At 74.6% G+C, this 48537-nt stretch carries 21 protein-coding genes; 7 read left to right on the forward strand and 14 right to left on the reverse strand.

Annotated elements, in window-relative coordinates; genetic code table 11:
- Positions 1-36 precede the first annotated feature (36 nt).
- The 8 genes from ACFRQN_RS12750 to ACFRQN_RS12785 form a co-directional block, all read right to left on the reverse strand.
- The gene (locus tag ACFRQN_RS12750; RefSeq protein WP_049649157.1) at positions 37-237 is read right to left on the reverse strand and encodes a hypothetical protein; all 201 of its coding nucleotides are present in this window, start codon (positions 235-237) and stop codon (positions 37-39) included.
- An 8-nt stretch (positions 238-245) separates the two neighbouring features.
- On the reverse strand, positions 246-995 hold the full coding sequence (locus ACFRQN_RS12755) for an SRPBCC domain-containing protein (protein ID WP_380740180.1): 750 nt from the start codon (positions 993-995) through the stop codon (positions 246-248).
- Between the two features lie 49 nt (positions 996-1044).
- A complete protein-coding gene (locus tag ACFRQN_RS12760; protein ID WP_380740182.1) occupies positions 1045-2310 on the reverse strand; it encodes a cytochrome P450 in 1266 nt (421 codons plus the stop codon).
- An 11-nt stretch (positions 2311-2321) separates the two neighbouring features.
- A complete protein-coding gene (locus ACFRQN_RS12765; RefSeq protein WP_074005862.1) occupies positions 2322-2537 on the reverse strand; it encodes an MbtH family protein in 216 nt (71 codons plus the stop codon).
- Positions 2538-2540: 3 nt separating this feature from the next.
- The gene (locus ACFRQN_RS12770; RefSeq protein WP_380740185.1) at positions 2541-26474 is read right to left on the reverse strand and encodes a non-ribosomal peptide synthase/polyketide synthase; all 23934 of its coding nucleotides are present in this window, start codon (positions 26472-26474) and stop codon (positions 2541-2543) included.
- Between the two features lie 209 nt (positions 26475-26683).
- Complete coding sequence (locus ACFRQN_RS12775; RefSeq protein WP_380740187.1) at positions 26684-28981, reverse strand: ATP-binding cassette domain-containing protein; 2298 nt, start codon at positions 28979-28981, stop codon at positions 26684-26686.
- Positions 28982-29171: 190 nt separating this feature from the next.
- Positions 29172-29507, reverse strand: coding sequence for a DUF5132 domain-containing protein (locus ACFRQN_RS12780; RefSeq protein WP_074005859.1), 336 nt, complete (start codon positions 29505-29507; stop codon positions 29172-29174).
- Between the two features lie 303 nt (positions 29508-29810).
- The gene (locus ACFRQN_RS12785) at positions 29811-31511 is read right to left on the reverse strand and encodes a DUF885 domain-containing protein (RefSeq protein ID WP_380740189.1); all 1701 of its coding nucleotides are present in this window, start codon (positions 31509-31511) and stop codon (positions 29811-29813) included.
- Between the two features lie 226 nt (positions 31512-31737).
- Between ACFRQN_RS12785 and ACFRQN_RS12790 the strand changes: the two genes are divergently transcribed.
- From ACFRQN_RS12790 to ACFRQN_RS12810, 5 genes are read left to right on the forward strand one after another with little or no spacing between them, the layout of a single operon-like run.
- Positions 31738-33321: an ABC transporter substrate-binding protein gene (locus tag ACFRQN_RS12790; protein WP_380740192.1), complete on the forward strand. Its 1584-nt coding sequence runs from the start codon at positions 31738-31740 to the stop codon at positions 33319-33321.
- An 11-nt stretch (positions 33322-33332) separates the two neighbouring features.
- A complete protein-coding gene (locus ACFRQN_RS12795) occupies positions 33333-34301 on the forward strand; it encodes an ABC transporter permease (protein ID WP_380740195.1) in 969 nt (322 codons plus the stop codon).
- A 2-nt stretch (positions 34302-34303) separates the two neighbouring features.
- Positions 34304-36169 carry a dipeptide/oligopeptide/nickel ABC transporter permease/ATP-binding protein gene (locus ACFRQN_RS12800; protein WP_380740197.1) on the forward strand — a complete coding sequence of 622 codons (1866 nt, stop codon included), beginning with the start codon at positions 34304-34306 and terminating at the stop codon, positions 36167-36169.
- On the forward strand, positions 36166-36957 hold the full coding sequence (locus ACFRQN_RS12805) for an ABC transporter ATP-binding protein (protein WP_380740199.1): 792 nt from the start codon (positions 36166-36168) through the stop codon (positions 36955-36957). Before ACFRQN_RS12800 ends, ACFRQN_RS12805 begins: the two co-directional genes overlap by 4 nt.
- Positions 36954-38258 (forward strand): NAD(P)/FAD-dependent oxidoreductase, encoded by a 1305-nt coding sequence (locus ACFRQN_RS12810; protein WP_380740201.1) that lies wholly within the window; start codon positions 36954-36956, stop codon positions 38256-38258. The genes ACFRQN_RS12805 and ACFRQN_RS12810 overlap by 4 nt, the downstream gene beginning before the upstream one ends.
- Here the strand turns inward: ACFRQN_RS12810 and ACFRQN_RS12815 are convergent.
- The gene (locus ACFRQN_RS12815; protein ID WP_380740203.1) at positions 38248-39312 is read right to left on the reverse strand and encodes an alpha/beta fold hydrolase; all 1065 of its coding nucleotides are present in this window, start codon (positions 39310-39312) and stop codon (positions 38248-38250) included. The two genes, ACFRQN_RS12810 and ACFRQN_RS12815, sit on opposite strands and share 11 nt — an antisense overlap.
- Positions 39313-39537: 225 nt before the next feature.
- Here ACFRQN_RS12815 and ACFRQN_RS12820 point away from each other — a divergent pair, with 225 nt between their 5' ends.
- Positions 39538-40821 (forward strand): amidohydrolase family protein, encoded by a 1284-nt coding sequence (locus tag ACFRQN_RS12820; protein WP_380740205.1) that lies wholly within the window; start codon positions 39538-39540, stop codon positions 40819-40821.
- 33 nt (positions 40822-40854) lie between these two features.
- Here ACFRQN_RS12820 and ACFRQN_RS12825 read toward each other — a convergent pair whose 3' ends face one another.
- Positions 40855-41889, reverse strand: a complete 1035-nt coding sequence (locus ACFRQN_RS12825) for a 3-oxoacyl-ACP synthase III family protein (protein WP_380740207.1) — start codon at positions 41887-41889, stop codon at positions 40855-40857.
- Positions 41890-42330: 441 nt separating this feature from the next.
- Between ACFRQN_RS12825 and ACFRQN_RS12830 the strand changes: the two genes are divergently transcribed.
- A complete protein-coding gene (locus ACFRQN_RS12830; protein ID WP_107418960.1) occupies positions 42331-43515 on the forward strand; it encodes a macrolide family glycosyltransferase in 1185 nt (394 codons plus the stop codon).
- A 184-nt stretch (positions 43516-43699) separates the two neighbouring features.
- Here the strand turns inward: ACFRQN_RS12830 and ACFRQN_RS12835 are convergent, their stop codons facing one another.
- From ACFRQN_RS12835 to ACFRQN_RS12850, 4 genes are all read right to left on the reverse strand, one after another.
- Positions 43700-44851 (reverse strand): cytochrome P450, encoded by a 1152-nt coding sequence (locus ACFRQN_RS12835; protein ID WP_380740209.1) that lies wholly within the window; start codon positions 44849-44851, stop codon positions 43700-43702.
- A gap of 296 nt (positions 44852-45147) precedes the next feature.
- Positions 45148-47748 (reverse strand): ABC transporter permease, encoded by a 2601-nt coding sequence (locus ACFRQN_RS12840; RefSeq protein WP_380740211.1) that lies wholly within the window; start codon positions 47746-47748, stop codon positions 45148-45150.
- A complete protein-coding gene (locus ACFRQN_RS12845; RefSeq protein WP_380740213.1) occupies positions 47745-47921 on the reverse strand; it encodes a hypothetical protein in 177 nt (58 codons plus the stop codon). Before ACFRQN_RS12845 ends, ACFRQN_RS12840 begins: the two co-directional genes overlap by 4 nt.
- Before the next feature lie 178 nt (positions 47922-48099).
- Positions 48100-48537 (reverse strand): hypothetical protein (locus ACFRQN_RS12850; protein ID WP_380740215.1); only part of this gene is annotated, 438 nt, incomplete at its 5' end.

Genomic DNA, 48537 nt, shown 5'->3' on the forward strand with positions numbered 1-48537 from the left:
CTCCCGGACGGCACCGGCCTCACGGTGCGAGAAGGGCTACCAACGGCGGCGCGGCGCCGGAGGGTTGAGCTTGGCGGCGAGCGCCGAGAGGAAGGTCGGGAGCTTGTCGACCATGGCCTTGGGGACCGGGGTGGTCTCGACGCTGCCGGTTCGCACGTCCTCGACGAGCAGCGTGTACGTGCCGTTCTCCTCGACGAGTTCGGCGGCGAAGAGCAGTGTCCTGGTGGAGGTTTCCATCGGGGTTCCTAGGCTTGGGTGTCGTTGAGCCAGGCGGTCCACGCCGCGGTGGCCCGCTGCTCGTCGGCGTCCTCGGCGAACAGGTGGTGGCCGAGCCAGATCGGCACGTTCCAGGTGCTGCCGTTGAAGAACCGGTAGAGCGCGTCCGGGCCGCGCAGGCCGACGAAGTCGGGGCTGAGCCAGTCCACGACCACCTCCTCCGGGCCGCCGTCCGCACCGGGGACGTCGAACCGCAGGCGGTCGCCGACGGCCGCGTCGGCGGCGAGGCCCAGGCGCAGCCGCAGGGCGGCGAAGTCGGCCGGGTCGGCGGTGGGTTCGGGCCGCGGGGCCCTGACGTAGACGGCGGGGCGGCCGGCGAAGTGCCGCAGGTACTCGGCGAGGCCGTGCTGGTAGAAGTCGACGTGCTTCTCGGCCGCGTCCGACTTGGCGTCCCACATCCAGGCCTCGTCGACGACGCCCGTGTGCACCCAGTGGATGCCCATCCGCAGGTGGCTCGTTCCGCCGTCGGCGGGCTCGATGTGGTAGCTGAGCGTGTTGGAGAACCCGCCGTCCTGGGTCGCCCGGACGGCGAACCGCCGCGGCGGCTCCCACGCCACGACGGTGGAGTCGCCCCGGCTGGCCTTCCCGCCGACGCGCGGCTCGACCTCCATCGGATACAGCCAGCCGAGGTTGCCGGCGCCGGTGGCGACCGCGTCCCAGACCTGTTCGGGCGTGGCGGGCAGGTCCTGTTCCCGGCGGACCTCGAACTCTCGGGCCATGGTCGGTACTCCTTCGTCGTCGTTCATGGTCAGTGGTCGTCGTTCATGGTCAGTAGGTGACCGGGAGGGCGCTCAGCCGCCGTTGCAGCGGGTTGGGCCGCCAGTCCAGCGCCGCCTCGTCGGCCAGCCGAAGCCCGGGCAGCCGGCGCACCAGCGTGCCGATCGCCACCTCGGCCTGGAGCTTGGCCAGCGGGCCGCCGAGGCAGAAGTGCGGGCCGTGGCCGAAGGTCAGGTGCCGGTTGCCGGGGCGGGTGAGGTCGAGCCGGTCGGGGTCCTCGAAGCGGTCCGGGTCGCGGTTGGCCGCGGCGAGGAACAGGTACGCCAGTTCGCCCTCGCGCAGCGTCCGTCCGCCGATCTCCAGGTCCTCCGCGACGACCCGGACGATCGCCTGGGTCACCGTGTCGTAGCGAGCGAGCTCCTCGACGGCGCCGCGGATCAGACCCGGATCCGCGCGCAGCCGGGCCAGTTGGTCCGGGTGGCGCAGCAGGGCCAGCACGCCGTTGTTGATCAGGTTGGCGGTGGTCTCGTCGCCGGCGGTGATCAGGACGAAGCAGGTGGACAGCAGTTCGGAGTCGGTGAGCCGCTCGTCCTGCGCCTGGGTGGCGACCAGGGCGCTGATCAGGTCGTCGCCCGGCTCGCGCCGGCGCTCCCGGATGAGCCCGGACAGGTACTCCTCGTACTGGTCGATCGCCGCCTCGGACTTGTCGATGTCCTCGGTGAGCCGGCCGAATCGGCGGAACCAGCCCTTGACCCGCGGCCGGTCCTCCTCCGGGATGCCGAAGAGCTCGCAGACGACGGACATCGGCAGCGGGGCGGCGACGGCCTCGATCAGGTCCATGCTCCGCCCGACCGCGACCGCCTCGTCGACGAGGCGGTCGACGATGCCCTGGACGCCGTCGCGCAGCGCTTCGACCCGGCGGGCGGTGAAGGCCCGGTTGGCCAGCTTGCGCAGCCGGCTGTGGTCCGGCGGATCGGTGTTGGTCATCACCCGGCCGAGCCGGTCGGTGAGCCGGCTCAGGGCCTTCAGGTCGCCGCCGAGCGCGCTGTAGGCCCGGGTCATCCGGTCGCGGTCGTTGGACAGCCGCAGGTCGCCCAGGGCCGCCTCGATGTCGGCGTACCGGGTGAGGTACCAGATGCCCTGGTCGCTGCGGTGGACGGGGCTCTCGCGCCGCATGCGGGCGTAGAGGGGGTACGGGTCCCGCCGGGCCTCGGGGGTGAGCAGGTCCGCGGCGAAGTCGTGGGACGGGACGGGGTCGTGGGCCGGGGCGAGGCCCGCCGCGGGGCGGGCCTCGTCCGTGGTGTCGGTCGGGTTCACTACGGGCCGCGCTACTTCCGGGTGTCCATGGCGTCGGCGAGGCTCCTGGGCCGCATGTCGGTCCAGGACTTCTCGACGTACTCCAGGCAGGCGGCGTTGGTGTCGGGGCCGTGGACGACGGTCCAGCCGTCGGGGACGTCGGCGAACTGGGGCCAGAGCGAGTGCTGGTTCTCCTCGTTGACGAGCACGAGGAAGGTGCCGTCCTGGTCGTCGAAGGGGTTGGTCATGGGTCAGTCCTCCTGGTGGGAAAGGGTGGTGGTGCCGTCGGTGTCGCCGACGGCCTCGGTGATCCTGGCGGCCAGGACCGGTCCGATCTGGGCCAGCGAGCCGGCCTGGGTCATCCGGTCGTGCCGGGTGGTGATCTCGTGGGACTCGATCCGGCCGGTGACGTAGGGGCGCCAGGTCTCGGGCCCGGCGTTGTCCTCGGCGCGGTCGATCGTGGAGTTGAACAGCAGCAGGTCCCCGTCGAAGCCGCCGGGGACGAAGTCGACCGCCAGCTTCGAGTTGTTGATCATGATCTCGACGATCACCTCGACCTGCCGCTCGGTCAGGCCGGCCAGCGCGCTGCCCCGCCGGTTCAGCACCTCGGCGACCTCGGCGTAGGTGATCTCCCGGTCGCCCAGCTCGTCCGGGTCGACGTCGAGCACGCCGACGAGCACGTCCCGCACGGTGGGCACCGGAGCCACCTCGAACCGCACCTCCTTCACCGGGTAGGCGTCGAGGATCGCCAGCAGTGCGGTCCGTTCGCCGCGCGACTGCAGCTCGCAGGCGAGCGCGTGGGCGATCAGCCCGCCGGCGGACCAGCCGAGCAGCAGGTACGGGCCCTCCGGCTGGATCTTCTGGATCTGGTCGGCGTAGTCCGCCGCCATCTCCTCGTAGGACGTCGGCAGGGGTTCGGGCCGGCCGAGGCCGCGCGCCTGGATGGCGTAGACCGGGTGCTGCGGGCCGAGGTGGTTCAGCAGTCCGCTGTACGACCAGCTGATGCCGCCGCCGGGGTGGACGCAGAACAGCGGCGTCCCGGTCCCGGTCGAGCGCAGCGGCAGCACCACGTCCAACGCGTCCTCGGGATTGTCCATGACCAGCCGCTCGGTGAGACCGGCCACGGTCGGCGCCTCGAACAGCATCCGCAGGCCCAGCTCCAGGCCGAGGGTCTCGCGGACCCGGGAGGCCAGCCGGGCGGCCAGCAGCGAGTGCCCGCCCAGGTCGAAGAAGTTGTCGTCGATGCCCACCTGCTCCCGGCCGAGGACCTCGGCGACGAGGCCGCACAGCAACTGCTCCTGCGGCGTCCGGGGGCCGCGCCCGGCGGTCGAGGACCCGTACTCGGGGGCCGGCAGGGCGGCCCGGTCGAGCTTGCCGTTGGCGGTCAGCGGCAGCGCGTCCACGGTGACGAACGCCGCCGGCACCATGTAGTCGGGCAGGTCGCGGCGCAGCCGGCCGGACAGCTCGCCCGTCTCGGGCGCCCCCTCCGGGGCGGGCACCAGGTAGGCGACCAGCCGCTTGTCCCCCGGCCGGTCCTCGCGGGCGACGACGGCCGCCTGGGCGACGCCCGGGCAGCCCGCCAGGACGGCCTCGATCTCGCCGGGCTCGATCCGCAGGCCGCGCAGCTTGACCTGGTGGTCGGCGCGGCCGGCGAAGTCCAGCGTGCCGTCGGTCCGCCAGGAGGCGAGGTCGCCGGTGCGGTACATCCGGCTGCCGGACGGCCCGTACGGATCGGCGGTGAAGCGCTCCGCCGTCAGGCCGGCCCGTCCGAGGTAGCCCCGGGCCACGCCCGTCCCCGCGAGGTACAGCTCGCCGACCATGCCGGTCGGCGCCGGGCGCAGCCGCTCGTCGAGCACGTAGGCGCGCATGTTCGCCATCGGCCGGCCGATCGGCACGGTCGCGGCGTGTTCGGGGAGGTCGTCCACCGGGTGCCGGGTGGCCAGGGTGGTGGCCTCGGTGGGCCCGTAGCCGTTGACCACCTCGATGCCGGGGCAGGCCTCCCGCACCCGGGCGACGGCGGCCGGGGAGACCACGTCGCCGCCAGTCCACACCTCGCGCACCCCGGCGAGCAGGCCCGGGCGCTCCTCGGCGACCAGGCGGAACAGTCCGGCCGTGAGCCACAGTCCGGTCACCCCGTGCGCGGTGATGGTGTGCTGGAGCAGGTCGAGGTCGAGCTGCTCCGGCGGCGCCACCACGACCCGGCCGCCGTTGAGCAGCGGCACCCACAGCTCGTAGGTGGAGAGGTCGAAGGCCGTCGGGGAGTGCATCAGCACCCGCGCGTGTCCGCCGCCCCGCCACTCGGGGGTGAGCGCGAGGCCCACCACGTCGCGGTGGGTGACGGCCACCCCCTTCGGCCGGCCGGTCGAGCCGGAGGTGTACATGATGTACGCCAACTGCTCCGGCGCACAGGGGACCTCGACGTCGGACGGATCGGCGTCCGCGGACCGCTCCAGTGCGGTGAGCACCTCCCGGGTGAGCACCAGGGCGGCCCCGCTCTCCCGCAGGATCAGGTCGACCCGGGAGGAGGGGAAGCGCGGGTCGAGCGGCACGTAGGCGCCGCCGGCCTTGATGATCGCCAGGATCGCCACGACCAGCTCCGCCGAGCGGTCCAGCATGACCGCGACCGGCGTCTCCGGCCGTACGCCCTGGCGGATCAGCGCCCGCGCCAGGCGGGCGGCCCGCTGGTCGAGCTGCGCGTAGGTCAGCTCGGTGCCGCCCGCGACGACCGCGACCGCCTCCGGGGTGGCCCGCACCTGGCGGGCGAACAGCTCCGGCACCGCGGCCTCCGGCAGCTCGGCCGCGACGCCGGTGGACCCGGCGAGCAGTCGGCGGCGTTCCTCGGCGGGCATGATGTCGATCCGGCTGATCGGCCGGTCCGGGTCGGCGACCGCCGCGCGCAGCAGCCGGGCCAGGCGCTCGAACAGCAGCTCCACGGTGGGCGCGTCGAACAGGTCGGTGGCGTACTCCACCGCGCCGACCAGGCCGTCGGGGGCGCCGTCCGGGCCGAACCGCTCGGCCAGGCTGAAGGTCAGGTCGACCCGGGAGGTGCCGGTCGGCGCCGCCAGGTGGCCGGTCTCCAGCCCCGGCAGCGCGAACTCGCCGACCGGCGCGTTCTGCAGGGCCAGCATGATCTGGAACAGCGGGTGGTGGGCCAGCGACCGCGCCGGGTTGACCACCTCGACCAGGTACTCGAACGGCACGTCCTGGTGGTCGTACGCGCCGAGCGCCTTCTGCCGGACCCGGCCGAGCAGTTCGGCGAAGGACGGGTCGCCGCCGGTGTCGGTGCGCAGCACCAGGGTGTTGACGAAGAACCCGACCAGCTCGTCCAGCGCCTGGTCGGTCCGGCCTGCGATCGGGCTGCCGACCGGGATGTCGGTGCCGGCGCCGAGCCGGGTGAGCAGGGCCGCGAGTCCGGCCTGGAGCACCATGAACATGCTGGCGCCGCGCGCGGCGGCCAGGTCCCGCAGGGCCTGGTGCAGTTCGGCGTCGAGCCGGACCGCGACCCCGTCGCCGCGCTGGGAGGCCACCGGCGGCCGCGGCCGGTCGGCGGGCAGCTGAAGTTGCTGCGGGACGCCGGCCAGCTCCTCCTTCCAGTAGGCCAGTTGCCGGGCGAACAGGCTGTCCGGGTCGGCGGCGTCGCCGAGCAGGTCGCGCTGCCAGGCGCTGTAGTCGGCGTACTGCACCGGCAGCGGGGACCACTGCGGGGCCTCGCCGCGGCAGCGGGCCGCGTAGGCCGCGGCGAGGTCACCGGAGAGCGGGCCCATCGACCAGCCGTCGGCGGCGATGTGGTGCACCACGACCAGCAGGGCGTGCCGGTCGGGGGCGAGGGCGTACAGCTCCGCCCGGACCGGCGGCTCCGCGGCCAGGTCGAAGCCGCACCCGGCCGTCTCCGCCAGGCGCCCGGCCAGGGCGCTCTCGTCGATCTCCACCACCGGCAGTGCGGGGCGCGCCTGCTCGGCGCTCAGCACGACCTGGTACGGCACGCCGTCCGTCTCACGGAACACCGTCCGCAGGCTCTCGTGCCGGGCCACCACGTCCGCGAGCGCGGCGTGCAGGGCCGGGCGGTCCAGCTCGCCGGTCAGGCTGAGCGCGAGCGGCATGTTGTAGGTGGCGCTCGGCCCGTCCATCCGGTGCAGGAACCAGAGACGGCGCTGGGCGAAGGAGAGCGGCACCCGGTCGGGGCGGGCCTGGGCGGTCAGCGCGGGCCGCGCCGCTCCGGAGCCGTCCAGGCGGGCGGCCAGCCCGGCCACGGTGGGGGTCTCGAACAGCGTCCGGACCTCCAGCTCCGCGCCGAGGGTCGCCCGGACCCGGGAGGCCAGGCGGGTCGCCAGCAGGGAGTGCCCGCCCAGGTCGAAGAAGCCGTCGTCGACGCCGACCTGTGCCAGGCCGAGCACCTCGGCGAACAGCTCGGCGAGGAGCTGCTCCTGCGGGGTGCGCGGCGCCCGTCCGACCGCGACCGGGCCGAGGTCGGGGGCGGGCAGAGCACGGCGGTCGAGCTTGCCGTTGGCCGTCAGGGGCAGCGCCTCCAGCGCCACGAACGCCGAGGGGACCAGGTAGTCGGGCAGCCGGTCCCGCAGCCAGTCGCGGAGTTCACCCAGGAGGGCGCTGGTGCCCCGGTTGCCGGTCGGGCGGTTGGTCAGCGAGGACAGCTGCGCACCCGTGGCCCGGGCCGGCCGGTACGCCTCGACCGGGGAGCCGTGGAGCGCGCGGGGGTCGGTGAAGACGACGTCCACGGCGTCCGCCGCGGTGGCCGACCAGGTGACGGCCGTCGAGCGGCCGAACTCCGAGCCGAGGGCGTGGAAGTCCTCCGGGTCGGGCAGATCGGCGTCCTCCGGGGCGTGCAGCCGGTGCAGCAGCTCGGCGAGCGAGCCGTCCCCGTTCTGCACCGCCCGGGCCAGTGCGGCCTCCCGCATCACCCGGCGGTTCGGCACCCCGGTGATCCGCAGCGCTCCGAGGGGCGACTGGGCGAGCAGCTCGCGTAGTTCGGCCGGTCCGGCGACCTGCCGGCCCCAGGCCAGTTCGACGGACCGCTCCGGGGCCGCCGGGGTGACCGGCGACTTGTGCAGCGTCACGTCGTAGCGGTAGCGGGTCAGCTCGTTGTGGTGGCGGCCGCGCTTGACCTCGACGACCGCCGTGCCGATGTCGGTGCCGTGCTCCCGCAGGGCGGTGAAGAAGTCCGGGTCGACCAGCAGCTCCTTCTCCACCCGCAGGGCCTGCTCCACCGTGCGACGCACCGACGTGAGGTCCGCACCTTCGCCGACCCGGTGGAGCTGGACGGCGGTGGCCAGCGGACGGAGCAGCCGCAGATTGCGGACGTCGCCGACGAAGAGCGCGCCGCCGGGGGCGAGCAGCCCCATCAGCTTCGCGATCACGTCGGCGAGGTAGTCGGCGGACGGGAAGTACTGCACCACCGAGTTGATCACGATGGTGTCGAACTCCCCGACGGGCAGGCCCTCGGTGTCGTGCGCCGGGCGGGTGTGCAGGACGACCCGGCCGGCCAGCTCCTCCTGGCCGGCCACCTGGGCGGCCAGCGCGTCGATCGCGGTGGCGGAGAAGTCGGTCGCGAAGTACGTCTCGCAGTGCGGTGCGACCTGCGAGAGCAGCAGACCGGTTCCGACGCCGACCTCCAGCACCCGGCGGGGGCGCAGGGCCAGGATCCGCGAGACGGTCGCGTCCCGCCATTCCCGCATCTGCTCGACCGGGATCGGGCTGGCGTCGTAACTGCTGTTCCAGCCCACGAAGTTCTGGCCGAAGCCGGCCTCCTCGGGAACGATCGGCAGGGCGTCGTAGATGTCCTGCCACTCGCCCACGTGGTCCGCTTCCAGGGCGCTGTCGCGGGCCTCCTCCTGGCGGGTAACGACGTAGCCGATGAGCCGGTCGTCCTGGGCGAGGACGGCGGCCCGGGCGACGGCGGGGTGCTCGGCCAGCACCGCCTCGACCTCGCCGGGCTCGACCCGGAAGCCGCGCACCTTCACCTGCTCGTCGGCCCGGCCGACGTACTCCAACTGCCCGTCACCGAGCCAGCGGACCAGGTCGCCGGTGCGGTACATCCGCTCCCCCGGCTCGAACGGGCAGGCCACGAACCGGCCCGCCGTCATCCCCGGGCGGTCCAGGTACCCGCGCGCCAGGCCCGCGCCCGCGACGTACAGCTCGCCGGGCACGCCGGGCGGCACCGGCCGCAGCCGGTCGTCCAGCACGTACACCCGGGCGTTGGCGATCGGCCGGCCGATCGGCGGCACGCCCGACCCCGGGGACAGCGGGTCGCTCATGGTCGCGCAGACCGTCGTCTCCGTCGGACCGTACGCGTTGATCATTCGCCGGCCCGGCGCCCAGCGCGCCACCAGCTCCGGCGGGCACGCCTCCCCCGCCACCACCAGCGTCGACACCGCCACCGAACCCTCCGGCACGGCCGCCAGGACGGACGGGGGCACGGTCACATGGGTGACCGCGAGGCCCGGGTCGGCCAGCGCCACGACCGGGTCCGCCGCCGGGGGCAGCACCAGGGCCGCACCGCACAACAGCGCGGTGTAGATCTCCGACACCGAGGCGTCGAAGCTCGGCGAGGCGAACTGGAGCACCCGGCTATCGGGGTCGATCGCGAACCGCTCGATCTGGGCCGCGACCAGGCTCGCCACACCGCCGTGGGGGACCACGACGCCCTTGGGGCGGCCGGTCGAACCCGAGGTGTAGATCACGTACGCCGGGTGCCGGACGTCGAGGGCGACCTCCGGGTCGGTCTCCGGCCCGTCGCCCCCGGCCACCATGGCGGGGTCGTCGACCAGCAGCGCCGGGCGGGCGTCCGCCAGCATGAAGTCGATCCGCGCCCGCGGGTACGCCGGATCCACCGGCAGGTACGCCGCCCCGGCCTTCAGGACGCCCAGGACGGCGACCACGGCTTCCACCGAGCGCGGCAGGGCCACCGCCACCAGCTGCTCAGGCCCCACCCCCTGGGCGATCAGCGCGTGAGCGAACCTGTTGGCCCGGGCGTTCAATTGACGGTACGTCAGCTCGATGTCGCCCCGGACGAGGGCGACCGCGTCCGGCGTCGCCGACACCTGCGCCGCGAACGCCTCCGGCACCGGTACGGCGGCCACCTCACGGGCGGTCGCGTTGCCCCGCTCCAGCAGCCGGTGCCGCTCCTCGCCGTCGAGGAGGTCGACCGCGCCGATCGACCGGTCCGGGTCGGCGGTGACGGCCTCCAGCAGGAGCGTCCAGCGCCGTACCAGGGCCTCGACCGTCGAGCGGTCGAACAGGTCGGTGGCGTACTCCGCCGCGCCGACGATCCCGGCCGGGCTCCCGTCCGGACCGAACTGCTCGACGAGGCTCACCCCGAGGTCGAACTTGGCCGTTCCGGTGGCCACCGCGTAGGTGGCCACCTCCAGGCCCGGCAGCGAGAACCGGCCCATCGGGGCGTTCTGCACGGCCAGGATGGTCTGGAACAGCGGGTGGTGCGACAGCGACCGGGACGGGTTCAGCACCTCCACCAGGTGCTCGAACGGCACGTCCTGGTGGGCGTACGCCGACAGCGCCGCCTCCCGCACCCGCCCGAGCAGTTCGGTGAAGCTCGGATCACCACTGGTGTCCGTCCGCAGCACCAGCGTGTTCACGAAGAACCCGACCAGCTCGTCCAGCGCCTCGTCGGTACGACCCGCGATCGGCGAACCGATCGGGATGTCCGTACCCGCGCCGAGCCGCGTGTACAGCGCCGCCAGCGCCGCCTGCAGCACCATGAACAGGCTGGTGCCGGTGGTCCGCGCCAACTCGGTCAGCGCGGCGTGCAGTTCGGGGCTCAGCTCCAGGCCGACGTGGTCCCCGTGCCAGCCGGCGACGGCCGGCCGCGGCCGGTCGGCGGGCAGCTGGAGCAGCTCCGGCAGGTCGGACAGCTGGCGCTTCCAGTAGTCGAGCTGCTCGGCGAACCGGCTCTGCGGGTCGGCGGCGTCGCCGAGCAGGTCGCGCTGCCAGAGCGTGTAGTCGGCGTACTGCACCGGCAGCTCCGACCAGCCCGGCGCGCGGCCCGCGCTCCGGGCGGCGTACGCCTCGGCGAGGTCGCGGGCCAGCGGGCCGGTGGACCAGCCGTCACCGGCGATGTGGTGCATCACCAGCAACAGCACGTGCTCGTCCGGCGCGACCGCGAACAGCTCCGCCCGCAGCGGCGGCTCCGCCGCCAGGTCGAAGGGCCGCCGGGCGAACTCGGCGAGCCGGCCGTGCAGTTCGTCCTGCGGGACCTCGGTCAGCCCGGCCCGGGGCCGGGCCTCGGCCGGGTCCAGGACCCGCTGGCACGGGACGCCGTCCACCTCCGGGAACACCGTCCGCAGGCTCTCGTGCCGGGCCGCCACGTCGGCCAGCGCCTCGTCCAGCGCCGCCCGGTCGAGCGTCCCGGTCAGCTGGAGGGCCAGCGGGATGTGGTACGTCGCGGCCGCGCCGTCCATGCGGTGCAGGAACCAGAGCCGGCGCTGGGCGAAGGACAGCGGTACGGCCTCCGGCCGCTCCCGTACGGCCAGCGTCGGGCGTGCACTGCCTGCCTCGGCCAGCGCCCCGGCCAGGCCCGCCACCGTGGACGTCTGGAACAGCGTGCGCAGCCCCAGCTCCACGCCGAGCACCGAGCGCACCCTGGCGGCCAGCCGGGTGGCGAGCAGGGAGTGCCCGCCGAGGTCGAAGAAGTCCTCGTCGACCCCGACCTGGGGCCGGCCCAGCACCTCGGCGAACAGCTCGCAGAGGATCTGCTCCTGCGGGGTGCGCGGCGCCCGGCCCGCCGCCGTGGGCACGGACTCGGGCGCGGGCAGCGCCGCCCGGTCCAGCTTCCCGTTCGGCGTCAGCGGCAGCGCCTCCAGCAGCACGAACGCGGACGGGACCAGGTAGTCCGGCAGGCGCTCGCGCAGGTGCGCCGCCAGCTCCGCCGGACGGGCGGAAACGCCGGGCCTCGGAACCACGTAGCCGACGAGGCGCTCCTCCCGGGCCAGGACCGCCGACTGCGCGACGGCGGGGTGCCCGGCCAGGGCCGCCTCGATCTCGCCGAGTTCGATCCGGAAGCCGCGCACCTTCACCTGGTCGTCGGCGCGGCCGACGTACTCCAACTCCCCGTCGGCGCGCCGAAGCACCAGGTCTCCGGTGCGGTACATCCGCTCCCCCGGCTCGAACGGGCAGGCCACGAACCGCCCGGCCGTCAGGCCCGACCGGTCCAGGTAGCCCCGGGCCAGACCCGCACCGGCGACGTACAACTCCCCCTGCACACCCGGCGGCACCAGGCGCAGCCGGGAGTCCAGCACGTAGACCCGGAAGCCCGCGACCGCACGGCCGATCGGCGGCGCACCCGCTCCCGGCACCAGCGGGTCGCTCATCGTCGCGCAGACCGTGGTCTCCGTCGGGCCGTACGCGTTGATCATCCGACGGCCAGGCGCCCAGCGCGCCACCAGCTCCGGCGGGCACGCCTCCCCCGCCACCACCAGGGTGCCGGCCGTGACCTCGGCGCCGTCCACGGCCGCCAGGGCCGAGGGCGGCAGGGTCACATGGGTGACGCCGAGCCGGCGGTCCGTCAGCGACTCCAGCGGCGCGTCAGCCGAGGCCAGGACGAGGGCGGCGCCGCTGAGCAGGGCGCTGCAGACGTCCCAGAACGACGCGTCGAAGCTGGGCGAGGCGAACTGCAGCACCCGGCTGCCCGGCCCGACGCCGAGGCGCTCGACCTGCGCCGCCGCCAGGCCCGCCACACCGCCGTGGCTGACCACGACGCCCTTGGGGCGGCCGGTCGAGCCCGAGGTGTAGATCACGTAGGCCGGGTGCCGGACGTCGAGAACGACCTCCGGGTCGGTCTCCGGCCCGTCGCCCTCGGCCACCATCGCGGGGTCGTCGACCACCAGCACCGGACGGGCGTCCGCCAGCATGAAGTCGATCCGCGCCCGCGGGTACGCCGGGTCCACCGGCAGGTACGCCGCTCCGGCCTTCAGCACGCCGAGGACCGCCACCACCGACTCCACCGAGCGCGGCAGCGCCACCGCCACCAGCTGCTCCGGGCCCACCCCCCGCGCGATCAGCGCGTGAGCGAACCGGTTCGCCCGGGCGTCCAGCTCCCGGTACGTCAGCTCGGCCTCGCCGCAGACCAGCGCGACCGCGTCCGGCGCCGCCGCCACCCGCGCCGCGAACAGCTCCGGCAGGCTCGCCCCGGCCGCCCCGCCGTCGACAGCGGGCAGCAGCTCGTGCCGCTCCTCGGCCGACAGCAGGTCGATCCCGCCGATCGGCTGCTCGGGTGCGGCGGCCACCGCGGTCAGCAGCCTGGTCCAGCGGGCGACCAGGGCCTCGACCGTTGAGCGGTCGAACAGGTCGGTGCTGTACTCGACCGCACCGCTGAGCCCGGCCGGCGCGCCGTCGGGCCCGTGCTCCTCCGCGAACCCGAAGGTCAGGTCGAGCCGCGCTGTCCCGGTGAGGACGTTCACCCCGGAGACCCGGACGCCCGGCAGCTCGAAGTCGCCGCCCGGCGCGTTCTGCACGACCAGCCCGGTCTGGTACAGCGGGTGGTGGGAGAGCGAGCGGGACGGGTTCAGCGCCTCCACCAGGTGCTCGAACGGCACGTCCTGGTGCGCGTACGCCGACAGCGCCGTCTCCCGGACCCGGCCGAGCAGTTCGGTGAAGCTCGGATCGCCGCTGGTGTCCGTCCGCAGCACCAGGGTGTTGATGAAGAACCCGACCAGCTCGTCGAGCGCCTCGTCGGTCCGGCCCGCGATCGGCGAGCCGATCGGGATGTCCGTGCCCGCGCCCAGCCGCGTGTACAGCGCCGCCAGCGCGGCCTGCAGCACCATGAACAGGGTCGCGCCCGAGCGTCGCGCCAACTCCACGAGTGCCGCGTGCAGTTCGGCGTCGAGCCGGACCTCCAGCAGGTCGCCGCCGTACGACATGGCGGCCGGGCGCGGCCGGTCCGCGGGCAGCGGGAGCTGCTCGGGCAGCCCGGCCAGCGCCTCCTTCCAGTAGGCGACCTGGCGGGCGAACAGGCTGTCGGCGTCGTGCTCGTCGCCGAGGATCTCGTGCTGCCACAGGGTGTAGTCGCCGTACGTGACCGGCAGCGGCGGCCAGTCCGGCGCCCCGCCGCCCTGGCGGGTGGTGTAGGCGGTGGCCAGGTCACGGGCCAGCGGGCCCATGGACCAGCCGTCCCCGACGATGTGGTGCATCACCAGCAGCAGCACGTGCTCGTCCGGCGCGACCGCGAACAGCTCGGCCCGCAGCGGCACTTCCGAGGTCAGGTCGAAGCCGCGCACCGCGGCCTCGCGCAGCAGCGCGGGCACCTCCGCCTCGCCGGCCGCTCGGACGGTCAGCGGGACGGCGGCCTCGGTGCTGTCCAGCACCCGCTGGAACGGGATTCCGGCGGTCTGCGGGAACACCGTGCGCAGGGTCTCGTGCCGGGCCACCACGTCGGCGAGCGCGGCGCTCAGCGCGGCCCGGTCGAGGCGTCCGGACAGCCGCAGGGCCAGCGGCATGTGGTACGTGGCGCTGGGCGCCCCGAACTGCTGGAGGAACCAGAGCCGGCGCTGGGCGAAGGACAGCGGCAGCGGTTCCTCCCGGCGCGGCCGGGGCACCAGGGCCTGCCGCGCGGTGCCGGCGTCGTGCAGCCCGGCGGCCAGCCCGGCGGGTGTCGGGGTCCGGAACAGGCTGCGCAGCTCCAGCTCGACCCCGAGGGTCGCCCGGACCCGGGATACCAGCCGGGTGGCGAGCAGCGAGTGCCCGCCCAGCGCGAAGAAGTCCTCGTCGACCCCGACCCGGGCGAGGCCCAGCACCTCGGCGAACAGCTCGCACAGGATCTGCTCCTGCGGCGTGCGCGGCGCCCGGCCCGTCTCCCTGGCCGTGGCCTCGGGCGCGGGCAGCGCCGCCCGGTCCAGCTTTCCGTTCGGCGTCAGCGGCAGCGCGTCGAGCAGCATGAACGCGGACGGCACCAGGTAGTCCGGCACCCGGCCGCGCAGGTACGCCGTCAGCGCCGCCGCGGTCGCCCCGCTCCCGGCCGCCGGGACGACGTACGCGACGATCCGGTCCTCCCGGGCGAGCACCGCGACCTGGGCGACGCCCGGGTGGGCGGTCAGCTCGGCCTCGATCTCGCCGGGTTCGACCCGGAAGCCGCGGACCTTCACCTGGTGGTCGACCCGGCCGGCGAACTCGAGCTCCCCGTCGGCCCGCCAGCGGACCAGGTCGCCGGTGCGGTACATCCGGCTGCCCGCCGGACCGTACGGGTCGGCGACGAAGCGTCCGGCGGTGAGCCCGGGCCGGTTCAGATAGCCCCGGGCCAGGCCCGCCCCGGCCAGGTACAGCTCGCCCAGCACCCCGGGGGCGACCGGACGCAGGGCCGAATCCAGCACGTAGACGCGGCAGTTGGCGATCGGACGGCCGATCGGCACCGGCAGCGGGCAGTCCGCCGGGTCGGCCGGCAGCGGGTAGGCGGTGATCACATGGGTCTCGGCGGGGCCGTAGTGGTTGTGCAGCACCCGGCCGGGCCGACGGCCCTGGAAGCGGCGCACCGCACCGCTCAGGCGCATCGCCTCACCGGCCTGGGCGACCAGCCGCAGGTGCGGCAGCTCCAGCCCGGCCTCCTCGGCGGCCTCGGCGAGCGCCTCGACCACCAGGTTGGGCGCGAACAGCTCCTCGACCTCGTGCCGGTCCAGCCAGTGGGCGAACAGCTCGGCGCTGCGGCGCTGCTCCTCCGTCGGCACCACCAGGGTCTTGCCGTACAGCAGGGCGGAGAGCACCTCCTGCACCGAGACGTCGAAGCTGATCGCGGTGAACTGCGCGGTGCGCGTGCCGGGTTCGCCACCGACGGCCTCGTGGTGCCACTCCAGCAGGTTCAGCAGCCCGGCGGCGGGCATCACCACGGCCTTGGGCCGGCCGGTGGAGCCCGAGGTGTAGATGACGTAGGCCGGGTGCCGTGCGTCCACGGTGACGACGGGGTCGGTCTCCGGGTGGTCCCCGTCCGGTGTGACGGCCGCGAGGTCGTCGAGCACGACGGCCGGCCGGGTGTCCTCCAGCATGTACGCGATGCGGGCGGCCGGGTAGTCCGGGTCGACCGGCAGGTACGCCGCGCCCGTCTTGAGCACGGCGAGGACGGCGACCACCAGCTCGGCCGAGCGCGGCAGCCGCAGGGCGACGGTCCGCTCCGGCCCGACGCCCCGCGCGATCAGCGCGTGGGCCAGCCGGTTGGCCCGGGCGTTCAGCTCGCCGTAGGTCAGCACGGTGGACTCGAACACCACGGCCGGGGCCTCCGGGGTCGCCCGGACCCGCGCCTCGAACAGCGCGGGCAGGCTCTCGACGGGCACCGGGCGGGCGGTGTCGTTGCGGGCGACCAGCAGCTCGTGCCGCTCCTCGGCGGTGATGACGTCGATCCGGCTCAGCGGCCGGTCCGGCTCGGCGACCACCGCCGCCAGCAGCCGCAGCCACCGGGCGAGCAGCGTCTCCACCGTGGCGTGGTCGAACAGGTCGGTGCTGTACTCGACCCGCCCGGCGATGCCCTCGGCCGGCCCGCCGGTGCCACCGTGCTCCAGCAGGTGGAAGCCGAGGTCGAACATCGCGGTAGGCGTGCGCACCAGGAGGATCTCGGAGTCCAGACCGTCCAGCGCGAACTCGGTGCGGGGCACGTTCTGCAGCGCGAGCAGCACCTGGAACAGCGGCTGCCGGGCGAGCGACCGGGCCGGGTTGAGGGCCTCGACGACGTGCTCGAACGGCAGGTCCTGGTGGGCGTACGCGCCGAGCGCGCCCTCCCGGACCCGGCCGAGCAGCTCGGCGAAGGTCGGGTCACCGCTGGTGTCGGTGCGCAGCACCAGGGTGTTGACGAAGAAGCCGACGAGGTCGTCCAGCGCCTGGTCGGTCCGGCCGGCGATCAGGCTGCCGACCGGGATGTCGTCGCCCGCGCCGAGCTTGTCCAGCAGCGAGGCCAGGGCGGCCTGCAGCACCATGTAGACGCTGGCGCCGTGCTCCCGGCCCAGCCGGACCAGTCCGGCGTGCAGTTCGGCGTCCAGTTCGACGTCGAGGTGTCCGCCGGCGTACGAGGGGGTCGCGGGGCGGTGGCGGTCGGCGGGGAGCCGGAGCTGCTCCGGCAGGCCGGCCAGTGTCCGCGTCCAGTGGTCCGCCTGGCGGGCGAACAGGCTGTCCGGGTCCGCCGCGTCGCCGAGCAGGTCGCGCTGCCAGAGCGTGTAGTCGGCGTACTGCACGGGCAGCGGCGCCCACCGCGGCTCCTCGCCCCGGCGGCGGGCGGCGTACGCGGTGGCCAGGTCGGCCGCCAGCGGGCCCAGCGACCAGCCGTCACCGGCGATGTGGTGCATCACCAGGAGCAGCACGTGCTCCTCCGCCGAGAGCTCGAACACCTCGGCGCGCAGCGGCGGTTCGGCCGCGAGGTCGAATCCGCGCGCCGCTGCCGCCGCCAGCCGTTCCGGCAGGGCCGGTTCGTCGACCGGGGTGACCGACAGCGTCGGGCGTGCCGCTCCGGCGGGCAGCACCTGCTGGTGCGGAACCCCGTCCACGGCCGGGAAGACGGTGCGCAGGGTCTCGTGCCGGGCACTGACGTCGCCCAGCGCCGCCTCCAGGGCCGCCAGGTCCAGCGGTCCCGAGAGCCGCCACGCGAGCGGCATGTTGTAGACGGAGTCGGCGCCCTCCAGCTGGCGCAGGAACCACAGCCTCCGCTGGGCGGACGACAGCGGCACCAGCGCGGGCCGCTCCGCCCGTTCCAGGGCGAGCCGGGCCCGGCCGGCCCCGCCGAGCCCGGCGGCCAGCCCGGCCACCGTCGGCGTCTCGAAGAGGGCACGCAGCTCCAGTTCCACCCCGAGGGCGGCCCGCGCCCGGGCGACCAGCCGGGTGGCGAGCAGGGAGTGCCCGCCGAGGTCGAAGAAGTCGTCGTCGGCCCCGACCTCGGCCACGCCCAGCATCTCGGCGAACAGCTCCGCGAGGACCTGCTCCTGCGGGGTGCGCGGGGCCCTTCCGGTCCCCGACGCGGTGTGGACGGGTGCGGGCAGCGCGCGCCGGTCCAGCTTGCCGGTGGCGGTCAGCGGCAGGCTCCCCAGGGGCACGAAGGCGGTCGGGACCATGTACTCCGGCAGTCGCTCGCGCAGGTGCGCCCGCAGCTCCTCCGGCCGGAGTTCCGCCCCGGTGACGGCCACCGGGTAGGCGACCAGCCGCGCGTCCCCGGCCCGGTCCTCCCGGACGGTCACGGCGACCTGGGCGACCTGCGGGTGCTCCGCCAACGCCGCCTCGACCTCGCCGAGTTCGATCCGGAAGCCGCGCACCTTCACCTGGTCGTCGGTCCGCCCGAGGAACTCCATGTTCCGGTCGGCGCCCCAGCGGACCAGGTCGCCGGTGCGGTACATGCGCGTGCCGCTCGGACCGAACGGGTCCGCCACGAAGCGTCCGGCGGTGAGGCCCGGCCGGTTCAGGTAGCCACGGGCCAGGCCCGCCCCGGCGAGGTACAGCTCGCCCGCCACGCCGGCGGGCACCGGGCGCAGCGTGCTGTCGAGGACGTACAGCCGGAGGCCCCCGAGCGGCCGGCCGATCACCGGGCGCGGACTCGATCCCAGCGGTGCGACGACGGCGTCCACCGTGCATTCGGACGGCCCGTAGTAGTTCAGGCAGGACACGCCCTCGACGGCCCGCAGCCGCTCCCACAGTCGGTCCGGAACGGCCTCCCCGCCCATCGAGACCACCGAGGGACGGCGCTCCGGGTCGTCCAGGAGCCCCCGGGCGACGAGCTCGTGCAGGTAGGACGGGGTGGCGTTGACGTAGTCCAGCCCGGCGCGCCTGACGTAGTCGACGAAGGCGTCCGGGTCGGACCAGGTCGCCTCGTCCAGGACGTGCAGTTCGTGGCCCGCGTACAGGCTGGACAGCTGGTCGCAGGAGGCGTCGAACGACACCGAGGTGGTCAGCCCGATGCGCAGCCGCTCCTTCGTCCCCCGGGGGAACAGCAGCGGACGCTGGCTGACGAAGAGGTTGAGCAGGCCGCCGTGGGTCGACAACACGCCCTTGGGCCTGCCGGTGGAACCGGAGGTGTAGATCACGTAGGCCGGGTGCCCCGGGTCGATGGCGACCAGCGGGTCCGTCGCCGGGCAGTCGGCCACCAGGGCGGCCGTCGCCGGGTCGTCGAGCACCAGCCACCCGGCCGGACCGGCCTCCGGCAGCCCGTCCCGGGTCCGGGCGTCGGTCACCACCAGGACCGGGCCTGCGTCGTCCAGCATGTGCCCTATCCGCGCGGCCGGGTACTCGGGATCGACCGGCACGTAGGCCGCCCCGGTCCGCAGCACGGCGAGGATCGCCACGACCAGTTCGGCCGACCTCGGCAGGGCGACCGCCACCAGGCGCTCCGGCCTCGCGCCCCGCGCGATCAGGGCGTGCGCCAGCCGGTTCGCCCGCGCGTCCAGCTCCTCGTACGTCAGCGAGACGTCCCCGCTCACCAGCGCCACCTGGTCCGGCGTCGCCCGCACCTGCGCCCGGAACAGCTCCGGCACGCTCGCGGCCGGGAGCTCCACCTCCGGTCCGGTGCCCAGGGCCGCCAGGTCGCCGTGCTCCTCGGCGGAGAGCAGGCCGTACCGGCTGAGCCGCCGCCGCGGGTCGGCGACCACGGCGCGGAGCAGCCGCTCCAGACGCCCGAACATGGTCTCGACGGTGGCCGGGTCGTAGAGGTCGCCGGCGTACTCGACGAGCCCGTCGATCCCCTCCGGGGAACCGTCCGGCGCCTGCCGCTCGGACAGGGTGAAGATCAGGTCGAGCTTGGCGGTGGTCGTCGTCAACGGCATGTCGTCGACGTGCAGCCCGGGCGGCGCGAAGTCGGCCCGGGGCGCGTTCTGCAGCACCAGCATGACCTGGAACAGCGGGTGGTGCGCCAGCGAGCGCACCGGGTTGAGGGCCTCGACCAGGTGCTCGAACGGCAGGTCCTGGTGGGCGTACCCGGCCAGCGAGGTGTCCCGGACCCGGTCCAGCAGTTCGGCGAAGGTCGGATCGCCCGAGGTGTCGGTGCGGAAGACCAGGGTGTTGACGAAGTAGCCGACCAGCTCGTCCAGCGCCTGGTCGGTCCGGCCCGCGACCGGGCTGCCGACCGGGATGTCCTCGCCCGCGCCGAGCTTGCCCAACAGCGCCGCCAGGCCGGCCTGGAGGACCATGAAGAGACTGGTGCCGTGCTCGCGGGCGAGCGCGCGCAGCGCACGGTGCAGTTCGGCGTCCAGTCCGGCGTGCACGAAGCCGCCCCGGTGCGAGGCGACGGCAGGGCGGGGCCGGTCGGCGGGCAGCTGGATCCGCTCCGGGAGGCCGGCCAACTGCCCTGTCCAGTAGGCCGCCTGGCGGGCGAACGGACTGTCCGGGTCGGTGGAGTCGCCGAGCAGCTCGTGCTGCCACAGGGTGTAGTCGGCGTACTGGACCGGCAGGCCCTCCCACCGCGGTGCCTCGCCGCGGCGGCGCGCCGCGTAGGCGGCGGTCAGGTCCTGCGTGAGCGGGCCCAGCGACCAGCCGTCACCCGCGATGTGGTGGAGCACCAGCTGGAACACGTGCTCGTCCGGCGCCAGTTCGAACAGCTCGACCCGCAGCGGCGCGTCGGCCGCCAGGTCGAACGGCCGGTCCTTCGCCGCCGCCATCAGGGTGGGCAGCCCGGCCTCCGTGGCTCGGCTCACGAGCAGCCGCGGGCGGGCCGCCACGACGTCCAGCACCCGCTGGTGCGGGACGCCGTCGACGGCCGGGAAGACGGTCCGCAGGCTCTCGTGCCGTCCGACCACGTCCGCGAGGGCGGCCTCCAGGGCCCGCCGGTCCAGCTCCCCGGACAGCCGCCAGGCCAGCGCGATGTGGTAGTTCGCGCCGGCGCCCTCCAGCTGGTGCAGGAACCAGAGCCGCCGCTGCGCGAAGGACAGCGGGACCGCCTCGGGGCGCTCGCGCCGCACCAGGGCGGTCTGCGCCGGTCCGGCCGCCACCAGGGCGGCGGCCAGGCCGGCCGGGGTCGGCGCCTCGAACAGGGTGCGCAGCGGCATCTCCACGCCGAGCGTCGCGCGGATCCGGGCGGCCAGACGGGTGGCGAGCAGGGAGTGCCCGCCCAGGTCGAAGAAGCCGTCCTCGACGCCGGCCGACGCCACGCCCAGGACCTCGGCGAACAGCTCGCAGAGCACCTGCTCCTGCGGGGTGCGCGGGGCACGGCCGGTGGTGGCCGGGGCGAGGTCGGGGGCGGGCAGGGCCCGGTGGTCCAGCTTGCCGTTGGCGGTCAGCGGCAGCGCGTCCAGCACGACGAACGCCGAGGGCACCATGTGCTCCGGCAGCCGCTCGGAGAGGTGCTCGCGCAGCTCGGCCGGGCGCGGTTCGGCGCCCGGGGCCGGCACCAGGTAGGCGACCAGCCGGGTGTCGTCGGCGCGGTCCTGCCGGGCGAGGACGGCGACCTGGCCGACGCCGGGGTGCGCGGCCAGCGCCGCCTCGATCTCGCCGAGCTCGATCCGGAAGCCGCGCACCTTCACCTGCTGGTCGGCCCGGCCGACGTAGCTCAGGCCGCCGTCGGCCGCGCGGCGCACCACGTCGCCGCTGCGGTACATCCGGCTGCCCGCCGGTCCGAACGGGTCCGCCACGAACCGTCCGGCGGTGAGGCCGGGCCGGTTCAGGTAGCCGCGCGCCAGGCCGGGGCCCGCGACGTACAGCTCGCCGGGCACGCCCGGGGCCACCGGCCGCAGGCCGTCGTCGAGCACGTACGTCCGCAGGTCCGGGAGGGCCGCGCCGATCCCGCCGGCGCCGGTGCCGGACCGGTCGAGCGCGGCGTGGGTGACGTGCACGGTGGTCTCGGTGATGCCGTACATGTTGACCAGCCGCGGCGCGTCCTCCGGGTGCCGCTCGTACCAGCTCGCCAGCCGGGCGTGCTCCAGTGCCTCGCCGCCGAACACCACGGTGCGCAGGGCGAGTTCACGCGGCTGCTCGGCGTCCGCCTGCATCAGCTGGTAGAAGGCGGACGGCGTCTGGTTGAGGACGGTCACCCGCTCGCGGGCGAGGAGTTCCAGGAACCGGCCGGGCGAGCGGCTGGTCTCGTGGTCCACGACCACGAGGCGGCCGCCGTGCAGCAGCGGGCCCCACAGCTCCCAGACGGAGAAGTCGAAGGCGTAGGAGTGGAAGAGCGTCCAGACGTCCTCGGCGGTGAAGCCGAACAGCTCCTCCGTCGTCCGGAACAGGCGCACCACGTTGCGGTGCGGGACCACGACGCCCTTGGGGTTGCCGGTGGAGCCGGAGGTGTGGATGACGTAGGCGGCGTGGCCGGGGTCGACGGCGACCCCCGGGTCGGTGTCCGGCCGCCCGTCCAGGTCGGCGGAGTCCAGCAGCAGCCGGTCCAGGTGGTCCGCCCCCGGCAGCTCGCCGACACCACTCGTGGTGACGAGCAGCGCGGGCCGGGTGTCCTGGAGCAGGTAGGAGATCCGGGCCGCCGGATACGTCGGGTCCACCGGCACGTAGGCGCCGCCGGCCTTGAGCACCGCGAGGACGGCCACGACCAGGTCCGCCGAGCGCGGCAGGGCCAGGGCCACCAGCTGCTCCGGGCACACGCCCCGCTCGATCAGCGCGTGCGCGAGCCGGTTGGCGCGGGCGTTCAACTCGCCGTAGGAGAAGGTTGCTTCACCGTCCGTGAGGGCGACGGCGGCCGGGTAGGTCCGGACCTGCCGCTCGAAGAGCGCGGTCAGGCTGCCTTCCGGCGCGGCCTCCTCGGTACGGGCCGGGAGCAGCGCGCGGAGCTCTTCGGCGGACAGCACGTCCACCCGGCCGATCCGTCGGCCCGGGTCGGCGACGACGGCGCGCAGCAGCCGCAGCCACCGGTCGACGATGCCGGCCGCGGTGGCCTCGTCGAACAGGTCGGTGCTGTACTCCAGGACGCCCGAGAGGCCCTCGGGCTGTTCGGCCAGGACGAAGGTCAGGTCGCACTTGGCCGTCCCGGTGTGCACCAGGTCGGTCGTCACCCGCAGTCCGGGCAGGTCGACGGTGTCGAGCGGCGCGTTCTGCAGGGCGAGCATGGTCTGGAACAGCGGGTGGTGCGCCAGGGTCCGGGTCGGGTTCAGCGCCTCCACCAGGTGCTCGAACGGCAGGTCCTGGTGGGCGTACGCGGCCAGCGCGTCGGAGCGCACCCGGCCCAGCAGTTCGGTGAAGGACGGGTCTCCGGAGAGGTCGGTGCGCAGCACCAGGGTGTTGACGAAGAAGCCGACCAGGTCGTCCAGGGCCTCGTCGGTGCGGCCGGCGATCGGGGTGCCGATCGGGACGTCGCTTCCGGCGCCGAGCTTGCCGAGCAGGGCGGCCAGCCCGGCCTGGAGCACCATGAACAGGCTGGCGCCGCCGTCGCGGGCGAGGTCGCGCAGGCCCTGGTGCAGCTCGGCGTCGATCCGCACCGGCAGGTGGGCGCCCCGGTAGGACATCACCGCCGGACGGGGCCGGTCGAAGGGCAGCTCCACCTGCTCGGGCAGGTCCGCCAACCGCTCCCGCCAGTAGGCGAGCTGGCCGCTGAGCAGGCTGTCCGGGTCGGCGCCGTCGCCGAGCAGCTCCCGCTGCCAGAGGGCGTAGTCGGCGTACTGGACGGGCAGTGGCGACCACTGCGGCTTCGTGCCCCCGGTACGGGCCGCGTAGGCGGTCCGCAGGTCCCGCAGGAGCGGCCCCGCCGACCAGCCGTCACCGGCGATGTGGTGCACCACCAGCAGCAGCACGTGCTCCTCGGTGCCGAGCCGGAAGAGCTCGGCGCGCAGCGGCGGCTCCTCGGCGAGCTCGAAGCCGTACCGCGCCGCCTCTCCCAGCAGGTCCGGCAGCTCGCGCCCGCCGGCCTCGGTCACCCGCAGCCGCGGCCGGGCCTCGTCGGCCTCCAGGACCCGCTGGCACGGCACGCCGTCGACCACCGGGAAGACGGTGCGCAGGCTCTCGTGCCGCTCGACCAGGTCCGCCAGGGCGGCGTCCAGGGCCCGCTGGTCGAGGGTTCCGCCGAGCCGCAGCGCCAGCGGGATGTTGTACGTGGCGCTCGGGCCCTCCATGCGGTGCAGGAACCACAGCCGGCGCTGCGCGAAGGACAGCGGGACGGCCGCGGGCCGCTCGCGCCGCCCGAGCGCCGGGCGGGCCCGGCCCGCGACGTCCACCGCCGCGGCCAGTCCCGCCACCGTCGGGGCGTCGAACAGGTCGCGCAGCCCCAGCTCCACGCCCAGCACGGACCGGGCCCGGGCGACCAGCCGGGTGGCCAGCAGGGAGTGCCCGCCGAGGTCGAAGAAGTCGTCGTCGGCGCCGGCCTCCGGTACGCCGAGCACCTCGGCGAACAGCCCGGCGAGCAGCTGCTCGGTCGCGGTGCGCGGGGCCCGGCCCCGGTCCGCGGGCTGCCGGTCGGGCGCGGGGAGGGCCCGCCGGTCGAGCTTGCCGTTCGGCGTCAGGGGCAGGGCGTCCAGCAGCACGAAGGCCGAGGGCACCATGTGCTTGGGCAGCCGCTCCCGGAGGTGTTCGCGCAGGGCGGTGTCGGTGACCGTGGCGCCGGGCTCGGCGACGGCGTAGGCGACCAGCCGGGGCTCGTCCTCGGTGCGCACCACGGCGGCGGCCCCGGCGACCAGCGGGTGCTCGGCGAGGACGGCCTCGACCTCGCCGAGCTCCACCCGGAAGCCGCGGACCTTGACCTGGTCGTCGGTGCGCCCGAGGAACTCCAGCTGCCCCTCGGCGTTCCAGCGCACCAGGTCGCCGGTGCGGTACATGCGCGAGCCGGCCGGACCGTACGGATCGGCGACGAACCGCCCGGCGGTGAGGCCCGGCCGGTTCAGGTAGCCGCGGGCCAGGCCGGGCCCGGCGATGTACAGCTCGCCGGGCGTGCCGGCCGGCAGCGGCCGCAGGGCGCCGTCGAGCACGTGGAGCCGGACGTTGGTGGCGGGCCGGCCGATGACCGGGAGCGGGCTCGACCCCACGGAGGCGACCACCGGGTTGACGGTGCACTCGGACGGTCCGTAGAGGTTGAGGCAGGACACCCCGTCCGCCGCCCGCAGGTCCGCCCACAGCCGCTCCGGGACGGCCTCGCCGCCGGCCGCGACCAGCGCCGGGCGCCGGTTCCCGTCGGCCAGGAGCCCGTGGGCGACCAGGACCTGGAGGTAGGACGGGGTGGCCTCGACGTAGTCCAGCCCGTGGCGTGCCGCGTAGCCGACGAAGGCGTCGGGATCGGTCCAGGTCTCGTGGTCCAGGACGTGCAGCTCGTGGCCCGCGAACAGGGCGAGCAGCTGGTTCCACGAGGCGTCGAAGGACACCGACGTGGTCAGGGCCACCCGCCGCCGCGGCCGGTCACCCGTCACCGGCGGGAGGTGGACCTGCCGGAGGTCGGTGAGCAGGTTGAGCAGGCCGCCGTGGGTCGGCGCCACGCCCTTGGGCCGGCCGGTGGAGCCGGAGGTGTGGATGACGTACGCCGGGTGGCCCGGGTCGACGGCCGCCATCGGGTCGGCCGGCGACTGGTCGTTCACCAGGTCGGCCGTCGCCGGGTCGTCGAGGACCAGCCGGTCGACGGAGCCCTCCCCCGGCAGCCGCCCCGCGCTGCGGGTGTCGGTCACCACCAGGGCCGGGCGGGCGTCGTCGAGCAGGTGGGCGATCCGGGCGGCGGGGTACTCGGGATCGACCGGGACGTAGGCCGCCCCGGTCTTCAGCACCGCGAGGATCGCCACGACCAGTTCGGCCGACCTCGGCAGCGCCACCGCCACTAACCGCTCCGGCCCGGCGCCCCGGGCGATCAGGGCGTGCGCCAGACGGTTCGCCCGCGCGTCCAGCTCCGCGTAGGTCAGCGACGCTTCCGGCCCCACCACCGCGACGGCGTCCGGCGTGGCCCGCGCGTGCTTGCGGAACAGCTCCGGCAGGGTCTCGGCCGGGAGTTCCGCCGTCGGCCCGGTACCGAGGGCGGCCACCTCGCGGTGCTCCTCGGCGGTGAGCAGATCGATCCGGCTCAGCGGCTCGCCCGGGTCGCAGTCCGCGACGGCGTCGAGCAGGGCGATCAGCCGCCGCTGGTGGGCGGCGAGGTCGTCCGCGCCGTACGCCTCGGGCGAGCCGTGCAGCCTGAGCAGCGGCGGGTTGCCGTCCCGGTAGTCGAACACCCAGACGGCCAGGTCGCTGGTCGACCCCGACACGAAGTGGTGCACGGAGGCGGGGTGCCCGGCGAAGGTCGGCCGGGAGTTGAACGCCATGATGTTGACGATCAGCGGGAACGCCGTCCCGATGCTGCCGGGGGCCCCGAGGTCCCGCAGCAGGTCCTCGCTCCGGTACCGCTCGTGCGCGACGGCCGCCTCGACCTCCCGCGCCGCCTGGGCGACGAGGTCGCCCCACGGCATGTCCGGTCGTACGGTCAGCCGCAGGGGCACCACGTTGGACATCGTGCCGGGCACCGCCGTCAGGTCGCGGTCGGCGGACCGGCGGGCCGTGACGGGGAGGGCGAGCACCACGTCCCGCGTTCCGGTCAGCCGGTGCGCGTAGAGCGCCGCCGCCGCGACCACCAGGCGGGACCAGCGGACGCCGGTCCTCGCCGCCGCGGCGCGCAGCGCGTCCGGGCGCCGCAGTTCCCGCTCCTCGGCCAGCCGGAGCGCGCGGTCCGGGTCGGTCGGGGCCGTGCGGGTCAGCCGGGTCGGTTCCGGCCGGTCGGCGAATCGTTCCGTCCAGTAGTCGCGGTCGGCGGTGAAGTCCGCCGACGCGCGGTAGGCGGCGTCGCTGTCGACCAGGTCCCGCAGCGGGCCGAACGGGGACGGCGGCACCGGGCAGCCGTCGGCCAGCGCCGAGTACACCTCGCCGACCCGCCCGCGGACCATGGAGCTGCTGATCGCGTCCAGCACCACGTGGTGGTAGTTCAGGTACCAGAGGTACTCGGTCGGCGACAGCCTGACCAGCGCGTGCCCGAACAGCGGGTCGCGCGCGAGGTCCAGCGGGCGCAGCAGGTCCCGCTCCATCCACTCCAGGGCCGCCGCACGGGGCTCGGGCTCCTCGCTGAGGTCCAGGTGGGCCGGTGCCCAGTCCCAGGTCTCGCGGAGGACCTGGCGCGGGCCCTCGCCGTCGTCGACGAAGGTCACGTGCAGGGCGTCGACCTCGTCGACCACCCGGCGCAGCGCCGTCTCGAACAGCCCGGCGTCGACCGGCCCGTGGATCTCCAGGCACTCGCCGACGCGGTAGCCGGGGATCGGTGTCCGGGAGCGCTGTTCGGCGAGCCAGATCTCGCGCTGGGCCCCGGTCAGGGGAAGGACGTCGCCGTCGCGACGGGACATGGGAAGACCTCCGGAAGAGTGTGGGCGGGCAGGCGCGCAGGACGCGCCGACTGCGGTGGCGTCACGCTGTCGGCGGGCGGAGCGGCCTGGTGGGTGGCATCACGCTGTCGGCGAGCGGAGCGGCCTGGTCGGTGGCATCACGCTGTCGGCGAGCGGAGCGGCCTGGTCGGTGGCATCACGCTGTCGGCGAGCGGAGCGGCCTGGTGCGGTCAGGCGGCGAGTTCGCCGGCCTGGAGTTGCCAGAGGGATGCGTAGAGTCCGTGCCGGGCGATGAGTTCGTCGTGGGTGCCCTGTTCGGCCACGACGCCGCCCTTGTCCATGACGTAGATCCGGTCCGCGTGGCGGACGGTGGAGAGCCGGTGAGCGATCACGACCATCGTGCGGTCGGCCGCGAAGACCCGGAGCGTGCGCTGGATGGCGGCCTCGGTCTCGTTGTCGACGGCCGAGGTGGCCTCGTCGAGGACGACGACCGGCGCGTCCTTGAGGATCGCCCGGGCCAGGGCGATCCGCTGCCGCTGGCCGCCCGAGAGGGCGGCGCCGCGTTCGCCGATCACCGTGTCGTAGCCGTCCGGCAGCGTCGCGATGAAGGTGTGGGCCTCGGCCATCGTGGCCGCCTCCACCAGGGCCTCGTCCGAGGCGCCGAAACTGCCGTAGCGGATGTTGTCGGCGATGGTGCCGTCGAAGAGGAAGGCGTCCTGGGCGACGAACCCGATCGCGTGGCGCAGGTCGCGCCGGCGCAGGTCGCGCACGTCCCGACCGTCGAGCAGCACGCTGCCGGACTCCGCGTCCTGGAACCGCATCAGCAGCTTGGCGACGGTCGTCTTGCCGGAGCCGGTCGCGCCGACGAGGGCGGTGACCCGCCCGGCGGGGATGGTCAGCGAGAGGTCCTCCAGGACCGGCGGCCGTCCGGGGTAGGCGAAGGTCACGCCGTCGAGGACGATCTCGCCCTTCACCGTCGCGACGTCGAGCGCTTCCCCGGTGCCCTCGGTCTCGGCGGGCAGGGCCTCCAGCCGGTGGACCCGGTCGTAGGCGGCGAGCGTGCGCTGGTACTGGTCGACGATGCCGCCGAGCCGGTTCATCCGCAGCATCACCATCTGCGGCAGCCCGATCAGCGGGCTGAACACCTCGAACCGCAGGGTGCCGTCGAGCACCGAGCGGCCGCCGAGCAGCAGGGTGCCGGCCATCGAACTCGTCGTGCAGACCCGGACGACCTCGGCGTGCCGGATCGTGCCCCGGTCGGTCTGCCGGTTGCTCTCCTGGGCTTCCCCGCTGAGCCGGTCGATGCGCTCGGCCTCGTAGTCCTCGGTGCAGAAGCTCTTGACGGTGGCGCCGGCCTCCAGGGTGTTCACCAGCTGGCTGTGCAGCCTGGCCCGGCGCTCGCCGGAGACGGCGTAGTCGGTCGCGGCCCTGTCCTGGTAGCGGAGCGACAGCCAGGCGATGACCGGGATCGGCAGGAACGCGATCCAGGCGATTTGCGGGGCCAGCAGCAGGAACGCCGGCACCAACAGGGCCAGGCTGGTGCCCAGTTGCAGCACGTCGTTGGCCGAGGTGGCGAAGAAGCTGCCCAGCTGCCGGACGTCGTCGGTGAGCACGCCGGCGATCCGGCTGGTCCGCTCGCCTTCCAGCTGCCCCAGTTCGAGGTGCTGCACATGGGCGTAGGTGCGGCTCCGCCAGTCGTGCTCGATGTCCTGGCCGAGCCCGCGCCACTGGAGGTTCGAGGCGTACGAGAGGCCTGCCACGGCGGCGCAGGCGACGGTCACCAGCCCTGCCAGGCCCCAGAGTTGGGAGGTGGCGGTGGTCAGCCCGAAGCGGACCAGCGGCGCGGCCTCGCCCTTGATGAGGACTAGGGCGGTCCAGCCGAGGAAGGTGCCGAGCGCCATCTCCGAGACCTGGCAGGCGACCGAGAGCGCGGAGGCCCGGTAGAGGCGCCGGCGGTGCGGCCCGACGACCTCCCGCAGCGGGTGCCGGCCGCTGCCGGACCCGGACAGCTCCCTGGTCCGCTCGACCGCTCGACGCCATGCCGTCCGGACGACGGCGACCGTCGCGACGGCGACCCCGCCGAGTGCCACCAGCTGCCTGCTCAGCGCCGACCCGCGGATCAGCGCGAGGCCGGCCGCCGCCCCGCCGCCCACGGCGAGGACGGGGCGCAGGACGGGAGCGCGGTCCGGCCGCGTCCCCGGTCCGACGGCGGGCCGGGCCGCCGCCGGCGGGGCGGTCCTGACCGGACCCTCCGCGACCCGGGCGACCACCCGGCGCAGGATCCGGCCGACATCCGCGGCAGGCAGCAGCGGTTCGTGCCGGACGAGAACACCACCGGTGATCGGGTTCGCCTGCGCCTCGGTGATCCCGGGGACGCGACGCAGCGCCGCCGCGAGGACTTCGGCCGTCCTCGGCCGTCCGAGGACCAGCTTGACGTCCCAGCGCTGGCGGCCCGGAATGACCGAGCGCGGGCTCACGTCCGGATCCACGGAGCGGAATCCGGCCGCGGCACCCAGCAGAGATGGCATGTGTACGATCACCTGTTTGCAGAGGTCGCGAACGATCCGCCATCGGGCATGACGGAACACTGCGACGGAGCGGAATTCTGAACGGGCGGCCGATGCGGCCGGAAGGCCCTCGGCCGACCGCCGCGTGGACACGGCGCGCGAGTTCGGTCGCGGTGTGCGTCCAGGCGGCGGGTCAGGATATGACGGTGCGTCAGTGTGCCTTTCCGGCACCGGCGTTCGCGCGAATCTTCGGCGCCCTCGCCTCGGCGTCGCCCGGGGCGGTCGCCCCGGCCTTCTCTTCGAACGGGGCAGTGGCCTCCGCGGCGCGGTGGCCCTCACCGGAGGCGACCTGGGCCGCCACCACGTCGGCGGCCACCTCGGCCGCGAGGTCGTGGATGTTCTCGCCGGCCTCGTGGGCGGCCTTCTTCACCTCCATGACGATGCCGACGGACGTCTTGACGACACCGCGCACCAGTGGCTTGAGGAGGCGCTTGGCCAGCGGCGCGACGACGAGACCGATCAGGAACGGCGGAACTACGGGCGGCATGGTGTTCCCATCTCTCTACGCAGACGGATGACAGGGGATCCGGGCGCTTCGGACTCCGGAGCGCACACAGCAGAACGGACGGACGTACCCGCCTCGCGGGATGACCGGTTCCCCTCGCGGATTTCCCGCGGAACCGAAACTCCTCGCCGATGGGGTCCACCGCCCGATCCTCCGTCACCGTAGTCGAGTCGAGCTCACCAAAACCAAATGCTCCCAAGGGGATTCACTCGTGCGAGTGCAATCTGAACATAACCCAGAACGATCGCTTGTATGTACGCCAAGCAATTTGTCAGATAGTAATATTTATTGATCGGCTACGACCTTCAGCTCCCGCGCCACCCTCCGGCGCAGGGCGGCGAACGGCAGCGCGCCACCTCCCAGCACCGCCTCGTGGAAGGCCCGCACGTCGAACCCGGCACCCCGGCCGGCCTCCGCCTCCGCCCGCAGCCGGACGAACTCCAGGTAGCCCGCGCGGTAGGAGAGCGCCTGCCCCGGCAGGTCCGTCGAGTACCGCAACAGGTCCGAGGCGATCTGGCCGTCCTCCTCCGTGGAGTTGGCGCGCATGAAGTCCCGCGCCCCCGCCAGGTCCATCGTCCCGAGGTTGAGCCCGGTGTCGACGACCAGCCGCTGCGCGGTGAACCGCTCCTGCGCGAGACGCCCGTACGCGTCCCACGGGTCCTCGTAGAGGCCCATCTCCCAGCCGAGCCCCGCCGCGTACTCGGCCCAGCCCTCGTTGAACGCGCCGAACTCCGCCGCCTCGCGGCGCAGTCGCGGCAGCGCGGCGTCCTCCGCCTGCCGGGCGAGGTGGAAGTGGTGCCCGGGCGCCAGCTCGTGGTAGATCAGGGAGGCCGAGCCGATCAGGGACCGCCGGTCCAGGTCCGAGCCGTTGTAGCGGTAGCGCCCGACCGCACTGGCCGCGGTCGGGGCCTCGTAGTACCCGAAGGTCATCCCCGGCTCCAGCGCCGGATCCAACCGGGCCAGCCCGTACGGGGCGGCGGGCAGGACGGCGAACCACTGCGGCAGCCGTGGCTCCAGCCGGTCGAGGTGGCCGCGGAACCGGGCCTCGACCTCCTCGGGCGTCCGGGCGTACAAGCGGGACTCGGTCCGCAGCCGCTCGTGGAACCCGGCCTCGGTGCCGTGGAAGCCGAGGGCTTCGCGCACCTCCCGCATCCGCTCGGCCAGTTCGCGGCACTGGTCGCGGCCGAGCTCGTGCAGCCGCTCGGGCCCGGTGTCGCTCCCGGTGTGGGTCCGGACGAAGTCCCGGTAGGCCTCCTCGCCGCCCTCGTAGTGCGCCCACCCGACGTCCCGCGGCGCCCCTCCCGGGTACGCCGGGTCGTCGACGCACCCGAGCAGCCGGTCGAAGGCCGGCGCCAACTCCGCCTCCACCAGCCGCCGGACACCGTCCCGGAGGCGTCCGCGCCCGGCCGGCCCGAGCCCACCGAGCCGGTCGTCCGCCACCGTGACCCGGCGCCCGGCGGAGGACCGCAGGCCCTCGACCGTGGCCCGCACCCCGGCCAGGGCCGGCGCCGGCACCCGGAAGCCGCGCGCGGCCTGGCCGACCACCTTGTCCCCGATCGAGCCGACCACGCGTACCAGGTCGCGCACCAGCGCCACGTACCGGTCGCCGTCGGCTGGTTCGGCGAAGCGGAAGGCGCCCAGGACGGCATCGACGTACAGCGACAGCGGGAAGAGCCGGTACGGCGTGGCGGCGGGCGTCAGCCAGTACCACCGGTGGGCGCGCACCTCCTGTTCCGCCAGCGCCACGAGGACGGCCGCGGTGTCGGCATCGGCGCCGGACAGCTCCGCGCCGTCGAGCGGCCGCATCCGCTCCAGCACGCCGGCCGCGAACCGCTCCCGCTCCTCGGACTCGGCGAGCGACGCCCCCGGCAGCGAGTCGACCGGGAGCCCCTGACGGACCCGCAGCAACGGCTCCCGCTCCAGCAGGAACTCCCAGTAGCGGTCCGCCAGATGGCCCACCTCACGGCCCGGCTCGTTCGTCGTCATGTCGACACAGTGTGGCGACGACGGACCGCCAGGTCACCCGGCCGACGGCGGACAGGCCCCGACACCCCTCGAAGGAGTGAATCGGAATCACCCCCCGCCGACATCCCGCGCCCGGCGTACGCACGGCTCCCGACAAGGTGGGAGAGGCGAACCCATTCAATCGAACACGCCGTTCCCCCACGTGAGTTGACTCGCCATCGCCAAGGCCCGGTGGCACCATGACGCCATGCTCCGTCGCCCCCCGCCGGCCGCCCTCGCGGCCGCCCTGACCGCTGCGGCCCTCACCCTCAGCGGCTGCGGCAGCACTGCCACGTCCTCGACGAGCACACCCCTGGTGGACCGCGGGACCGTCCGGATCGCGGCGGCCGGCGAGACCCCGAGCTTCGACCCGTACTCCACCTTCGGCGCCTCCCAGGCCCGCTACGCCTACGACTCCCTGGTGAACGTCGCCCCCGACGGCACCCTGGTCACCGGCCTGGCCACATCCTGGCAGGCCACCGCCACCACCGCCGACTTCACCCTCCGCCCGGGCGTCACCTGCTCCGACGGCACACCCCTCACCGCCTCCGCCGTCGCCCGGTCCCTCAGCTACGCGGGCGACCCGGCCAACCAGCTCGCCGGCGCCCAGACCGTCCTGCCGAACGTGCCGTTCACCGCCACCGCCGACGACGCGACCGGCACGGTGTCGGCGACCACCACCGCCCCCTTCCCGTTCCTCACCCGCAGCATCGGCCTGCTGCCGATCGTCTGCCCGGCCGGCCTCGACCACCCCCGGTCGCTGGACCGCACCACCCAGGGCACCGGCCCCTACGTGCTCACCCGCTACACCCCCGGCGGCCCGTACGAGTTCACCGTCCGCGACGGCTACACCTGGGGGCCCGCCGGGGCGACCACCGCGGCGCCCGGCCTCCCCGCGCGCATCGTCATCTCCGTCGTCCCCCAGGCCTCCACCGCGGCGAACCTGCTGCTCACCGGCGGCGTCGACATCGCGAACGTGAACGGTCCCGACCGCGCCCGGCTCACCGGCCACGGCCTGGCCGTCACCGACGTGGCCACCGTGGTCGGGCTGACCTTCTTCAACCAGCGCCCCGGCCGGGCCCTCGCCGACCCGGCGCTGCGCCGCGCCCTGGTCTCCGCCCTCGACCGCCAGGGGCTCGCCAACGTCGCGGTCGGCGGCACCGGCCGCCCCGCCGGCGACTTCGGCGCCGAGGGCGCCCTCTGCCACGCCGACCTCGCCGACGCCAACCTGCCCGCCCAGGCCGGCGCCGAGGCCCTGCGCGCGGCCGGCTGGACCCGCTCCCCCGGCGGCCCGCTGACCAAGGACGGCCGGGCGCTGCGGCTCCGCCTGATCACCAGCCCCGACCTCGGCCCGACCCTCTCCTCCGTCGCCGAGCTGATGGCCCGGCAGTGGACGGCGCTCGGCGCGCGGGTCGACCTGGTCACCGAGAGCCTGCCCGCCCTCGTCAACGCCATGTACCAGAGCGCCGACTTCGACGTGGTGGTCGGCACCTCGCCGGGCTTCGCCCTGCCGGTCGGCTTCATCCCCTTCTTCTCCGGCCCCACCCCCGCCCAGGGCCTCAACTTCGCGGGCGTGCGCGACCCCGAGTACGACGCCCTGGTCGCCCAGGCCCTCCGGGAGACCGACACCACGGGCTGCGGCACCTGGAACCGGGCCGCCGCCGCGCTCTTCCGCGCGGCCGACGCCCTGCCGATCGCCGACGGCCGGAGCGGCGTGTACGGCCACCGCACCACCTTCACCACCACCTTCGGCGGCCAGCTCGTCCCCACCAGCATCCGCCTCCACCAGTGACCGGGGCCACCATGTCCGTACCCCGCCTGCTGCGGCACCCCTGGACCGTGTTCCTCGGCCGCCGCACCGTCCGGCTGCTCCTCTCCCTCGCGGTCGTCCTCACCGCCTCGTTCGCGATGATCCGCCTCGTCCCCGGCGACCCGGTCCGCGCCGCGCTCGGCGTCGACGCCGCCCCCGCCCTGGTCGCCGCCCGCAGACACAGCCTCGGGCTCGACGCGCCGTTCCTGTCCCAGTACCGGCACTACCTCGGCGGCCTCCTGCACGGCGACCTCGGCACCTCGCTGACCACCGGGACACCGGTCGCGGAGCTGGTCCGCACCCGGCTGCCGGCCACCCTGGAGATCGCCGGGCTGGCCTTCCTGGCCACCCTCGCCGTCGCCCTGCCCGGCGGCCTGCTCGCCGCCGTCCGCACCCGCGACGGCCGCCGCCCGCGCACCGAGCTGGCGTTCACCGCCGTCACCGCCGGCCTGACCGGGGTGCCGGACTTCGTCCTGGCCGCCGGACTCACCGCGCTGCTGGCCGTCGGCCTCCAACTCCTCCCGGTGGCTGGCGCGGCGGGCGTCGAGTCCTTCGTCCTGCCCGTCCTCGCCCTCTCCCTCGCGCCCACCGCCGTCCTGCTGCGCATCGTCCGGGTGGAGGCGCTGAAGGTGCTGGACGAGGACTACCTGCGCACCGCCCGGAGCAAACGGCTGTCCCCCGCGCGGTACTACCTGCGGCACGCGGCACCGAACACGGCCACCGCCGCGCTCACCGTCGCCGGGAGCCTGCTGCCCGGCCTGATCGCCGGCACCGTGCTGGTCGAGAAGGTCTTCGCCTGGCCCGGCATCGGCTCCGCCCTGGCGCAGTCCGTGGTCGCCCAGGACTACCCGGTGGTCCAGGCGATGGTGCTGGTGCTGGGCACCACCGTGCTGCTCGCCGGCCTCCTGGTCGACGTGCTGCTCGCCGTGCTCGACCCCCGCTCGGCGATCAGGGAGATGTGACCATGAGCCTTCCGTCCGGCCTCCGGCGCTCGCCCATGGCCTGGGTCACCGCCGTCATGCTGGCCTCGCTCGTCCTGCTCGCGCTGGTCGGACCGCTGGTCTGGGGCGCGGCGACCGACCGCCCGGACCCCTCGGCGGTGCTCCAGGGGCCCTCCGCCGGGCACCCGTTCGGCACCGACAACCTCGGCCGGGACCTGCTCGCCCGGGTCCTGGCGGCCACCCGGCCCTCCCTGCTGCTCGCGCTGGCGGCCGTCCTGCTCGGCGCGAGCGCGGGGGTCCTGCTCGGGGCCGCCACCGCCGTGCTCGGCCGGCGCGCCCGCCGGCTGACCGCCGGACTGGTCAACCTCCTGCTCGCCTTCCCGGCGCTCCTGGTCGCGATGTTCCTCGCGGTCGTGTTCGGCGCGGGCGCCGCCGGGGCGATGCTGGCCCTCGCGGCCGCGGGCGTCCCCGGCTTCGCCCGGCTCGCCCAGACCCTCGCCGCCGGGGTGGCGGGCACCGACCACCTGGCCGCGGCCCGGGTCCTCGGCCTGCGCCGCCTGCGGCTGCTCTGGCGGCACGTCCTGCCCAACATCGCCGAGCCGCTGCTCCTGGCCACCACCACGGCGGCGGGGACCTCCCTGGTCGCCCTCTCCGGGCTGAGCTTCCTCGGCCTGGGCGTCCAACCGCCCGGCTACGACTGGGGGCAGCTGCTCAACCAGGGGCTCGACCGCGTCTACGCCGAGCCGCTGCCCGCCCTCGCACCCGGTCTGGCCATCCTCTACGCGGCCCTGACCTTCCAACTGCTCGGCGAGGTCCTGGCCGGGAGCGTCGCCCGGCGCGGCCCGGCGCCGCGCACGCCCGTACCGACGCCCGCCGCGAGCGGCCCCGCCGAGGACGGCCTGGTGCTCCAGGTCGAGGACCTCCACGTCGAACTCCCCACCCCTGACGGCGTGATCCGGCCGGTGCGCGGCGTCAGCCTCGCCCTGCGGCCGGGCGAGACCGTCGGGCTCGTCGGCGAGTCGGGGTCGGGCAAGTCGCTCACCGCGCTCGCCATCGCCGACCTGCTGCCGTACGGCGCCCGGGCGCCCCGGCGCACCCTGCGGCTGCTCGGGGCCGACCTCGCCGCCCTGCCCCCGAAGGAACGGGACCGGCACCTCGCGACGGGCCTCGCGGTGATCTTCCAGAACCCGGCCTCGGCGCTCAACCCGTCCCTGCGGATCGCCACCCAGCTCACCGAGACCGTCCGGGCCCACCGGGGCGCGAGCCGTGCCCGGGCCGCCGCGGAGGCCGCCGACGCGCTGCGCCGGGTCGCCCTCCCCCCGGCGCTGCTGCGCTCCCGCCCCCACCAGCTCTCCGGCGGCCAGCGCCAGCGCGTGATGATCGCCTCCGGGCTGATGGTGCGTCCGGGCCTGATCATCGCCGACGAGCCGACCACCGCGCTCGACGTCACCGTGCAGCGGCAGATCACCGGACTGCTGTCCGAGATCCGGCGGGACACCGGCGCCGCGATCCTGTTCATCAGCCACGACGTCGCGCTCGTCGGGGAGTTCTGCGAACGCGTCCTGGTGATGTACGCGGGCACCATCGTCGAGGCCCTGCCCGCCGACCGCCTCGCCGACGGCGCCCGGCACCCCTACACCCGGGCCCTGGTCGCCTCGGTCCCGGAGCTCACCGCCGACCGCGACCGGCCGCTGCGGACCGTCGACGGCGCACCGCCCGACCCGCTGCTGCCCGCCCCGGGGTGCGCGTTCGAGCCCCGCTGCCCGCGCCGCCGGGACCACTGCGCCGAGCAGGCCCCGCCGCTGGAGCACCTCGACGCCGGCCACCGGGTCGCGTGCTGGTCCCCGGTACCGGTGGCGGCGGACCCGGAGGCGGTGACCGCGTCATGACCGAACTCCAGGTGACCGGCCTCACCGTCCGCCACCCCGGCCCGCGCGGCCCGGTCACCGCCGTGGACGGCGTCTCGCTGGAGGTCCCGTCCGGCACGACGCTCGGGCTTGTGGGCGAGTCCGGCTCCGGCAAGTCGAGCCTGGCCCGCGCGATCGTCGGCCTCACCCCCGTGCACGCCGGCCGGGTCCTGCTCGACGGCCGGGAGGCCAGCACCCGCACCGTCCGCGACCGCCGCCGGCTCGGCCGCCTGGTCCAGGTCGTCCTCCAGGACCCGGACACCGCGCTCGACCCGCGGATGACGGTCCGCCAGACGCTCGTCGAAGCGGCCACCGTCTTCCGCCGGCTCGACCGGCCCGCACGCGCCGAACGCGTCACCGAACTGCTCGGCCTCGTCGGCCTGGACCCGCGGCTCGCCGACCGGCTGCCGCGCCGGCTCTCCGGCGGGCAGCGCCAACGGGTCGCCATCGCCCGCGCCCTGGCCGTCGAACCCGGCCTGCTGATCGCCGACGAGATCACCTCGTCGCTCGACGTCTCGGTGCAGGCCTCCGTGCTCAACACGATCCGGGAACTCCAGCAACGCCTCGGCCTGTCCATGCTGTTCATCGGCCACAACCTGCCGGCGGTCTGCCACGTCTCCGACGCGGTCGCGGTCATGCGGCACGGCCGGATCGTCGAGACCGCCCCCACCGCAACCCTCCTGCGCGCCCCGCGGCACCCGTACACTCGGACGCTACTCGCCGCCGTGCCGAGCCTGCGCACGCCGCCGCCCGGGGAGGGGCCGCCATGACCGACGTTCGACCGGACGCCGTGGTCGTCGGAGCCGGAGTGATCGGCGCCGCCGTCGCCCTCGAACTCGCGCGCGCCGGGCGGCAGGTGGTCGTCGTGGACAAGGCGGGCGCCGTCGGCCACGGGTCCACCAGCGCCTCCAGCGCGATCATCCGCTTCAACTACTCCACCTTCGCGAGCGTCGCCACCGCCTGGGAGGCGCAGCACCTCTGGACGTCCTGGCCCGACCACCTGCGGCTCACCGGCCCCCGCCCGCTCGCCGCCTTCCACCGCACCGGTGCCGTGCTGCTCGACTCCCCCGAGGTCGAACCCTCCGAGACCGCCGCCCTGTTCGAGCGCGCCGGCGTCCCGTACGAGCGGTGGGACGCCCCGACGCTGCGCGAGCGCCTTCCCGGGATCGACCCCGGACGGTACTGGCCGCCGAAGCCGGTGGACGACGACGCCTTCTTCGCCGACCCGTCCGGCGAACTCGGCGCCCTGTTCACCCCGGACGCCGGGTACGTCGACGACCCCCGGCTCGCCGCCCTGAACCTCGCCGACGCCGCGGTCGCACTGGGCGCCCGACTCCTCCTCCACCACACCGTGGTGGCCGTCGACCGGCACGCGGACCGGGTCACGGGCGTCCGCCTGGCCGACGGCTCGCGGATCGCCGCACCGGTCGTGGTCAACGCCGCCGGCCCGTGGTCGGGCGGCCTCAACCGGCTGGCGGGCGTCGGCGCCGACTTCACGATCGGTGTGCGTCCGCTGCGCGAGGAGGTCCACCAGGTCCCCGCACCGGACGTCCGGACCGCCGACCCCTTCCCCCTGGTCGCCGACCTCGACGTCGGCACCTACGTCCGCACGGCCCCCGGCGGGCAGCTCCTGGTCGGCGGAACCGAGCCGGACTGCGACCCGCACGAGTGGATCGACGACCCGGACGAGGCCGATCCCCGCCCCACCGCCCGGCGCTTCCGCACCCAGGTGACCCGGGCGGCACGCCGGTTCCCCGCGCTCCGGGTCCCCAACCGGCCCCTCGGCGCGGCGGGCGTGTACGACGTCGCCGACGACTGGACCCCGATCTACGACCGCACCGCCCTCGACGGCTACTACGTGGCGATGGGCACCAGCGGCAACCAGTTCAAGAACGCCCCGCTGGTGGGCCGCTACCTCGCCACCCTGATCGACCGGGTCGAGGCCGGGCACGACCACGACGGCGACCCGGTGCACTTCCGCTGCGACCACACCAGCACCGTGGTCGACCTGGGCGCCTTCTCCCGCCGCCGCCCGGTCCGGACGGACTCCGCGCGGACGGTCATGGGCTGATCGCGGGCAGCTCGCGCACCAGGTCCCCGACCACGCCGACCACGAACTCGGGCGCCTCGTGCGGGAAGTCGTGACCCGTCCCCGCCGGTGTGTACACCAGCCTCGACGCCGTCGACGCCGCCAGGTAGCGGACCCTGCTGCGGAGGTAGAAGCGGCTGATCCGCTCGGCCTCGACGGCGTCCCGGGCACCGGCCAGCACCGCCTCGCCGCCGATCAGGTCCCGCGGTACCACCAGCACCAGCGGCAGGTCCCCGAGGTCCCCGTCGTACACCACGGTGTCCCAGCCCACCTGTGCCAGCCCGGACGGCGACAGCTCGGCGAAGATCGACGCGGCGGCGCAGCACGGCCCGGTCCGGCCGCCGGGGCCCCGGTGCGCGCCGAACAGTTGCCGCACCGCCATCAGCAGGACGCCCCGGCGCAGCGCCGCGAGCTGCCCGTTGGGCGGCGCGAAGGCGATGACCTCCAGGGGCGTCGGGTCCAGCAGGACGAGCCCCGCCACCAGGTCCGGCCGGCGCCTGGCCACGTTCGCGACCAGTAGCCCGCCGAAGGAGTGGCCGACGAACACGAAGGGTGCCCGCTCCCCCGCCGCCTCCAGCGCCGCCGGCAGCTCCGCCGCCTCGGCGGCCGTCGTCCGGGGGAAGGGCCCGACGTCGCTCCAGCCCGTCCCCGGGCGGTCGACCAGTACCGACCGGGCCTGGGCCGACAGCATCGTGTGCAGTTCCCGGAGGTCCTCGCCGGGGGCGTGCCCGCCGGGCATCCAGACCACCGTCGGCCCCGCCCCGGCCCGCCCCTCGGCGAGGACGTGCATCCGGTGACCGCCCACGTCCACCAACCGCCCCGGCGGCGGATGCGCCCGCGCCTCCCGGGCCACCAGCACCAGGTGCCGAACGGCCCCGGCCGCCAGCAGCACCCCGACAGCCAGCGCCAGGCCAGCGAGCACCACCGACCAGGCCGCCCCCACCGCGAGGAGGCCACCGCCCGCCGCCGCCACCGCCAGCGCGACCGGCGCCCCGATCCAGTCCCGGCTCACCACCGCGAGCAGGGAGTTCGCCATTCGTCCGTCCCGTCGCATCGGCCCTCCGCGACAGCAGCGCGTCCGACAACTGCCCCCTGGCCTTCTCTTTCCCGCCCGCTCATGCCCTCACCCCCACAGTCCGGCATTCCGGGTACCCGGACGCACCCGGGGCCGGGCCGGTCGGCTGCCGGCCGGGCACCACCGGACCGACCCGATCCGTCCGGCCCCCTGGTCCCGGCTCCGTGACCGGTCGAAGATGGCGGCATGGGTGTCGACGAAGCGGGTGCCGGGCTGCTGGTGACGAACGTGCGCGTCTTCGACGGGACCGGAGCCGAGGCGGCGCCGGGGTACGTCCGGGTGGAGCGGGACAGGATCGCGGAGGTGGTGCTGGGCCGCCCCTTCCCGTCCGGTCCCGCGGGTGGGGCGACGGTGCTCGACGGTGGAGGCCGCACCCTCATCCCCGGGCTCACCGACGCCCACGTCCACCTGTTCGCGGCCGGCGGCACCATGGCGGAGCTCCAGCTCGCCCCGACCGGCACCGTCTACTACCAGGCCCTGGCCGCGGCCCGCTCCATGCTGATGCGCGGCTTCACCACGGTGCGGGACATGGCCGGCGACACCGAGCCGCTGCGGCGAGTGCTGGACCGCGGGCTGTTCCCCGGCCCGCGGATCTACCCGAGCCAGGCGGCCGTCTCCCAGACCTCCGGCCACGGGGACTTCGGGACGGTCCACGACGCCCCCACCGCCCTGGGCGGGCCGCCGGCCAGGAGCGAGCAGCTCGGGTTCACCCGGGTGGCCGACGGACCGGAACGGGTGCTCGCCGCGGTCCGCGAACAGCTCAGGAAGGGCGCCACCCAGATCAAGCTGATGGCCGGCGGCGGCGTCAGCTCGGAGTTCGACCCGCTGGACGTCCTGCAGTTCACCCCGGCCGAGCTGGAGGCCGCCGTCGCCGCGGCCTCCGACTGGGGCACCTACGTGACCGTGCACGTCTACACCTCCGAAGGCGTCCGCCGCGCGGTACGGGCCGGGGTGCGCTGCGTCGAGCACGGGCACCTCCTCGACGAGGACACCGTCCGCCACCTCGCGGAGCAGGGCGTCTGGCTCAGCACCCAGCCGTTCGAGGTCGACGACCACCACTACGCCTCCCCGGACAGCGCCCGCAAGAACCGCGAGGTCTGCGAAGGCGTCGCCCGCACCATCGGCTGGGCGGTGCGGCACGGCGTGCGGCTGGCCTTCGGCACCGACCTGGTCTTCGACCCCGGGAAGGCCCACCGGCAGAACGAGATGCTCGTCCGGCTCGGCGGCCACCTCGGCCCGGTCGAGGCCCTGCGGACGGCCACCTCCGGCAACGCCGAGCTGTTCCGCCTGTCCGGCCGCCGGGACCCCTACCGTGCCGCACCGCTCGGCGTCATCGCGCCGGGCGCCTGGGCCGACCTCCTGGTCGTCGACGGCGACCCGACCACCGACCTGTCCGTCCTCGCCGACCCCGAACGGAACCTGCGACTGATCGTCAAGGACGGCGTCGTCCACAGGAACGAACTCGGCTGACCCCCTGGCCGGCCGGTCAGACGTGTCGGCTGGTCAGGCGTGCCGGAGGCAGAGGGTTCCCCACTGGAATCCCGCACCGATCCCCGACAGCACATAGGTGTCCCCCGGGAGCAGGGCGCCTTCGGCCACGGTGGCGTGGAGCGCGGTGAACAGGCCGGCCGACCCGGTGTTGCCCAGCCGCTCGACCGTGACGGGGACGCGCTCGCGGGGAACGCCCAGGGCGGTCATGGTCTCGGTGAGGATGTTCAGGTTGGCCTGGTGCAGGAAGAAGTGCCGGATCCGGTCGACCGGCACACCGGCCCGGTGCGCGGCGCTCGCGATGCTCTCGGGCAGGCGGGTGGTGGCGGTGTTCCAGACGGCGCGGCCGTCCATCCGCAGATAGTGCTCCCCGGCGGCGACGGTGGCCGCCGTAGTGGGCAGCCGGGAGCCCCCGGCGGGGATCTGGACGCCGTAGGAGAGCTGGGAGCCCAGGTCGTAGGAGAGCAGGCCCGCTCCGGCCTCGTCGGTGCGGGTGAGCACCACGGCCGCCGCGGCGTCTCCGAAGAACACCCCGGCGGTGCGGTCGGTCGGATCGGTGACCCGGGAGGCGCAGTCGGCCGCGAGCAGCAGAACGGTGCTGATGGAGGGGTTCTGCAGGAGGTGGGCGGCGATCAGCACGGCCTGGACGCCGGAGGCACAGGCCGCCTGGGTGACGTCCAGGGACAGGGCGCGGTGGGCTCCGAGGGCGTCCTTGACGATCAACGCGGTCGACAGGAGCGGCTGGTCCCCGGTGTAGGAGGCGACGATGACCGCGTCCAGCTGGGCAGGCCCGACCCCGGCGGCCTCCAGGGCCGGGTGGGCCGCGGCGACGCACATGTCGGAGGTCGCCAGGTCCGGGGCCAGCCGCCGGCGCTCACGGATCCCGGTGCGGCTGGTGATCCACTCGTCACTGGTGTCCAGGGTGCGGGTGAGCTGCTCGTTGGTCACGACGGTCGGCGGAAGGTGCACCCCCGTCCCGGCGACGGCGAACGGCACGGGCAGGCCGGCGCCGGTCTGGTGGTGCAGCGTCTGCTCCACGGTGACGGTCACAGCAGGGTGCTCCGCCCGGATTCGATCGGTCCGCCGCGAGAGGCTCCCATGGTTCTTTTCCTTCCCCTGCCGGTCCGTCATTTTTCAGTACCGTCGCATCGTTCCATGAAACATCGGGGCCAGATGTCTCGTGGTAATCCGTAAGCGTGACGAAGCCGCCGACGAATTGACATCCAGCCGCCGTGATGTGCTATCGACCGGATTCCTGAAATGGATCCGCGCAGGAAAGATGAATACGCCGCTCTCGCAATTGACCGTCCACTCCGAAAAGTCGTACGAAAAGAGCGCGGATGACCGATCCAACGGCGTATCGGGGGTCGCCGATGGCGAAGACGTCGAATTGCGGGGCTCGACAGCGGCCCGGACATCATCGCCGCCGGTGGCTGCGGCGAGTCGCGAATCTCGATGGCGTTGCGGCGCTGGTGCTGCCAGGGTGTCCCCGTGCTGAAGAAGTTACTCTTCATGACTCTAGCCGGACATGGACACATCAATCCAATGGTGCCGTTGGTCGAGGAACTCGTACGGCGCGGGCACCAGGTGGACTACGCCACCGGAGCAGGCCACGCCGCCGCGGTCACCAGTGCCGGCGCACGCTGGTTGGAACTGCCGCCGCTGGAGCCGTTCACACCACCATCGAAGATCGGCCCAGAGGCCGTGGCCGGCTGGTTACGCCACTACTTCGCGGCGATGCGCGCGACCTACCCGGTGTTGCAGAAGTACTGTGCCTCGGAGCCGGTGGACGCAATCTGTTACGACACGACGAACTGGCCTGCCCGGACCATCGCCAGGAGGCTGGGGATCCCCGCCGTGCAGTGCTTCCCTCACCTCGCCTCGAACGAGGCGTACTCACTGGACCGGCAGTTGACCGCAGGGCTCGACACCGGCGATCCGGCGATGGCCTTGCTCGCCGCTGACTGTGAGGCCTTCTCCACCGAGTACGGCGTCCCGCTCGGTGTCGCCGACACCATGACGATGGCGGACGGGCTCAACCTCGTGTTCGTCCCGCGAGAGTTCCAGCCGGCCGCTGACAGCTTCGACGAACGTTTTCACTTCGTCGGCCCCTCGATGGGCAGTCGCGAGCAGACCGAGCACTGGTCGCCGCCCGACCCCGACGCGCCACTGCTGTATGTCTCACTGGGCACCGTCTTCAACGGTCGCCCGGAGTTCTACCGCGCCTGCATCGACGCCATCGCCGACGGGCCCTGGCAGCTGGCGATGACCGTGGGCGATACGGATGCCGCCGTACTCGGCGCCATCCCGAGCCGGGTGGACGTCCGGTCGCGGTTCCCGCAACTGGCGGTACTCCGCCATGCCACCGCCTTCGTATCGCACGCCGGGATTAACTCCGTTATGGAGGCGCTGCATTACGAGGTCGGCCTCGTCGCCGTCCCGCGGACACCCGAGCAGGCTGCCAACGCCGGGCGCCTGGGGGAACTCGGGCTCGGCGAATGCCTGGACGCCGACATGGTGAGCGCCGAAGCACTGCGGGCGGCGATCGACAGGGTCGCCTCAGACCCGGCAGTACGCGTCAGCCTTGCGGGAATGCGCCAAGCCATCCTGCGAAGCGGTGGAGTCACACGCGGCGCCGACGTGATCGAGCAGTACCTCCGTCAGCACTCCGTGTGACTCTGCGCTCCTGCGTCGCCCTCACCGGAAGCGGGTGCGGCCACCGCGTGATCGTCAAGAGCTGTGTGGACCGGTCGTCGCCGTCTCCGTCGACGGCGACCGCCTGGACTCCGGGACACCGGCGTTCACGAGGACGGCTGTCCCGGAGCATCGGTGGCGGCCGGTCCGGCACCAGGCCGGTCCGTCACCAGGTGGCGGGCAGGTGCAGGGGGCTGCGGGTGGAGGTGCCGAGCCGCCATTCGATCCCGGTGGTCGGCAGGGTGAGGCGCAGGCCGGGCAGGCGGGCGGCGAGACGGTGGAGGGCGATCCGCATCTGGAGGCGGGCCAGCCACGCGCCGGGGCAGAAGTGGGGACCGGCGCCGAAGGCCAGGGTGCCGGCTTCCAGCGGGTCGAACAGCCGGCTGAGGGAATCGGGTGGGAAAACGCCGGGGTCCCGGCCGGCGGTGGTGCGGTCGGCCGCGACGATGTCGCCGGCGCCGATGGTCACGCCGCCCAGCTCGACCTCCCCGGCGGTACGAAGGAGGCTTCCGGGGCGTTCCCTGTTGGCCCCCAGGGGGATGGTGTGCAGCAGCCGCTCCGCCGCCAGGGCGGCCGCCGCCTCGTCCGAGCCGATGCGGCTCCAGGCGTCGGGGCGTTCGGCGAGCAGGTAGAGCACCGCGTTGGCCAGCGTGGTCATGCTGGTCTCGTGTCCGGCCACCATCAACCCGCACACGAGGTTGACCAGTTGGCGCTCGGACACCTCACCCTCGCGGTCCGCGGCCCGGACGATGGCGCTGACCAGGTCGTCGCCGGGTGCGCGTCGGCGGCCGGCGAGCAGCCCGGCCACGTACGCGGTGAACTCCCGCATCGCGCGGCTGACTTCGACGGGGTCGCGGTCGGCAGTGGCGAAGGCGAGTTCGGTCCAGTCCCGGACGCGTTCGAGGTCCTCGCCGGGGAGGTCCATCATCCTGGCGATCACCGCGCTCGGCAGCGGCCTGGTGTACCCGGTGACCAGATCGGCCGGGGCGCCGAGCCGCACGAGGTCGTCCAGCAGCCGGTCGACCACGGAGGTCACCCACGGACGCGACCGCTCGATCGCGCCGGGGGTGAACGCCCGTTGGAAGACGCGGCGCATCCGGTGGTGCTCGATCCCGTCCTTGTGGAACATCGAGTCCCGGTCGCTGCCCAGGTTGGGCGTGTCACTCAGCCGCGGCGCGTCCGGGGCGAACAGCAGCGACCGCTTGAACCGGGCGTCCACGAGGGCCCGGCGGACGTCGTCGTAGCGCGTGACCAGCCAGATCGGAGTGCCGTTCGGCAACTGCTCACGGCGCGGCGGCCCCACGGGCGGCAGCTCCATGCGGTGCATCGGGACCAGCCGCATTCCGGGGGCAGTGGTTGTGAGGTTCTCGGTCTGGGGCAACGGTTCCCCCTGGGATCGTCGGATGGCTGCGGTGCGGTCGGCAGGCACCGGCGGCTCTCGGGCGGGTCACCGCCCGCCGTCGGCGTCGGACGGACGGGAACGGTGGTTCGCGGACGTCATGGTGGCGAAGCGGCAGCCGGGGCGCCATCCGGCCCGCGCAGGGTTCACCCGTCCGGCGGCAGGCGGGACGGACGTCCCGCCCCCGGTCCGACGGTTCCCCTACCCCTGTCCGCCTACCGCCGGCCGCTCGCCGCGAGCGGGCGGGAGCGCAGCAGGGCGCGGGTCGGCAGGGCCGTCGCGGCGAGGCAGAGGGCCACGGCCGCGGCGGCCAGCGGCAGGGCGGTGCCGGGCGGGACGTACGGCGGGGCGTCGGCGAGGCCCCGGGCGATCGGGACCAGGGTGATCCAGGCGATGAGGCCGCCGAGCAGCAGCCCGGTCGCGGCCACCAGCAGGGCCTCCCAGCGCATCATGCCGCGTATCTGGCGGCGGGTGGCGCCGGTGAGGCGGAGCAGGGCCACCTCGCGGCCGCGGTCCAGGACGGTCATCACCAGGGTGTTGGCGGCGGTGATCGCGGCGAAGCCGCCGAGGACGGCCGCCATCACGGAGTTCGCCCAGTCGCCGGCCTCGCGCCTGCGGTCGGTCTGCGCGACGTACCCGGCGCGGTCGGCCACCGTGAGCCCGACGACCGTGGCGGTCCCGGTGGTGGGGGCCTCGGCGGGGAGCTTCGCCAGCCGGGCGGCGACGTCCGCGCGGTCGGCGCCGGGTGCGTCCGCGACGAGCACCTGGCTGTCGTAGGCGACGGCGGCGTGTGCGGCGACGGCGGCCCGGGGCAGGATCAACTGCCCGAAGCCGAGGCCGCGTTCGTAGGTGGCGACGACCGTCAGCTGCGCCTGGGTGCCGTCTCCGAGCCAGAAGGAGGCGCGGTCGCCGACGCTGTGGCCGAGCCTGTCGGCGAGGGCCGCGTCGAGGGCGACGGTGTCCGTGCCCCGGGCGAGGTCGGCGAGCGAGCCGCTGCGCACGCCCAGGTCGAGGACCCGGGGCAGCCTCGTCGGATCGCCGGACACGCCGAGGGCGTTGGCGGAACGGAGCTTCCCGTCGGAGCGGTAGACGGCTCCGGTGCGCAGCACGCCCACGGCGGCTTCGACGCCGGGCACCTCGGCGGCCCGTTCGGCGGTGGCGGCGGGCAGGCCGAGACCGGTGGAGCCGAGCACGTGGTCGGCGACGACCCCGGCACGCAGCTGTTCGCCGGTGGCGTGCCCGACGCTGCTCTGGATGAACAGCATGGTGCCGCAGAAGGCGCTGACCATCACGATGGGTGTGATCGCGGAGGTCAGCCGGCGGGCGTCGGCCCGGGCGTTGTCGGCGGCCAGCGATCCGGCGGTGCCGCCCGCGCCCGCCCGCAGCGGCAGGCCGAGCACTCCGGCGGCGACCCGGGCCACCCAGGGGCCGAGCAGGGCGGTGGCCACCAGGAAGCACATGACCACGCCGAGCGCGGTGTTGGCGGCGTTCTCACCGCTCAGGCCGGCGGCGACGGCGGCCAGCACGACGCCGCCCACGACGGCCGCCAGACCGAGGAGGGCCCGCACCACGCCCGCCCGTCCGGCCGGCACCGAGGCCTCTCCGAGTGCCTGGCCGGGGCGCAGGCGGGAGGGACGGTGCGCGGCGAGGTAGCCGGCGGCCAGCGCGGCCAGCGAGCAGGTGGCGACGGCGACGAGCGCGGGGACCGCTCCGACGTCCAGTTCGACGCCCTCGGGGACGGCGCCGCGCGAGACCAGTCCGTCGAACCACCAGCGGGCCAGCGCCACGCCCGGGACGAGGCCGAGCAGGCCGGCGAGGGGTGCCACCAGCATCGCCTCGGTGGCGACCGTACGGCGGATCTGGCGGGGGGTCGCGCCGACGGCGCGCAGCAGGGCGAACTCGCGGGCCCGCTGACCGACGGCCAGGGCGACGGTGGACACCACCACGAAGACGGCCGTCATGGTGGCGGTGCCGCCGAAGGATCCGCCGATCGCGATCAGCAGCGTCCGGCTCTGCCCGAGCCCAGGCTGCTCGACGGAGCCGCGGTCCTCGCCGGTGACCACCCTGATCCCGGTGGGCGACGCCCCGGAGGCCCGCGGGCCGGCGGTGTCGCGCAGGGCCTCGCGGAGCCTGCGGGCGAGGTCCTTGGCGCCGACGCCCTCGCTCGGCTGGACGGCGATGGCGTCCACCCGACCGGGGTGACCGGAGAGTTGCCCGGCCACCGCGTCGGCGAACCAGGCCGTCGGGCCGGCGTTCTGCGGCGCGGCCAGGCCGGAGATCCAGTAGGTGCCGCTGCCGCCGGGCGCGACCAGGGTGAGGCTCGCGCCGGGTGCCAGCCGGGCGTCCCGTGCGGTGGCGGCGTCCAGGACCACCTCGTCCGGGCCGGGGGCGCGGCCCTCGACCAGGGTGTCCGCGCCGCCGGCGATGCCGAGCGCCGCGTACCCGCGCCCGGTCAGGCCGGGTGTGGCCGGACCCGGCTGGATCGGGAAGGCGGTGTCGGGACGGGCCGCCGCGACACCGGGCAGGGCGGCGATGCGCTGGGCCAGGGCCGCGTCCACCCGGGGCCGGTCGGGCACCGGCCGGTCGACGGCCTTCTCCTTCTTGTTGACCTTGCGGACGATCCCGATGTCCGGACCGGCCGCGACGACGACCGGCGCCTGCGCGTAGCGCACCGGGGGCACGCTCGCGGTGATGCCGGTCTGCAACAGGGTGCCGCAACCCATGATGACCGCGGCGCCGAACAGCAGGGCGACGAAGGTCCCCGCGAAGGAAGGCGGCCGGAAGCGCACCGAGGCGCGCGCGAGTCCGTTGCTCATGCCGCCGCCCCCGACGGGGCGGTGGAGCTGCCGCGGCCCGGCGCGAGGTCGACCCCGCGCACCGCGTGCACCGTCTCGCCGCCGCGCCGCACCGCGCGCGGTCCGATCGCGGGGCGGGCGGGGGCGTGAGGCTCGGGCGGTTCGTACTCCGGGCGGTGGTGGCGGGCTGCCATGGTGCTGCCATCCCTCGTGGATCGTGTCCGTCAGCGACGGGGTCCAGGCTAGGAACGGCGGGTGGGCACGAACCATGGTGGCGACCGGCGTGCGTGGGGTGGGGATAACCCCACCCCACGCGCGCGGGCCTCGGGCGGGCCGGACCGGCTCCAGCGGGCCTTGCCGCCCGGCCACGGCTCAGCCGCAGTGCTCGAAGCTGTAGCCGGTGTCACCGGTTCCGGAGAACTCGTTGTACTTCAGCCCCCCGATGAAGTCGATGCAGGCCCCCTTGGCGTACGCGTAGACCGGGCCCGCGTACTGGGTGTAGTTGCTGCCGACACCGTCCTTGATCCAGGTGCTGTCGCGGGAGCGCCGTATCTCGACGAAGATCTCGTGCTGGCCGCTGACGACCGCGTCGTTCCCGCGGGCGATCGCGCAGTTGTACCCGTTCCCGCTGTTGTAGTAGATGTCGATGAAGCCGACCACCGCGGCCACATTGTGGATGTCGTTGATCTCCCAGCTCCGCTTGAAGTCGTACGCGCTCCCGCACTTGTTGACCCGGGGGGAGGCGTGGGCCGCGCCGGCGGAGAGGCCGACGAAACCTCCGGCGAGGACGGTGGCCGCGAGGACCGTCGC

This window comes from Kitasatospora sp. NPDC056800, assembly GCF_042789775.1.
GTDB lineage: Bacteria > Actinomycetota > Actinomycetes > Streptomycetales > Streptomycetaceae > Kitasatospora.

What these genes read in the sequence shown, in the direction of transcription:
- ACFRQN_RS12785 (WP_380740189.1), bottom strand. Translation starts at nt 31,511, where the DNA reads ATGACGACGAACGAGCCGGGCCGTGAGGTGGGCCATCTGGCGGACCGC.
- ACFRQN_RS12800 (WP_380740197.1), top strand. Translation starts at nt 34,304, where the DNA reads ATGAGCCTTCCGTCCGGCCTCCGGCGCTCGCCCATGGCCTGGGTCACC.
- ACFRQN_RS12790 (WP_380740192.1), top strand. Translation starts at nt 31,738, where the DNA reads ATGCTCCGTCGCCCCCCGCCGGCCGCCCTCGCGGCCGCCCTGACCGCT.
- ACFRQN_RS12795 (WP_380740195.1), top strand. Translation starts at nt 33,333, where the DNA reads ATGTCCGTACCCCGCCTGCTGCGGCACCCCTGGACCGTGTTCCTCGGC.
- ACFRQN_RS12775 (WP_380740187.1), bottom strand. Translation starts at nt 28,981, where the DNA reads ATGCCATCTCTGCTGGGTGCCGCGGCCGGATTCCGCTCCGTGGATCCG.
- ACFRQN_RS12840 (WP_380740211.1), bottom strand. Translation starts at nt 47,748, where the DNA reads ATGAGCAACGGACTCGCGCGCGCCTCGGTGCGCTTCCGGCCGCCTTCC.
- ACFRQN_RS12770 (WP_380740185.1), bottom strand. Translation starts at nt 26,474, where the DNA reads ATGTCCCGTCGCGACGGCGACGTCCTTCCCCTGACCGGGGCCCAGCGC.
- ACFRQN_RS12755 (WP_380740180.1), bottom strand. Translation starts at nt 995, where the DNA reads ATGGCCCGAGAGTTCGAGGTCCGCCGGGAACAGGACCTGCCCGCCACG.
- ACFRQN_RS12835 (WP_380740209.1), bottom strand. Translation starts at nt 44,851, where the DNA reads ATGGAGCTGCCGCCCGTGGGGCCGCCGCGCCGTGAGCAGTTGCCGAAC.
- ACFRQN_RS12815 (WP_380740203.1), bottom strand. Translation starts at nt 39,312, where the DNA reads ATGGCGAACTCCCTGCTCGCGGTGGTGAGCCGGGACTGGATCGGGGCG.
- ACFRQN_RS12780 (WP_074005859.1), bottom strand. Translation starts at nt 29,507, where the DNA reads ATGCCGCCCGTAGTTCCGCCGTTCCTGATCGGTCTCGTCGTCGCGCCG.
- ACFRQN_RS12810 (WP_380740201.1), top strand. Translation starts at nt 36,954, where the DNA reads ATGACCGACGTTCGACCGGACGCCGTGGTCGTCGGAGCCGGAGTGATC.
- ACFRQN_RS12765 (WP_074005862.1), bottom strand. Translation starts at nt 2,537, where the DNA reads ATGACCAACCCCTTCGACGACCAGGACGGCACCTTCCTCGTGCTCGTC.
- ACFRQN_RS12820 (WP_380740205.1), top strand. Translation starts at nt 39,538, where the DNA reads ATGGGTGTCGACGAAGCGGGTGCCGGGCTGCTGGTGACGAACGTGCGC.
- ACFRQN_RS12750 (WP_049649157.1), bottom strand. Translation starts at nt 237, where the DNA reads ATGGAAACCTCCACCAGGACACTGCTCTTCGCCGCCGAACTCGTCGAG.
- ACFRQN_RS12845 (WP_380740213.1), bottom strand. Translation starts at nt 47,921, where the DNA reads ATGGCAGCCCGCCACCACCGCCCGGAGTACGAACCGCCCGAGCCTCAC.
- ACFRQN_RS12805 (WP_380740199.1), top strand. Translation starts at nt 36,166, where the DNA reads ATGACCGAACTCCAGGTGACCGGCCTCACCGTCCGCCACCCCGGCCCG.